This is a genomic window from Actinoplanes oblitus (genome assembly GCF_030252345.1).
Classification (GTDB): Bacteria; Actinomycetota; Actinomycetes; order Mycobacteriales; family Micromonosporaceae; genus Actinoplanes; species Actinoplanes oblitus.
In genome coordinates, this window is the sequence record NZ_CP126980.1 from 2,286,667 (window position 1) to 2,342,529 (window position 55,863).

The window sequence follows — 55,863 nt, forward strand, 5'->3', positions numbered from 1 at the left end:
CGACGACGCCACGGTGCGGCTGGCGGTGAACCATACGATCGCCGGCAACCCGGGACGGTTCCGGACCGGTGAGGTGGCGCTGCGGGTGGACGACCGGTGGCGCCGGGAGCAGACCGCCGGACCGCGACTGACCGCCACCGCGCTCGCGCTTCCCCTGCTGCACCGGTACGGGTACCGCGCTCGGACGAGCCGGCCCAACCGACCGGCTCGGGGCGGTTCGCCGACCGTACCGGAGTTCTCGAAACTCTCCTGACCGGACGTCGCGGAAACGGGAGCGGCGGTTCCTCGCCACCGCACTGCCGCCGGGCGGAGATGCCCGGCGGCCATTTCTTTGTCAGCGTTTCGCGGACGATTCTCCGGAATTCTCAGATCCGCCTCAGGAAATGCTGGGAACGATGTGGAAACTCGCAGTGGCGTGCCGGCGGGCGAACTCCGGTCACGGCGGTGGGCGGTGGTCCGCCTGGGCGCGATGGCGCCGGCCGATGGTTGTTCGCCGGATATCCCCCGGTCGCCGGGGTGGTGGCGCCGGCGGGGGAGTCGTTGGTCACGGGCTGGGCGCGAGGCCGCCGGGTCGCCGGGTCCGCTGATTAGTCTTGGGCTGATCAAGTGTGGGCCCGGCCGGTGCCGCACGGCCGCCTCCGGGCCGCCGTGGCGCGCCGGCCGGGCCGGTGAGTGACCGGGGAGTTCGGATGCGGTACGTCGCGATCGGGGACAGCTTCACCGAGGGGATGGGCGACACCCAGCCGGACGGGAGCGAGCGGGGCTGGGCCGACCTGGTCGCCGCCGGCCTGGCCGCCGGGCTGGGCGAGCCGATCCAGTACGCGAACCTGGCGATCCGCGGCCGGCTGCTGCACCCGATCGTCACCGAGCAGCTGGACGCCGCGCTCGCCCTCGACCCGAAACCCACGCTGCTGTCGCTGAACGGCGGCGGCAACGACATGATGCGGCCCGGCGGGGACCTGAAGACGCTCGTCGAGATGACCGAGCGGGCGATCCGGCGGTGCCTGGACGAGGGCGTACGGGTGCTGCTGCTCTCCGGCGCCGACCCGTCCGGGCGGCTGCCGCTGGGCGGCTCGATGCGGCGCAAGGGTGAGGCGCTGACCGCGGCCGTCGCGCCGTTCGCGAAGCGGTACGAGTTGACCTTCGTCGACGTCTTCCACGACCGGGAGATCCAGCGGGCCGGGTACTGGTCGGCGGACCGGCTGCACCTGAACGCGAACGGGCACCGGCGGGTGGCGAGCCTGGTGCTGAGCGCGCTCGGGCACCCGACGCCGGCGCACGTGATCGATCCCGGTCCGGCGGGGCGGGGCGGCTTGCTGGCGGAGGCGCGGTACTACCGGGAGCACGTGCTGCCGTGGGTCCAGCGGCGGCTGCGCGGGCAGTCCTCCGGCGACAACCGGACCGGGAAGTACACCGACTGGATCTCGGTCCCGGTGACCCAGCCGGCCGGTGGCTGAGGGTTCGGTCCCATGCCGGGGCACTGCCGCATGCGGTCCGCACCGCGGCGGACCCGCGTACCCGAAGAATTTGATCTTGATCGGTAAGCGACAGGCCCGCCGCTGGTGACCGGCGGCGGGCCGTCCGAGGATCAGACGAAGACGACCATCGAGGACCGGGCGAAGACGCTCAGGCGAAGACGATCGTGTGGTTCTCGTGGCGGATCACGCGGTCCTCGGAGTGCCAGCGGACCGCGCGGGAGAGCACGGCGCGCTCCACGTCGGCGCCTCGGCGCTGCAGGTCGCGGACCGTGTCGGCGTGCGAGACGCGGATGACGTCCTGCTCGATGATGGGGCCCTCGTCCAGGTCCTCGGTGACGTAGTGGGCGGTCGCGCCGACCAGCTTGACGCCGCGCTGCTTGGCCTTGGCGTAGGGGCCGGCGCCGATGAACGACGGCAGGAAGCTGTGGTGGATGTTGATGATCGGGACGCCGACGCGCTCGATGAAGTCGCCGGAGAGGATCTGCATGTAGCGGGCCAGCACGATGAAGTCGACGTTGCCCTGGAGCAGCCGCAGGTGCTGCGCTTCGGCGGCGGATTTGTCCGGGCCGGCGGACGGCACGTGGAAGAACGGGACGCCGAAGAAGCGCACCTCGTCGGCGGTGTCCGGGTGGTTGGAGATGACCATCGCGACGTTGACCGGCAGCTCGCCGCGGCGGTGGCGCCAGAGCAGGTCGAGCAGGCAGTGGTCGTCCTTGGAGGCGAAGATCGCCACGCGCTTGGGCTGCGACAGGTCGCGCAGCGTGTACTCCAGCTCGAAGCCCTCGGCCAGCTTGGCGCGCAGGTCCAGCTCGACCTGCGGGAGCCGGGCCTTGAGGTGGTCCAGCGCGAAGACGGTCCGCTGGAAGAACGCCCCGCCGTGCGGGTTGTCGGAGTACTGGTCGAGCGAGACGATGTTGGCGTCGTGCTTGCCGAGCACGGCGCTGATCGCCGCGACGATGCCGGTGCGGTCCTTGCCGTGCACGATCAGGACGGCCTGATTGTGGGTGGGCGTGGGCTCGGTGCGGACCGCGAGTGCTTCCTGGGTCAGCGTCACGTCAGGTCCCTCCTCTCTGTCGCCGGAGCGGTGGTCCGGTTCGTGGCTTCCCGATGGCGCGCGTCGTTGCGGCGGGCACGGTAGCACTTGAAGATCTTCCGCCGGGATTCTCCCGTAACCGGGGCGGCGGAGGTAGGCCGGGGCGGCGCGGGCCCGGTCACAGGGAGCCGGCGAGCCGTTCGTCACGCAGGCGGGCGCCGGGTGGCAACTCCCCGGAGCCGCGCCGGATCAGCGTGGTGGGGATCCAGTGCTCGGCCGGCGGCGCGGTGTCGCCGTCGAGGCGGCGGAACAGGGCCTGCGCGGCGGTGCGGCCCATCAGCGCCGGGTCCTGGGCGATCACGGTGACCGCCGGGTCGAGCAGGTCGGCGAGGGGGAAGTCGTCGAAGCCGACCAGCGCGACGGCGCGGTGCAGGCCGAGCCGGCGCAGCGCCCGGGCGGCACCCGTGGTGATCAGGTTCTGGCTGGTGAACAGCGCTGTCGGCGGGTCCGGCCGGTGCAGCAGCTCCATCACCGCGCTCTCCGCGGCGGCGGCGGTGTGCAGCTCGGTGACGATCAGCCGGGAGTCGGCCTGGAGACCGGCCTCGCGCACCGCGGTGAGGTATCCCTCCTGCCGGAACCGGGCGGTGGAGATCCGGGTGTAGTCGGTGAGGCAGCCGATCCGGCGGTGCCCGTGGGCGATCAGGTGCCGGGTGGCCTCGGCCGCGCCGATCACGTTGGTGGCCAGCACGGTGTCCGCCGGGATCCCGTGGCCGGGCCGGTCCACGAAGACGATCGGGGTGTCGGTGTGCACCTCGGTGATCAGGTAGCTCTGGTCGGAGCTGACCGGGGCGATGATCAGCCCGTCGGCCCGGCGCATGGCGAAGGCGCGGGCCAGCTCGCGCTCCCGGCGCGGGTCCTCGTCGAGGCTGCCGGTGAGGACCTGGACGGCGCGGGCGCGTGCCTCGTCCTCGACGGCCCGGTGCAGGGCCGCGGAGAACGGGTTGCCGACGTCCTCGAGGAGCAGGGCGATGGTCCCGGACCGTCGGTCGCCGCGCCGCAGCGTGCTGGCCCCGATGTCCGGCCGGTAGCCGAGCGTCTCGATGGCGCTGCGGACCTGGGCGATCAGCACCGGGGACACGTTCGGCTCGTTGTTCACCACCCGGGAGACCGTCTTGAGGCTGACCCGGGCGATGCGGGCGACGTCGTTCATGGTGGGCCGGCCGGTGCGGCGGCCGCCGGAGGCTGGCACCCCGCCAGCTTAAAGACCGCGTCGCGGCGAGACAACGATGTCATCTCGATCGGTGGGCCCGATGACCAGCGCATATCGCTCACCGGGGCAGTAATTCGTCAAGCCAATACAAGTAATAAACCTTAGTGATACATGGTGTTGACAAGGCAATTCGCGTCGCGTTCACTCCGTGACAACGTTGTCTCCGCAGACGCGTTCCGGATAGCCCACCCCCCGGCACATCCCCAGGCATCGTGCGCTCCCGCCGATGCCTCGCTGCCTTGTTCCCCAGGAGTCACCCAGAGATGCCGGAGGCCCCCCACTCCGACCGCCGACCGCTGCTCGCGCTCACCGCCGCCACCGTGATCGCGGTGCTCGGCTACGCCGCGGCCGCGACGGTCATGCTGCACACCCAGACCACACTGCCGGGCGGTGTGGCAGCACCCACGTCGCCGGCCTGGGTGCTGCCGGTGGCCACCGCGCCGGCCTCCCCGCCGGTCTCCATCGCGCCGGCGCCCAGCAGCCGGGCGGCAACTCCGAGCCCGATCCGGGGCGGCACCCGGCCGGTCAGCGCCAGCAGCCGGCCGGTCCGCGCCGGCAAGACGGCGCAGCAGAAGAAGCCCGCCCCGGTGCTGGTCGTCGGCAGCACGATCGGGCTGGGCCCGCTCGACCTGCCCGGCTACCGGCTGCGGCACCGGAACTTCGTCGCCCGGGTCGACGTGATCACCGCGCGGAGCGGTCCGCTGGACCGCCTGGACTCCCGGTTCACCGTCCGGGCGGGCCGGGCGGACACCCGTTGCGTCTCCTTCGAGTCGGTCAACTATCCCGGCTACTTCCTCCGGCACCGTGACTTCTACCTGCTGCTGGACCGGGCTGACGGCAGCGAGCTGTTCGACCGGGACGCCACGTTGTGCCCGGCGCCGGTGACCGGCGGGTTCGTCCTGCGCTCGGCGAACTACCCGGACCGGTACGTGGTGCTGGCCGGTGGCTGGGTCCGGCTGGACCGGGTCGCCGCCGCGCAGGCCACCGGCTTCCGGGCGCTACCGGCGCTATGAGCGAGCCCCTGACCCCGGTGGACATCCACAACGTGTCGTTCCGGCGGCCGCCGCTGGGCAAGCGCGGCTACGACGAGACGCAGGTCGACGAGTTCCTGGACGAGGCCGAGCAGGAGTTCGCCCGGCTGCGTGCGGAGAACCGGGCGATGCGCGAGGAACTGGCCCGGGCCGAGGCCACCCCGGAACGGGAGCTGGCCGCCCTCGCCGCCGAGCTGGACCGGCAGACCGCGGCACAGGCCCGGGCGGAGCAGCAGGCCCGCGACCTCCTCGCGGAGCTGGAGCGGGCCCGGGCCGCCGAGTCCGGCCCGGAGCGGGGCCGCGGCGCCGAGCCGCCCGCGTCCGGCGTGATCGCGATGGCCCGGCGGACCGCTGACGTGTATCTCGACGAGGCCCGGCGGGAGGCGGCGAAGCTGATGACCGCGGCCCGCACCGAGGCCGACCGGCTGACCAGCGACGCCCTGCTGCGCGCGTCCACCGTCGACAGCGATGCCCGGCACCGGCACGCCCAGGCGATCAGCGAACTGGCCGAGCGGCGGGCCGACGCCCTGGCCGACCTCGACCGGCTGCGCCGGCTCGCGCAGGCGCAGCGGGAGGCGATCCGCGGCATGGTCGCCCAGCGGCTGGCCGACCTCTGACGGCGGCCGGCGTCGCCTCACTCGGCGGGCGGGTCGGCCAGGGGCCAGCCGCCGGCCGCCAGGTGCGCGGAGACCCGGACCACGTCGGCCGGGGTGGCGTCCTGCAGCATCCGGTCGCTGATCATGCTCTCGATGTCGGCAGCGGTGATCGGGCCGTCACCCGGCCGGGCCTGGGCGACCAGCTCCCGGGCGATCGTGCGGACCTCGTCCTCGGTCAGCTTGCGGCGCAGCAGGCCGAGCAGCACCACGTAGTCGCGGCGGGGGACACCCTCCGGATACCCGGCCCGCAGCCACTCCACGGCCCGGGCCAGGAAGTTCGACCGTTGCTCGCTCATCCGGCCTCCCGGTCAGTGCTTGTCGACGATGGTGGGGAAGACGTGCTCGAAGCTGAGCGTCTTGCCCAGCCCGCCGGCCACGATGAAGGTGATCCCGAGGGCCACGCCGAGCAGGACCAGGGTGAAGGCCAGGTATCCGCCGACGATACCGATCCGGTGCGGCTTGGCGCCGCCCGTGCCGTACGCCAGCGAGCGGACGCCCACCGCGAACAGCGCCGGCAGCCCGGCGCCGAGGATCAGGCTGGCCAGCAGGATCTTCCAGACGCTCGCGAACGCCAGGGTCAGGTTGTGCATGTCGTCCCTCTCAGCTCGCCGCGCCGGCGGTGACCTTCGGCCGGTCGGCCGGGGCGTCCCACTCGTCGTTGACGTTGTTGTGGTCGATCGGCTCGCGGCGTGAGCGGACGTACAGGTACGCCGCCAGGGCCACCAGGAGCGCGAAGATGACGAGTGCGCCGCCGAGCCCGCCGACCAGGTCGGAGATCCACCACATCAGCGCGCCGACCAGGCCGGCGGCGGGCAGCGTGATCAGCCACGCGGCCGCCATCCGGCCGGCCACCGACCAGCGCACCCGCGCACCCGGCCGGCCGACGCCGCTACCCAGGATCGAGCCGGTCGCCACCTGCGTGGTGGAGAGCGCGAAGCCCAGGTGGCTGGAGGTGAGGATGACCGCCGCCGAGGCCGTCTCGGCGGCCATGCCCTGCGGCGGGCTGATCTCCACGAGGCCCTTGCCCAGGGTCCTGATGATCCGCCAGCCGCCCAGGTAGGTGCCGAGGGCGATGGCCAGCGCGCAGGACACCTTCACCCAGAACGGGATGTTCCCGGTGTCGGTCCATGCGCCGGCGGCGATCAGGGCGAGGGTGATCACCCCCATGGTCTTCTGCGCGTCGTTGGTGCCGTGCGCGAGCGAGACCAGCGAGGCCGAACCGATCTGGCCCCAGCGGAACCCGTTGTCGGTGAACCGCTGGGCCACCCCGGCGACGATCCGGAAGACGAGCCAGGTGCCGACCGCGGCCACCACGCCGGCGACCACCGGCGACATGACGGCGGGCAGGATCACCTTGCCGACCACGCCGTCCAGTTTCGAGCCGTCGCCGGTCCACTTGACGCCGGCCCAGCCGAGGCCGGCCACCGCGGCGCCGATCAGCCCGCCGAACAGCGCGTGTGAGGAGCTGGACGGCAGGCCGAGCAGCCAGGTGAGCAGGTTCCAGAGGATGCCGCCGACCAGTCCGGCCAGCACGATCAGCAGCAGTGCCAGGCCGCCGCCGGCGGTGAGCTCGGCCTTCGGCGTACCGTCGCTGTTCTGGATTTTGACCACCGCGTTGGTGACGGTGAGCGCGACCTCGACCGAGAGGAACGCGCCGACCAGGTTGAGTGCGGCGGACAGGAGCACAGCCGCCTTGGGACGCAGCGCGCCGGTGGCGATCGAGGTCGCCATCGCGTTGGCCGTGTCGTGGAAGCCGTTGGTGAAGTCGAAGCCGAGGGCGGTGATGACCACGAGGATGAGGACCACAGTTGTCTCGGTCACGAACCAGGGTCTACCCGCCGCCCGGCACACCTAAAGACGCCGTTGGCAGAGTTTGCCCGGAATTCAGCTGGGTTTCAGCTTTCCGCCGGACGGGTGGCCGGCCAGGTGAGGGTGTCGTCCGGGATGCACGGATCGTGCAGGGCGCGGTGGTCCCGGCCGGGGATCGAGCGGCCCGCGGCGACCACCAGGCGGGCCACCTCGATGGCGCCGTGCGCCTGGAAGTGCGTGTTGTCGGCGACCCCGTCCGGGTAGTTCGGCGCGGCGCCCGCGTCGAGCCACAGGAAGTAGTCCTTCGTCGCCTCCGGGCCGAGCTTGCCCCAGAGCGCGAAGGAGAGCGCGGTGAGGTCGATCAGCGGGGTCCCGGTCTCGCTCGCCAGGGCGCGCATGGCGTCCGGGTAGTCGCCGTGCGAGAGGTAGGGGACGCCGTCGGCGGTGAACCGGCGGCGCTCCACCGGGGTGACCAGGATCGGGTGGGCGTGTGCCGCGCGGGCGCCGTCCAGGTAGCGGCGCAGGTAGTCCTGGAACGTGGTCCACGGGTCGGTGCCGCGGGCCGGGTCCTCGACCTTCTCGTCGTTGTGGCCGAAGGAGATCAGCAGGGTGTCGCCGGGGCGGATGGCGTCCAGGATCCGGTCCAGCCGGCCCAGGTCGGCGAAGCTCTTGGAGCTGGCGCCGGAGAGCGCGGCGTCGACCACGGTGATCTCGTGGTGCAGGAAGGCGGGCAGCGCCTGACCCCAGCCGGCCCGGGGGAGGTCGGCCAGGGCGTAGGTCGCGGCGGTCGAGTCGCCGGCCACGAAGATCGTGGGCCGGCGACCGGACCGCGGTGCGGCGGCTGCCGCTGTGGTGACGCCGAGGACGCCGGCGGTGGCGCCGCCGAGGGATGCGCGCAGGAGACTTCTCCGGTCGATCGTCATGGCGACATCAGATCACCACCGATCGATTTCGGCAAGCGCTTTCCTTATGGTGAGGTGGGGTACGGCAGGGTGCGCGGCGGCAGCGTCGCCGATCCGCCGCGGCGGGTTGCCGCAGCACCCAGCGGTGCCCGGCGCAGCAGCCGGCCACCGGTCCGGAACCAGGCGACGGTCCCGTCCGAGCCCCGGACGAAGCTGTCCCGGCCGGCGCCGTACGTCCCGTCCGGCGCCTGCTCCAGCACGTAGTCCCGGCGGTAGAAGACCAGCCATCCGCCCGGTGTGCCGTCGGCCGCCCGGAGCAGCAGCTTGCCCGCGTCGGGCACCAGGTCGAAGGAGAGCGACACCGGCTCGCCGTCGAAGCCGATCTGCTGGAACGTGTAGGTCCCGGCGTACTCGGCCAGCCGGTCGGCCGGCAGCAGCCGGGGCTCGGCCGGCAGGTTGTGCAGGCCGAGGAACCGGGTCAGCGCCCAGTCGTCGGCGAACAGCTCGCTCACCAGCGCCGGGCCGGTCTCCGAGTTGGTCAGCAGGGTGATCGCGAAGTCCCGCTCCGGCACCATCAGGAAGCCGGAGTGCTGCCCGGTCCAGTCGCCGCCGTGCTGCACCACCAGCGGACCCTCCGCGGTCGGCCGCAGCAGCCAGGTGATGCCGACGCCGTTCAGCTCCACGAAGAGCGTGCCGCCCGGGCCCGGATGCGACCGCATCAGGTGCAGCGAGCGGCGGTTCAGCAGCGGCCGCCCGTCGCCCAGGTGGTACCGCGCCCAGCGCAGCTGGTCCCGGGCGCTGGAGATCAGGCCGCCGGCCGGGGCGATGCCGCGCGGCACCGTGAACAACTCCGGATAGGCGACCGGCCGGCCCTCGGCGTCCGGCAGGTGCGGCAGGGCGACCCGCGCGCCGGGCAGCTGGTTGAGGAAGAACGCGCTGGTCTCCAGGCCGAGCGGATCGGTCACCAGGGTGCGGATGGCGCTTTCGTACGACCGCCCGCCGGCCACCTCGACCAGCCGCCCGGCAACCGAGAGCGCCGCGTTGTTGTACGCGAACACGGTCCCCGGCGCGGTCAGCTGCGGCAGCTGGGCCATCGCCGCCACGTACCGCGCGAGCGCGCCGTCGTCGGCCCCGGTGTCCAGGAAGAAGTCGCCCAGCCAGCCGGCGCTGTGCTGCACCAGCTGCCGGACGGTGACCCGCGACGAGGCGGCCACGTCGGCGGTGTGGAAATCGGGCAGATAGCTGCGGACCGTCCGGTTCAGGTCCAGCTTGCCGCGCTCGACCAGCCGCATCAGGGCGGTGCCGGTGAACGTCTTGGTGGTGGAGCCGACCTGGAAGACGGTGTCCGGGTCGACCGGGTGCGGGTCGGCGACGCTTGTCACGCCGTACCCGCGCAGGTAGTCCCGGCCGCGGTAGCGCAGGCCGAGGGCGACGCCCGGGATGCCGTACCTGGCCATCCCGTCTCTGATCTTCTGGTCCAGGTCGGCGAAGGCGCTGGTGCCGGCCTTCGCGGGGGTCGGGGTCAGGGTCGCGGCGCCGGTTGCGGCCGCGGCGACGAGCAGGGTACGCCGAGGAACCGATACGGACATGCGGCCACTCTATCCACGTCTGTCACTACCTGGTTCCGCTCATTCGCGAACGGGTATCCCGGTGCCCACGACCTGGGAGGTGGGATGGCCGACACGACGGCGGAGCAGGCCCGGCTGAACCGTGAGGACGAGGAGGAGCGGGAGTTGGTCCGGCCACCGGACGTGAACCGTGACACGAACCGTTCGGCGACCCGGCTGGAGCTCTTCTTCGACCTGGCCTTCGTGCTGTTCGTCGGGCACTGCGCGGACGTGCTGGCCGAGCACCAGACGTGGGGTGGCGCGTTCCGGTTCGCCGCGATCCTGGTGGCCGGCTGGTGGGCGTGGGCCAGCACCACGCTGTACGCCAACCGGTTCGACACCGACGACGCGATCTTCCGGCTGCTCACGCTCACCGGGATGGGCGGGGTGATCGTCATGGCCGCGGCCGCCGACCAGGCGATCGGGGCGCACGCGCGCTGGTTCGCGGCCGGCTACGCGCTGTTGCGGGTGGTGCTGGTGCTCGGCTACCTGCGGGTGTGGCGGACCCTGCCGGACACCCGGGCGGGGATCCGGCCGTACCTGTGGGGGCACACCGCCGGTGCCGCGTGCTGGCTGCTCTCGCTGGCCGTGCCGGAACCGGCCCGCTACGCCCTCTGGGCGATCGGGGTGCTGGTCGACCTGGCCGGGCCCTACCTGGCGGCCCGGGTGCCGGACGCGCCGCCGCTGCACATGGAGCACCTGCCGGAACGGTTCGGGCTCTTCGTCATCCTGGTGCTCGGCGAGTCGGTGGCGGCCACCGTGGCCGGGCTGCGCGGCGGCGACTGGTCGGCCGAGGTGATCGCCACCGCCATGTTCGCCTTCCTGGCCGCGGCGGCGCTCTGGTGGTCCTACTTCGACCTCTCCGGCGGCGCCGCGAAACGCCGCCTGGTCCAGGAGGGCGGCGAGCGGACGCGCCGCGGGGTGCACGATTTCTACGTGTACGCCCACCTCCCGGTCGCCGTGAGCCTGGCGGCCGTGGCGGTCGGCCTGGAGCACGCCATCGCGCACCAGCACGTGTCCACCGGCACCCGGGCGGTGCTCGGCGCCGGGCTGGCCGGATACCTGCTCAGCGCCGCCGTCATCCAGGGCGTGCTGTCCCGGCGGTGGCGGGTGGCGCTGGTCTGGCCAGGGCTCGGCGTACCGGTGGTGCTGCTGGCCACGCTCCTGCCGGACGGTCCGCCGGTGCTGCTCGTGGCACTCTGCGCGACGGTCCTGATCGGCGGCGTGATCATCGGGGTGGCACAGCATCGGGCCGGCGCCGTGCGGGTGGCCAAGGTGTGAGCCGCCATAGGTGTTCGTCGCCTCCGGCCGGTACTATCCGTGACCTGCACGTTGTGACCCGGGCGTGCGCCTACTCACAAAACGGCAGCTCACCGGCTTTGGGGGCGCGTGATCATGCCAACCGGCGGTAACGTGCCGCCGTTGCGTAGGATTTCGGGCCGCACCACGTCCGCCGACGGGAACCGAGGAATGCGATGCCGCTCACCCCAGCAGATATCCACAACGTGGCCTTCAAGAAGCCGCCGATCGGCAAGCGTGGATACGACGAGGAAGAGGTCGACGCCTTCCTCGATGAGGTCGAGCAGGAGCTGATCCGCCTCCTCGAGGAGAACAACGCGCTGCGCAACCAGGCGCAGCGCGGTGGTGGCGGGATGCCGAGCAACCCGGCGGCCACCATGGTGATCACCAACGAGTTCGCCGACCTGCAGGCCCAGCTGGAGCGGCTCCAGGAGGCCCGGGCCCGGGCCGAGCAGAACGCCCGGGACATGCAGGCCCAGCTGGAGCGCGCCCGCAGCGCCACCCCGTCCGGCGCGATGCCGACCATCGGCGACGACGACCGCAACGCCCGGGTGCTGATGATGGCCCAGCGCACCGCCGACGAGCACATGCGCGACGCGCAGCGCGAGGTGGAGGCGCTGCTCGAGGCGGCCCGCGGCAAGGCGGACCAGCTCACCGCCGAGGCCCAGATGAAGGCCAGCACGATCGAGAGCGACGCCCGCCGCAACCACGCCGAGGCGATGGACAGCCTGGTGGAGAAACGCGCCGCGCTGATCGACGAGATCGACAAGCTCGGCCAGCTGGCCAAGGGGTACCAGCAGGCCCTCACCAACCACGTCACCCAGCAGCTGATGGACCTGACCAGCGGTCCCGACGCGGCGGGTCGCGAGCTGGAGTAAGCACCGCCCGGCGGCGTCGAGCCCCGCGGACCGATTCCGGTCCGCGGGGCTTTCGCATTGAACCCGCTCGCTCCACCCGCTGTATTCGGCTGCACAGGGCGTGATCGCCGCTTCACTCGGCGTCCGCGCGACGGTCGATGGGGAGGGGCGCCATGGCCTATCAGGAGCTCGCCTACGGTGAGGCGGCCGACGGCCGGGTCCGGGTGGCGATCGAAGACGACGGACGGCTGTCCGACCTGTATCTCGACCCGCAGGTGGCCTACCTGCCGCTCGACGAGCTGCGCGTGGCGCTGCTGGAGGCCATCGACATGGCCCAGGACCGGTTGCGGGACCGCTCGGCCGCGGAGACCACTTCCCGGTACGGCGCGGTGGCCGGCCCGGACCGCCTCAAAGCCGCCCTGGCCGAGGCGTCGGACACCGCCGAACGCCGGTTCGCCGAGGTCTCCACGGTGCTGTACGACCTGAACCGGCGGGCGGCCCGGCCGTGACCGAGCGGCTGCGGCTGGACCCGGAGAGCGTGGCGGCGGCCGGGCGGGACCTGGCCGGCGTCGCCCAGCGGATGGCCGACGACGTGGCCCGGCTGGAGCGCGAGGTCGGCGGCTCGTCGAACCCGTGGGGCGGGGACGAGGCCGGTGGGGTGTTCGCGGTGGCGTACCGGGCGGTGGTCGCGACAGCGCTGGACGCGCTCGGGTCGTACACCGAGCAGGTCGGCTTCGCCGCCACGTCGCTGGTCATGGAGGCCCGCGCGGTCGCGGCCGAGGACGCCGCGGCGGCCCTTTCCCTGTCCGGCGGAGCGCTCGGCGCCGCGGCTCGTGGCGCCGCCGCCCCCGGTGGCGCGGGGTAACCGCGGTGACGATCACCCTGCCCGCCGAGCTGATCGAGCCGCTGAGCTGGATCGGTCTGGAGTGGCCGGAGGCCGACGAGGACCAGCTCCAGGCCGACGGTCAGGCGTGGATCGAGCACGGCACCCGGATGCGGGCGCACGCCCGGCAGGCCACCGACACCGCCCGCCAGGTGTGGCTGGAGAACGAGGGCGCCTCGATCGAGGCGTTCGAGCGGTGGTGGACCGGCGCTGACGGGCCCGGCCGGCATCTGCGGGAGGCGGCCACCGCGGCGGAGCTGATCGGCGGCGCGCTGATCGCCATGGCCGGCGTGACGGTCAGCCTGAAGGCGGCGTTCATCGCCCAGCTGACCGCGCTGGCGATCGAGGTCGGGCAGGCGGTCGTGACGGCGGCGGCCACGGCCGGGGCGACGCTCGCCGAGATCCCGGTCTGGATCGCGCTGACCCGGGTGGCCTGCCGCAAGCTGATCCACGAGGCGATGGCGCTGATCGAGCGGGAGATCGCGGCGCTGCTCCGCAAGGCCGCGAAGATGCTGGCGAAGGCCGGCGCGAGGCACCTTGCCGACAAGACGTTGCGGGGCAGCGAGAAGACGGCGTTCAAGGGGCTGATGCACCAGGTGGAGAACGCCGACCTGCGGAGCCCGGTCAACGGCGCGAACTTCTACTCCGGCAGGCAGCCGAACGGTGAGCGGATGGGACAGTATGCGGAGAAGCAGGTGGACGGGATCACCTCGGTCCTGATCGAGCAGACCCCGGGTGGCCGGAGATTCGACGACATGCACCTGTTCGACAAGATCAACTCGCCGATCGACAACAACCAGGCGGACGCCATCTGGAAACGGCTCTCTCAGCGGTATGCCCAGTCCGCGTCGGGGGAGGCCACCGCCTGGCTGCACAGTCCCCTCGCGGACAGCGCCTGGAACGTGGTGGAGAGGGGTGCGCTTGAGAAAAACCCAGCCATCACCAAAATCAATGTCATCGACCCGTTCTCCTGAGGGGAGCCCGGCGTGACGGTCCGCAAGCTCCGGCCGCAGCTCGCGCTGCACGTGGAGTCCGGGGTGACCCTGGGCAGTGCCGGACGTGAGGAGATGGAACTCACCTCCGGGGAACACGTGCTGACCCTGCCGGTGGAGCGAGGTGAGCGCCAGATGCGGTTCTACCTTCCCACGGAACCGCGCTGGGACGACAACGGCGAGAGACTGCCGCCGGAGATCGCGGACAACCTTCAGTCGATCATCACGGAGATCGCGCTGTTCTGGGACCGGGAGCCGTCGTTCCGGAGCATCTTCCGGTGACCCGGCCCGGCGGTGGACCGCCGGGCCGGGAGCCGGGCTGGGTCAGGCGGCCGGGGCGTCCCAGAAGACGTAGAGCGCCTTGTACTCGACCGACGCGGTCTGCCCGGTGGTGCACGAGCCGGCCGGCGCGACCCCGCCGGACGTGTACAGCCGGTTGATGTAGTCGGCCTTGCCCAGGATCCCGTTGCCGGTGTGCGAGTTCACCTTCAGCAGCAGCTCGGCGATGGTGCCGTCGCGCTTCAGCTCCTTCTCCTTGGTCGCGGTGACCAGCGAGCCGTCCCGCACCGACTGCCAGCTCGGCCCGGCGAAGTGGTGGATCCGGCCGCCGGTGCCGATCAGCTGCGCCTCCGGCACCGAGGGGCCGGTGAAGGCGCCGGTGGCCGCCCCGGCCGGCACCACGCACGTGTAGGTCTGGGTGCCGGTGGCGACCAGGTAGGCGCCGATCGGCCGGGACCCGGCCGGCGGCCGGATCGCCTCCGGTACCGCCGAGACGGCCGGCGTCAGCGGCCGCAGGTTGCCGGCCGCCGGCGTCGTCTCGGCGGCCGAGGCCTCGAACGTGACGGCGCCGACGGTGCCGAGCGCGGCGACCAGGCTGCCGGCCAGCGTGAGCGCGCGGATCCGGGAACGCTTGGTACGGAACATGACATCCCCCTGCGTTTCGGGTGAGCCCCCTGCCCACCGATTCCTCACACGGATGCCATGCCCGCCACGGATCGATGGCAGCCCGGTTACTGACCGTTCGGACGGCCGAAGTCGTCGTTCGGCGGGTGTCGATGTCTCACCGGGCCGCCGGCCGGCGAAGATCCGGCTAATCGTTCCGGGGTCAGAACGTGTGCCGATAGAGGGAGCAGCCGCGGCAGACCTCCGGCGGGGTGGCGCTGTCCAGACGCCGCCGGAAGTCGCGGTAGGCCGGCCCGTGCCAGATGTCGGTGAAGCTGGACTCGGTGAGGTCGCCCAGCCGGACCCGGTCGTCACCCATCACCATGCAGCACGGCTGGACGACGCCGGTGCTGGTCACGTACGCCGCCTCCCACGGCCAGGCGCAGTTGCCACCGCCCTCGTCGGCCAGGCTGGGCAGCCGCAGCCGCAGGTCGGTGTCCCGGGCGGCGGCCAGGGAGTCGGTGAACACCGCCCGGACCCGGTCCAGGTCGGCGCCGGTCCACAGCGCCTGCCGCGCGGTGAAGTCCCGGATCTCGTGGTAACCGCCGAATCCGGTCCCGCCGTCATCGAGGCCGGCGCCGCTCGTCCCGGTGTCGTCGAAGCTGTGCGAGAGGTTCTGCACCCGCAGCTCGTTCACCCCGATCCCGGCCAGCAGCCGGACCAGCGCCGGCAGCTCGGCGACGTTGTCGCGCATCGCCACGAACACCACCCGGATCCACGGCGTGGCGCTGCCCGCCGCCCGTTTCGCCGCGACCAGCCCGGCCAGGTTGGCGAGCACCGTGTCGAAGCGGGCGCCCTCCCGGATCGCCTCGTAGACCTCCGGCCCGGCCCCGTCCAGCGACACGTGCAGCCAGTCGACGCGGCTCGCCACCAGTTCCTCGGCGCGGCGCCGGTTGAGCAGCGTGGCGTTGGTGTTGAAGCCGACCCGGATGCCGCCCCGGACCGCGGTCGCGATCATCTCGGGCAGGTGCGGCGACAACAGCGGCTCGCCCAGGCCCTGCAGGGTGAGCTGCCGCAGCGGCAGCTCCGCGACCAGCCGGTGGAACAGTTCCAGCGGCATCGCCCCGGCCAGCTTGTTCACCGGCGGCCGGTAGCGGACCAGGCACATCGTGCACCGCAGGTTGCAGGCCGAGGTCACTTCGACCTGCAGGTGCGCGGGCAACGGCGGATCCTCGACGGAAACGGACATGCGTCGCCGGATGCCCCCTACCGGGCTGTCGAAACGCCCGGCGACGGCCGATCGGGCCGTCACCGGGCGTCGCCGACACGTCAGTGCCGCCGGGGTGCCACGGTGATCCGGTACTCCCGCCGTGCCGAGCCGTCCTCGCTGGTCACTGTCACGATCCGGGTGGTCCCGGCCCGCGTGACGGTCACTGTCGCATAGGGGTCCGCCGGGCTCGCGGTGATCGCGACCCGGCCCGGGTGGTCCACGACCGTCCGGTACGCCAGGACCGCCGGATCGAACCCGCGCAGCGGCACCCCGTCCACGGTGATCCCGGTGACCGACGCGTCAGTGCCCACCCCCGGCGCCTTGGCGGACACCCGCAGCTCGGCGACGGTGAGGTAGCCGTCCGGCACGGTGGTGAGCACCAGGCAGACCGAGCCGGTCACCCCGTCCGGCACCGGCACGTCGACGGCGAGCGGGCCAGCCACGCCGACCGGGATCACCGGGCCGGATACGGCGCACGTGCCGCTCGCGTCCGGCACCCCGGCCCGCACGCTCTGCGGGAGGCCGCCGCCGGACGCGTTGTCCCGGTAGAAGTGGACGCTCAGCCGGGACGGTGCGGTCGCCGCGGGCAGGGTGGCGACGAGTGTCTCGCTCGGGTCGCGGTCCGCGGACTTCCAGTTCGACCAGGCCTTGTCGGTGGTGTCCCCGTTGGTCAACCCGGCGGTGGAGTAACCGGGCTCGGTGTAACTCGCGGTGACCGAGACGCCGCCGGTGAGCGGGGCATCCACCGGGGTGGTGACCTGGACCCGTACCGAAGCAGTCAGGTCCGCACCGGGGACCACCTGGGCCGAGCCGCCCACCGTGACCACTCCCGGCTGCGGGAATCGCGCGGCTTGCCAGGTGACCGGGACGTCGGCGCGGCCGCCGTGGCGGCCGACGGCGACCACCGTCGAGGGCAGGACCGGCTGGCCCCCGGCGAAGGTCTTGGCGCGTGCCGGGAGGGTCGCGGTGAACACGTCGACGGTCACCTCGGCGACGGCGCGATGGGTGCGGCCCAGCACGTCGGTGGCGGTCCCGGTGACCCGGACCAGGCCGGGTTTGCGCCAGGCCCGCCCCGGCGGCAGCTTCCAGACCACCGGGAGGGCATGCCGCCCGTCGCTGACCGTCGCCGGCAGCGCCGGTGCCCGGCCCGGCACGGTGTAGGTCCGCGCGGCGGCGAGGGTCCCGACGTGCTCGTCGATGACCGACCAGCGCTGGTTGCCGGCCGAGGTCGGCTGGTAGAGCCCGACCGGCGCGCCGTCAGCCGTGGCGCCGCCGTTCACGTCCAGCAGCCGGCGCGCGTCCGCGTTGATCAGCGTGTAGGTCCCGTCCCCGGTGGTGGAGACCCGCCACAGCGAGCCGGTCGCGTCCAGCGGCTGCCCGGTCCCGGCGTTCGTCACCCGATAGGCGTCGCCCACCGGCTGGAAGGTCCAGAGCTGATCGGCGGCGGTCGCCGACGAGGTGCGGATGACCGGCCCGGGCGCGAGCGACTTGCCGCTGGCCACGCCCTGCAGCCGGTAGGAACGGCCGGGCACCAGGTGCGGCGCCGCGGCTCCGGAGACCCCGCTGACCAGGAACGTGGTGACCGACTGGGCCGGCACGGTGAGCACCGCGCGCCGGCCGCCGACCCGGACCGGGGAGCCGGCCACCAGCTTGCCGTCCGCGCTGGTCACGATCGGGGTGACGGTCGCGCCCCGGCGGACCGTGGCGAACTTCGACAGGTCCAGGGTGACCGTCTCGGCCGTCGCGGCCGGGTTGACGTGCACGACGGTGGCGCCGGTCCGGTTGACGGCGGCCAGGCTGCGCGTGTCGGAGACCTTCACGAAGTGGTCACCGGGCCGTACGTAATGGGTGAAGTTCCGGATCGTGTCGTACTTCGTGTTGGTCCGGATCGGGCAGCTGGTCAGGGTGTCCCCGGCGGCGCAGTCGAAGGGCACGTGGATCTCACCCCACTGCAGGTTCCCCTCGGCCCGCATGTTGTCGGCGTCCTCGATCGGCTGCCACAGCACCCACGCGGACGGCTCCAGCTCCCGGATGTCGTCGACGATCCGCTGCGCCATGCCGAGCCCGGAGTCCATGCTCGTGTAGTCGTGCCCCCAGCTGCCCTCGACCTCGCTCATCCACAGCGGCTTGCGTTCGGCCTTCGCGATGTCCCGCACGCTGGTCCGCTGCCCGGTGCCGTAGGTGTGCACGTTGAGCCGGTCGACGGCGGCCCGCGCCTCGGCGGTCCAGCCGTAGTGGTCGGTGACCATGGTGCCCGGATTGGTCTCGTCCGGTGCGGCGATGTTCCCCCGGTACGCGCGGGCCAGCGCGGCGATGACCGCGGACTGCGCGGCCGGCCCGGCGTGCGCGCCCTCCTGGCGGCCGCCGGTCGGCTGCCCGTCGGCGCCCAGCGTGGTGCTCCAGTAGTCGGTGTTCGGCTCGTTCAGCGGCTCGATGGCGTCGAAGGTGATGCCGTGTGCCTGCTCCAGGTGCCCGGCGACCCGGGTCAGGTACTGCGCGAACTCGTCCACCCGGTCGGGGCGGATCTGGTCGGCCGTCGCGGTGAATCCGCCGCTGACGTAACCGCTGACCGTCTGGAAGTACGGCGGCGAGTTGCTGAACGCCTCCCAGTGCGTCACCTTGTCCTTGATCTGCTCCACCCACCAGCGCTGATTGGGGTCGGCGTCCCAGTCCCAGGCGCCCTCGTCGGCGGGATTCCACCAGTCCTTCTCGGCCGGTGTGTACTGCCGGTCGGCCTTCCAGAAGCCCGGCACCGCGCCACCCGGGCGCAGGTAGGGCCGCACGGTCGGCGCGTTGCCGCCGCCGATGTCGAACCGGGCGATGTTGAGGTTCAGCCCGTCGGCCCCGAAGACCAGATCGACCAGGCGGTTGCGGATCTCGTCGGGATAGCCGCCGGTGGCCTCGGCCATCCAGGCCAGGCTGGTGCCCCAGCCCTGCCATTCGGCGCCCTGGTAGGACGGATCGGGGGTGATGGTGGTGGTGGCGGTCGCCGCGACGGCGGGTGCGGGGACCGCCATCGTGGCGGCGGTCAGCAGGCCGGCAAGCAGGATCCTCACGCGTGACCCTCTCGTGTTTACGTAAACATCGATGGTCGACACAGTGTTTCGGGGGCGCCTGATCGCTGTCAAGAAGCGCCGTTGTATCGGGATCGCTCCCAGCTGAGGATGACGGTTACCTCGCCGTAGTCGGCCCGGCATGCGGGGCCTGCGTGGCCGGACGAGCGGTTGGCGGACTGCGAGCGTCCCGACCGCGAGCACCCCGACTGGTGGTCGCGGCGATGGCCGACCAGGACCGCCTTGCCGCCTGGCAGCGGGCCGATGCCACCAAGGGGGTGCTGCTGGCCCGCCTGGCTCGCCACATCCGGAACGTGGCGGCGCACTACGGCGACACCACCGGGCCGTCGGCGATCCTCGCGGCGCGCTGACCTGCGTACCGGCGGATGCTCCGAAACTCTCGGAACATCCGCCCGACCTGTGTCCTGCTGTACTCATTGACTCAATAGACACATGGCTATACGTTGCCGGTACCCGATCGGCATGTTTCCGAAAGTTTCGGAGCGCTTCGTCCACCGGAGGCGTACCCATGCGAAGTCCCCTCGCGGGCGCGTTCACCGTGCTCGCCCTCCTCCTCACGCCCGTACCCGCACAGGCCGCGTCCCCCGGCCGGGACACCGCCGACTACATCTCCACCCGGCCCGGCCCGGGCCGGTTTCCGCTGGTCGCCGCCCCGATCGTGACCAGCGCCAACGACTACCCCGGCGTGCTGCGGGTGGCCGGCGACCTGCGGTCCGACCTCGGCGCCGCCACCGGCGTCACCCCGCCGGCCGCGCGGGACACCGTCCCTGCCGGGCGGGACCCGATCATCGTCGGCACCATCGGCCGGTCCACCCTTGTCGATCGTCTGATAGCGGCCGGCAAACTCGACGCCCGTGGCATCGCCGGCAAGTGGGAGACCTCGCTCCAGCAGGTCGTCGAGCACCCGCTGCCGGGCGTCCGCCGGGCGTTCGTGATCGCCGGCAGCGACCAGCGCGGCACCATCTACGGCGTCTACGACGTGTCCCGGCGGATCGGCGTCTCGCCCTGGCACTTCTGGGACGACGTGCCGGTACCGCACGCGGACGCGCTCTACGCCCTGCCCGGCCGGCACAGCCAGGGCACCCCGAAGGTCAAGTACCGCGGCGTCTTCATCAACGACGAGAACCCGGACACCGGCACCTGGGCACCCGCGTTCTTCGGCCCGGGCAAGGCGCCCGGCTATCCGGGTGGGCTGAACGCGAACTACTACGCCAAGGTCTTCGAGACCATGCTCCGGCTCAAGGCCAACTACCTGTGGCCGGCCGTCTGGGGTCGCGCGTTCGCCGAGGACGACCCGGCCAACCACGCCACCGCCAGCTACTACGGCGTGGTGATGGGCACCTCGCACGAGGCGCCGATGATGCGCGGCATCGAGGAGTGGAACCGGCACCCGGCCGGCACCGGCGAGTGGAGTTTCCGGCGCAACCCGGAGGCGATAAAGGAGTACTGGCGGGCCGGCATCGAGCGGATGCGCGACCAGGACATCGAGGGTGTCGTGACGCTCGGCATGCGCGGCAACGGCGACGTCAGCCTGCCCGACGGCGACGGCATCGACCTGATGAGCTCGATCATCGACACCCAGCGGCAGATCCTCGGCGAGGAGGGCATGCTGGGCGCGCCCCAGGTGCAGACCCTCTACAAGGAGGTGCAGCGCTACTGGGACAAGGGTTACCGGCCGCCGGACGACGTGACAGTGGTGTTCTGCGACGACAACTGGGGCAACATGCGCAAGCTGCCCGACCCGTCGTTGCCGGCCCGCAGCGGCGGCTACGGCCTCTACTACCACTTCGACTACGTCGGCGACGGCCGCAACTACAAGTGGGTGGACACCGCCAACCTGACGAACACGTGGGAGCAACTGCACCGGGCGTACACCTCGGGTGTCGATCGGCTGTGGGTGGCCAACGTCGGCGACCTGAAGAACGAGGAGGAACCGGCCCAGTTCTTCCTCGACTACGCGTGGAATCCGGACGCCATCCCGCTGGACGGCATCAAGGCCTGGGAGCGCCGCTTCGCGGCGGAGAGCTTCGGCACGTCACTGTCCGCCGAGATCGCGGAGGTGCTTTCCCGGTACGGCGTACTGCAGTCCCGCCGCAAGCCCGAGCTGCTCAACCGGCGGATCACCGTCGACCCGGCCAAGGACCTCACCACCGACCCGAGCGCCGTGGTCTACGACGACCAGGGCAACCCGTTCAGCCTCACCGACTATCGGGAGATGGACCGGGTGGTCGCCGAGTGGCAGGCACTCGCCGCACGCGCTGAGCGGATCAAGAAGCGGGTGCCGGACGCCTGGCAGGACGCGTACTTCCAGCTCGTCTACTACCAGGTGGCGGCGACCGCGAACCTCTACGAGCTGCGCCGTGCCGAGTTCACCAACATCATGTACGCCGCGCAGGGCCGGGCCGCCACCAACGACCTGGCCGACGAGGCGGAGGCCCGGTTCGCCGAGGATCAGGCGCTCAACGCGCACTACAACACCGCGCTGGCCGGCGGCAAGTGGAAGGACTGGCAGCTGCAACCCAAGATCGGGTACGGCAACGTGGCGCGGTACGGCCCGAACGCCCCGTGGCAGCAGCCCGAGCTCAACAACGTGGCGCTGCCCGACGAGATCTACCCCTATCTGAAGCGGATCGAGGTGCCGGCCGGCGCGGCGCTCGGCGTGGCGCTGGACGGCGGCGACGCCACCACGCTGCCGGAGTTCAGCCCGTGGCAGGCGCAGCCGCGGCAGTACGTCGAGGTCTACAACAAGGGCACCACGCCGTTCCGCTACACCATCACGGCGGAGCAGCCGTGGGTGCACGTGACGCCGGCGAGCGGGACGGTGGGGAAGCAGGTCAGGGCGACCGTGTCGGTCGACTGGCGACGGGCGCCGGCCGGGCTGACCGTCGTACCGATAAGGGTCGAAGGCGCGGGTGGCGCGGTCGTGGTGCGCGCGCCGGTCCGCAACCCCGCGACCAGGCCGCGGGGTTTCGCCGAGGCGAACGGTTATGTGTCGATCCCGGCGACCGGTTTCGATCGCAAGACCGGGTCCTGGACGGTGTTGCCCGGGATCGGCAAGACCGGCGACGGGATCATGCCGGCCGGCGGCTCGGACGCCCGGCTCGACTACCGGGTGACGCTGACCGGTTCCGGACCGGTGAAGATCAACGCGTTGCTGGCGCCGCGGAACGGGCGGCTGCGCTACGCGATCGCGGTGGACGGCGCGACGCCGCAGGTGGTCGACGCGGTCGCCGCCACGGGGGCGGTCGACACCACGATGAACCGCCAGTGGGCACGCAACACCTCGGACAACGTCAACGTCACCGCCACCACGCACCAGATCGCCGCGGCCGGGACGCACACCGTCTCGTTCTGGGCGCTGGACTCCTCGGTGATCCTGCAGCGGTTGATCGTGGACACCGGCGGGGTCAAGTACAGCTATCTCGGCCCGCCGACCAGCCGGAGGTTCTGATCATGAAACGTCGTGCTCTGCTCGCCGGGTCGACCGGCGCGGTCGCGGCGGGCCTCGTCCCGTCCGCCGCCTCCGCCGTCCCCTCGGCCGCCACCCAGCAGGCGTCCTGGGTGCACACCTGGACCGCGATGCCGCAGCTCACCGAGCCGGGGAACATGCCGCCGGCGCCGTTCACCGGGACCGACGCGGTGCTGGTGGACACCACGCTGCGGCAGACGGTGCACACGTCGATCGGCGGGAAGGTGGTGCGGGTCCGCTTCTCCAACGCGTTCGGCACCACGGATCTGCCGCTCGATCGGGCGGCCCTGGCGCTTCCGGTGGACGGCAGAGCGGGAAGCTCCGGCATCGTCGCGGGGAGCTCGCGGGCGCTGACCTTCGGCGGTCAGGCGTCGGTGGTGGTGCCCGCCGGCGCGCAGGTCGTCTCCGACCCGGTGCCGATGCCCGTCGCGGCCAGGGCGAACCTGACCGTTTCCGTCTATCTCGGTGCCGGGCAGGCGGGGCTCGCTCTGACCGGGCACCCGGGCTCGCGCACGACGTCCTGGCTGGTCAAGGGCGACCAGGCGGAGAAACCGGAGATGTCGGGCGCGACGCCCGTCGACCACTGGTACCTGATCAGCGGGATCGAGGTGATCGGCAGCCGCGCCGCCGGAGTGGTGATCATCGGGGACTCGCTGACCGACGGGCGGGGCTCGACCACCAACGGCAACGACAGGTGGCCGGATCAGCTGGCGGCCCGGTTCCGGGACCCGCGACTCGCGATCCTCAACCAGGCGGCCGGCGGTAACCGGGTGCTGCACGACGGGCTCGGGCCGAACGTCCTGGCCCGGTTCGACAGGGACGTGCTCGGGGTCAGCGGGGCGGCCTGGGTGCTGGTCTTCGAGGGGGTCAACGACATCGGGACCGCCGAGGCGACCGAGGCCGGGCAGCGGCAGGTGATCGCGGCGCTGACCGGGGCGTACCGGCAGATCGTGCAGCGGGCGCACGCTCAGGACCTGCGGGTCTACGGTGCGACGATCACGCCGTTCGGTGGGAACGCCGGGTATGACGATCCGGGTGGGCTGCGGGAGCGGGCCCGGGTGACGGTGAACGGGGTGATCCGGGGCGGGGTGTTCGACGCGTACGTCGACTTCGCGGCGGCCGTGGCCGACCCCGCGGCGCCGAGCCGCCTCGATCCGGCTTTCGACGTCGGCGATCACCTGCACATGAACCCGGCCGGTTACGCGGCACTCGCGGCCGCTGTTCCCCGCAGGCTGTTCTAGAGCGCTGGCGCCGCCGGTCAGAGCAGGGATCCGCCGGCGACGGTGAGCACGTCGAGGAGATGGGCGAGACGGTGGCCGACCGGGGTCACCGTCACGATGCAGATGCCCGCGACGATCGCCGCGAGCAGCGAGTACTCGACGGCGGTGGCGCCCTCGTCAGTCAGCTTCCCCATGCACCATTGTTCGGCCCGTTCCGCTCCCCGGTGAGGTTCACCGCGGGTGTGGAACGGGTCCCGGACGGTTGCCGGTGGCCACCACCGGCCGGGCCATCGCCGCCGCGACCAGCGCGATGACGCACAGCGCGGACAGGCTGAGGAAGCCGGCCCGGAACGACCCGGTCGCGTCCTTCACCGCGCCGAGCAGGTAGACGAACGCGAAGCTGCCCAGGTTGGCGCAGAAGTTGCCGAACCCGCTGAGCAGTCCGGCGCGCTCCGTCCCGAGCACCGCGATCGGCAACGCGAACAGCGGCCCGAAGTACACCTGCACCACCACCGAGATCATCGCGACCACCGCCAGCACCGCCGGCATCCCGGGCACGTAGGTGAGCAGGGCCAGGCCGGTGGCCAGCACCGTCAGCGAACCGCCGATCACCAGCAGCGGGCGCCCGAGCCGGTCGGAGATCAGCCCGCCGAGGTAGTTCGCCGGCGCGGTCACCGCCGCGCCGAGCGCCACCACCAGGCCGGCCGCGGTCAGCGACTGCCCGCGGTCCACCACCAGCCAGGTGGCCAGCCAGAAGGTGAAGCCCTGGGCGACAGCGAGCCGGGCGAACTGGATCACCCCGGTCAGCCAGACGATCCGGTGCCGGAGCAGGACGGGCAGGTCGGTGATCCGGGCCGGGCGGCCGGTCGGCGGGACCGGCACGGCGGGCCCGGCGGCCCGGCGGTAGAGCACCAGGGCGAGCAGCCCGGCCACCGCGAAGATCCCGAACAGCAGTCGCCAGCCGAGCGGCCCGACCAGCCAGGGGCCGAGGGAGCTGAGCAGGATGTTGGAGGAGAAGCCGCCGGCGACGTACAGCCCCATCGCGGTGGCCCGTCGGTCGCCGGGGAACTGCTCGCTGATCAGCAGCAGTCCGGGCGCGAAGACCAGCGCCCGGAAGAACCCCGACAACGCCTGGTCGACCAGGAGCATCTCGTACGAGCTGAGGACCGCGAACACGGCGGCCAGCAGATTCGTCCCGAGCAGCCCGGCCAGGAACAGCGTCCGGGGCGAGAACCGGTCGGCGAGGAGACCGGACGGGACCTGCATCAGGGCGTACGTCAGATTGCTCGCCGCCGCGAGGGTGCCCGCCTGGGCGAAGGTGAGGCCCAGGTCGGTGCGGATCAGCGGGAGGAACAGCGCGATCCCGCCGAAGATCAGCGCCTGGGCGCTCTGGCAGACGACGAGGAGGGTGACGATCGCGCGACGCACCGCGGGATGATCTCACGATCATGTTGTGTTTACGTTAACATTTAGGTCTCTCGATCCCCAGCCGGCGTCCTCCGGCCGAGACGAAAGGCCTCGCCATGCGGGCAAGAATCCCCCTCGTCCTGCTCCTGTTCACCAGCGCACTGGCCCTTCCGAGCCCCTCGGCCGCCGCCGCCACCAGCGGCTTCCGCGGGGTCAACTGGGCCGACCAGCGCGACAACTTCGTCGACGACACCCTGGTGCTCGGCGGCCTGAGCACCAGCGACAGCTACGCCACCACGCAGGCCAAGGCGAACGCGATCCTCACCGGCTTCCAGAACAACCTGGGCGCCAACACGGTCCGGATGCCGGTGAACCACCCGACGGTCGCCGGCTCCTACTGGGCGTCCTACACCGGCGCCATCGACGCGGCCGCGGCCAAGGGCATGAAGGTGATCCTCAGTTACTGGGAGGCCGCCAGCTCGCGCAACGGCACGGTGGACAACACCACCCAGTTCTGGTCGATGTGGCAGACCATCGTGGCCAGGTACTCGTCGAACGCCAACGTCTACTTCGAGCCGTTCAACGAGCCGTACGGCTACAGCGACACCGACTGGAAGAACCTCGCGGCCCAGTGGCTCGGCACCTTCCCCGGCGTCCCGCGCGGCCGGGTGATCATCAGCGGGGCCGGGTACAACCAGCGGCTCACCACGATCGGCGGCGACACCCGGTTCGACGGCACGCTGATCTCCCGGCACATCTACCAGTTCTTCGACGCCGGCCGGCACACCGAGGACGCCTGGCGGGAGTCACTGCGCACCAGCGTCGGCGCGTACGCGAACCGGGTCGTGATCACCGAATTCGGCGCGACGATGACCGACGGGCGCGACTACGACGCGCCGTCGACCACCAACGACATGATCGCGTTCATCCGCGGGGTGGCCGCCGAGGCGCGGGCCGAGGGGCTGGGCACGGTGTACTGGCCGGGTGTGCGGATCGCCGACCCGTATCGCCTGCAGGAGATCAACGGCAGCGGCACCGCGCTGACCCTGACCACCACCAACAACTCCGGCCGGGACCAACTGCGCTACTCGTGGGGGCTGGACGCCGGCGGCAACGTCCCGCTCACCCACTACCGGGTCACCAACCGCAACAGCGGCAAGGTGATGGACCTGGTCGGCTCGTCGACAGCGGACGGCGCCGAGGTGAAGCAGTACTCCTGGAACGGCGGCGCGAACCAGAAGTGGTCCTTCGAGGACCTCGGCAACGGGTACGTCCGGGTGGTCAACCAGTACAGCGGCAAGTGCCTGGACGTCGCCTCGGCGTCGACGGCCGACGGGGCCAACGTCATCCAGTACACCTGCGGTGGCGGCACCAACCAGCAGTGGTCGTGGGTCGCCTCCGGGAGCTACTACACGCTCGTCGCGCGGCACAGCGGCAAGTGCCTCGACGTGGCCGGCGCCGGCACCGCGGACGGCACCGACATCGGGCAGTACACCTGCAACGGCGGCACCAACCAGCAGTGGACCAGGAGCGCGGCATGAAAACGTTGCTCGCCCTGCTGCTGATGCTCGCCCCGGTCACCATCACCAACGGCACCCAGTTCGGCGGCGTGCACGCGCACGGCGGCGGGATGATCAAAGTGGGCGCGTACTACTACTGGTTCGGCGAGAACCGCAACGCCGACGACACGTTCGCCGCGGTCAGCGTCTACCGCTCCACCGACCTGCGAGACTGGGAGTTCCGCAACAACGTGCTGACCCGGTCCTCCGCGTCCGAGCTGGCCTCCGCCAAGATCGAGCGACCCAAGGTGATCTACAACGCGTCCACCGGGAAGTACGTGATGTGGATGCACAAGGAGAACGGGACCGACTACGGCGAGGCCCGCGCGGCGGTCGCGGTTTCCGACACGATCGACGGCGATTACGCGTACGCCGGCAGCTTCCGCCCGTTCGGCAGCTACATGTCGCGGGACCTCACGCTCTATCAGGAGGGTTCCGCGGCGTACATGATCTCGGCGGCGGACGAGAACCGGGACCTGATGATCTACCGGCTCACCCCCGACTACCTGAACGTGGCGTCTGTCGTCGGCAACTTCTGGAACGACGCGTCCCGGGAGGCGCCGGCCCTGTTCAAGCGGGGCGGCACGTACTTCATGCTGACCTCGGGGACGTCCGGCTGGAACCCCAACCAGGCCCGCTACGCCACCGCGCCGAGCATCGCCGGGCCGTGGACCGGCTGGACCGACGTGGGTGACCCGACGACCTATCACTCGCAGCCGGCGTACGTCCTGCAGCTGGGCAGCAGCTATCTCTACCTGGGCGACCGCTGGGCCGGGGCGTGGGGCGCGCCGGTCAACAGCTCCGAGTACGTCTGGCTGCCGATCACGTTCCCGAGCAGCACGTCGATGTCGCTGTCCTGGTCGCCGTCGATCACCGTGGACGCGGCGGCCGGCACGGTCACCGGCAGCGCGGTCACCTACTACCGGGTCACCAACCGGAGCACGTCGAAGGTGATGGACGTGTGGAACGCCTCGACGGCCGACAACGCCGAGGTGCGCACGTACGCCGCCAACAACGGCGCCAACCAGGAGTGGGACTTCCGGTCGACCGGCGGCGGCTACGTCAACGTGATCAACCGCAACAGCGGCAAGTGCCTGGACGTGGCCGCCGGCTCCACCGCCGACGGCGCCAACATCATCCAGTACACCTGCGGGGCCGGCGCCAACCAGCAGTGGCAGTGGGTCGCGGCTGGGGGCTACTACCAGCTCAAGGCCCGTCACTCCGGCAAGTGCCTGACCCTGGCCGCCGACGCTGTCGACCTCCAGCAGGCCACCTGCTCGTCGTCCGCCACCACCCAGCAGTGGTCCCGCTGAACTGTCCGTCCCCGGTCCGGCGGCCCCGCCGCCGGACCGGGTAGCCGGGTAGCCGGGTAGCCGGGTAGCCGGGTAGCCGGTGCGGCCGGCTCGGAGGCGCGGGTGTGACCAAGTCGTCGGGCGGCTCGTGCGCCGGAGTCCGTAGGCTCGGCAAGCGTGGATCTTGGGACGGCGGGCCTGCTGGTGGCCGGTGGCGTCGGGGCCGGGCTGACCGGATCGATGGCCGGGCTCGCCTCGCTGGTCAGCTATCCGGTGCTGCTCGCCGCCGGGCTCCCGCCGGTGGCGGCCAACATGACCAACACGGTGGCGCTGATGGCCAGCACGGTCGGCTCCGGTGTCGGCGCCCGCCGCGAGCTGCACGGGCAGGGCCGCCGGATCGCCGGGCTCAGCGGCATCGCCGTCGGGGGCGGGGTGGCCGGGGCGCTGCTGCTGCTCTGGACACCGTCCGAGGCGTTCGAACGGATCGTGCCCGGCCTGATCGTGCTCGGCGCGCTGGTCCTGCTGTTCCGCACCTCGGTCCGGGACTGGTACCTGCGTCCGGGCCGACGGCCGCCGCTCGGCCTCGCGGTGTTCCTGATCTCGGTCTACGGCGGCTACTTCGGAGCGGCCGCCGGCGTGCTGCTGCTGGCCGTGCTCGCGGTGGCCGTGACCGAGCCGTTCCCGGTGACCAACGCGGTGAAGAGCATGGTCCTCGGCGTGGCCAACCTGGTCGCCGCGATCCTGTACGCCCTGACCGGCCCGGTCCACTGGGCGGCCGCCGCCCTGCTCGCCGCCGGGTGCCTGATCGGCAGCTGGACCGGCCCGGCCCTGGTCCGCCGCACCCCGGAACGCCCGCTCCGGGTGGCGATCGCCCTGGCCGCGCTCGGCCTCGCCGCCTACCTCTGGAGCACCGCCGCCTGAACCGTCGCCAGGGCCGCCCCCCGGGGCGGTAGCGCCGGCATCAGTGCGCCTTCCCGGGCTGGCCGTCATGGTGGTGTCAGCGCCCCGCACACCACCGTCACGCCCAGCCCGAGCTTGCGGCTGGTGCTGGTGGTGGTGTCAGCGCCCCGGACACCACCGTGACGGCCAGCCCGAGCTTGCGGCTGGTGCTGGTGGTGGTGTCAGCGCCCCGGATGCCACCGTGACGGCCAGCCGGGGGTTGCGGCTGGTGCTGGTGGTGGTGTCAGCGCCCCGGATGCCACTGTCACGGCCAGCCGGGGGTTGCGGCTGGTGTTGGTGGTGGTGTCACGGGCCCGGAGACCACCGTCGTGAACAGCTGGGACTTCGAGCAGCGGACCTCGGTCAACGAGGTGAGGGCGCGAGACGATCCCCCCGGGGGACGCGACCACGCGGTGGAACGGACAGCGGATTTCTCGGTGACCACCCACGGACCGTGCAGGGAGCGGCGATCGCTTTGGACGCGCAGCGGCCAGATCGCCGCTCCCGGCCCGCGCGGGAGCATGCGATCCGTACCCCGGCAGACGCGCGAATATGAAGATCAGACGGGGGCGATGCCGAACACCTCGGTCAGGCCGGTGACCTCGATCGCCTGGCGGACCGGGGGAGAGGGGCGGGTCAGCACCATGGTGAGGCCCGCGGCGGCCGCGCTGTTGCGGACCCCGACCAGGGCGCCCAGCGAGTAGGAGTCGATGAAGGTCACCTCGGCCAGGTCCAGGCTCAGCTGCCGGCAGGGCGAGCCGGCGACCGCTTTCTCCAGGCTGTCCCGCAACTCGTCGGCGACGTCGACGTCCAGCTCCGGTGCCAGCAGTGTGGCGTGCAGCGTGGTGCCGTCAGCGCTGGTCCGGTACGACACGATCGCATCAGTCGTCATGCCGCCCCAAGCTACCCCGGTAATCGCCTCCGGACACATGATCGGCGCTGATCGTCGAGGCAGGGGTCGGTCAGGGCTGGTCCGGCTGACGGGGTTGCGGGACGCCGTTGCCGTTGGCGGGCGGGTCGACCGGGTCCGGGCGGCGCCAGATCTCGTGGCCGGAAGGCGTCCCGCCGGTGGCGGCGCCGTTGCCGTTGCCGGCCGGGACGTCGGCGGCGACCTCCAGGACGACCGGCTCCGGGACGTGGCGGGCGGGCAGCGCGACGGTGAGGCGGCCGTGGCCGCGGTGGGCGGCGAGGGCGGCGCGGTGGTAGCTCTCCACCTCGGCGAGGAACTGGTCGTCGGCGTAGACCGAGCCGTCGACCAGCGGGCCGGGGCGGCCCTCCAGGACCGCGACGACGTCCTCGCCGGTCAGCGTCTTGTGGGTTTCCAGGGCGTGCGCCAGGGCCAGCACCTGCCGCCGGTTCTCCTTGAGGATGGCGACCGCCCGCTCCAGCATCTCGCCGAGGCTGTCCTCGATCCGGTCGGCCAGGGCGCGCCGGGCGCTCAGGTCGTTCCTCTCGCCCTTGGGCGGGCCGCCGGGGGTGCCGGTGCCGAGGCGGGTGGAGGCGGCGTACGACGAGACCGTCGAGCCCATGCCCCAGACGCCCTCCATGTTGGTGGCCACCGCTGTCGCCTGCTCCAGGTCGCCGGAGACGCCGGAGGAGCTGTCGCCGTCGAAGAACATCCGCTCCCCGGCCAGCGACGCCAGCGACACCAGGATGTCCGACTCGTAGTGGCTGCGCCAGGTGGTGAACTGGTCCTCCGGCGGGATGCTGGCCACCATGCCGAGGTACCCGCTGCCCTTCTCGATGGTGGCGATGTCGATCTCCATGTGGTGCCGGGTCCGGTACGCCACCACCGCGTGACACGCCTCGTGCACCGCCACCGCGTGCCGCTCCCGCTCGATGTACTCGACGTTCTCCGCCGGGCCGAGCTCCTTGAGCTGCTTGGCCTTGATGATGTCGCGCCAGGTGATGGTGTCCCGGTCGTCGCGGATCGCGGTGATCAGCGCCTCGTTCACCATGTCCTTGATGGTCGCGCCGGTCGCGTACGGCGTGATCGTCGCCAGCTTGTCGATCTGCTCGTCGTCCAGCTCGTGCTTCACCTTGGCGAGGTAGCCCTGGTAGGTGCGCACCCGGCCGGCCTTGCTCGGGTAACCGACCTTGTAGATCCGGTCGATCCGGCCCGGCCGCAGCAGCGCCTCGTCGAGCGCCTCCGGCAGGTTGGTCGCCATCATCACCAGGATCCGGTACTTCGGCGGCGGCTTGGGGCGCATGCCGAGCGCGCGGCGGACGTGCCGGTTCACGAAGCCGCGCGGCTTCTTCAGCCCGGACAGCTCGGTGAGCAGGGCCTCCAGGGTGCCCATGCCGCCACCGCCGCCCATCCCGCCGCCGTACATCATCGCCTCCCGGGCCAGCTCCCAGCGGGACTGCTCGGACAGGTACGACATGCCGTTGCACCCGGTGTGGCGGAAGCTGCCGCGCGGGAAGCCGGGGCCGCCCTGCGCCAGCGCACCCCGGTTGCCCAGCGAGTCCGCCTCGTCGAAGAAGACGATCACGCCGCCGTAGCGGAGGGCGAGTTTGCGCAGCTTGCGGAAGAGTCCCTTGACCTTCAGCACGCCGACGCCGAAGAACATGTTGATGAACGCGCCCGGGTCGACGAACACGTACGGCCGGCCGGTCTCGCCGGCCACCGCCTCGGCCATCAGTGTCTTGCCGGTGCCGGGCGGCCCCCAGAGCAGGATGCCGCCGGGCACGTAACCGCCCTGCCCCTCGATCGCCTCCGGGCGTTCCAGGTAGACGATGTTCTCCTTGACCCGGTCGAGCACGTGGTCCTGGCCCCACACGTCGGTGAACCGGGTCTTCACGTCGTCCGGGTAGTAGACCTCGACGCCGCCCCGGGACAGGAACCAGAAGATCGCCGCGAACTGCCCGACCGCGATGAACATGATGAAGATGACCTGGATGAACATCGGCGCCGCCGACCACAGCAGGGCCGGGATCTGGAACAGCGCCATGGCCGGCGAGGTGTCCAGCGCCGAGGCCAGCACCAGCGCCACGATCGCCAGGAACAGCAGCCACTTGAAGACCCGGATCAGCCGGTACCGGGTCCAGTCGGAGAACATCCGGTGGGTGAGCCGCTCCACGCCGCCGAAGATGCCGTGCGTCCACATCCGGTGGTACCAGGAGACGTGCTCGCTGATCAGGTAGTGCAGCTGGCGCAGCACCTCGATGCCGGCCAGCACCAGGATGGTGAGGCCGGAGCCGCTGTGCAGCCGGGCGTACATCGCGTCCTGGAACGGCAGGATCGGGTTGTCCGCCATGTCGGTCCACACCAGCGCGAACCAGGCCACGGTGAAAAGCAGCAGGAACTTGATCCGGTCCCAGAACGGGAGCTTCTTGCGGGTGGTGCGCTCCCGCTCCCGCGGGCCCTCGTCCGGTGGGCGCAGGCCCTCGGTCTCGATCCGTGCCGGAGCCGTCATCACTTGCTCCTCACCGTGAAGGATGTGGCGATGGTGTCCAGTTGCTCGGTGCGCTCCCGGTAACAGCTCGTGGAGCACCTGATGAAGAGCAGGTAGAGCCGGTCGGCGGTGTTGTTGACCAGAGCGGTCAGGTCGAAGGTGTGCATCACCCCGGTGATCTCGTAGTTGTAGACCACCCGGACCCCGTGGGTGCCGTCGGACGGGGTGAGCACCTCGTCGCTGAGCAGTTCGAACCCGGTCAGCTGGGTGTTGGCCGCCTGCGCCTCGCGGGCGTCCTCGGTGACCGGCAGGAACATGTCGCGGAGCATGTCCAGCGACACCGCGTTCTGCTGCGGCTCGGTGAGCTGGGCGACCCGCGCGTAGACGATCGGCTCGTCGGTGACGTCGCTGGTGGTCAGGTGCACCGGGTCGGGGATCGCGGCGGCGTCGTAGGCGACCGACCACCACATCCGCTGCCGGATCGCCGAGGACGCCGAGTTCGGGTTCGACCCGGTCAGGTAGTCGTCGAGGTCACCGGTCGGGAGCTGGTGCCAGTCGTGCGGGACCTTGAAGTACGTCTTCTGCTCGGCATTCTTGACGTAGGTGTACTCCGGAGCCGCACATCCCACGGTGACCGCCGCGACGGTGATCACCGCCGCTCCCCAGTGGATCGCTCGCTTCAGCACTGGCAACACCGCCCTGAACGCACCGTCCGTGCTAGCAGTATCACCCCGAGTTGTTACGCGATGGTGCCCTCGTCTTCGTATTCGGGACCTTGTGTTTTCCCGGCTCACCCCATAAATCGTCCAATGTCCTTCAAATGACGTGGCACCGGCCGATGGGTGCCGGCCGGCGCTACGGTGGACCGGGTGGACAGGATGCCCAAACTGACCCCGGTGGAGTGGGCTCGGCGGGTCCGCGCCGAGCGTGACAACCGTCGCCAGGAGAGCGCCGACGCCCGGGCGCTGGCGCGACTCGACCGCCTCGGACCGGACTGGTTCCTGGTGGACCTGCCGCCCGGCCCGGGTTTCCTGGCGATCGGCCCCGGCGGTACCTACGCGGTGACGGTGGCCGACCACGGCCGCTCCCGGGTCCTGATCGTCGGCGACACCGTGCAGATCGGTGGCCGGCGTCCGCCGCACGTGATCGACGCCCGGCTGACCGCCCGCCGCACCGCCGAGGCGCTCTCCGCCGCCCTGGGGCGGGCCGTGCCGGTCACGCCGGTGCTCACGTTCATCGGGTCCGGGGTGATCAGCTTCCACGGCCTGCCCCGGGAGTGCCTGATCGCCACCGACCGGGAGCTGGACCGCCTGCTGCTGGCCGGCGGCGCCCGGCTCAGCCCGGCCACGGTCCGGAAGATCGCCGACCTGGCGGAGGAGCAGTCCCGGGCCTGGTCGGCCGGCCGCTGACGATCAGCGGCTGCTCACTCCGGCGCTGTCGGCCGGCCACGGATGATCAGCGGCTGCTCACTGCGGTGGCGGAGCCGTGGAGGCGCGGACGCGCAGCGACGGGCTGATCACCACCCGGTGCGCCGGGCGGTCCGGGTCGGCGAGCCGGTCGGCGACCAGGCGGACCGCGGCCCGGCCGATCGAGCGGCGCGGCGGGCGGACCGCGGTGAGGGCCGGGCTGAACAGGCCGGCCACCTCGTCGTCGTAGGCCACCACGGAGAGCTGCCCGGGCACCGCGATCCGGCGCTCCTCGCAGCGCTGCACCAGGGCGATCGCCTCCGGGTCGGCGTGCACCAGCAGCGCCGTCGTCCCGGTGGCCAGGCAGCGGTCCAGCACCTCGTCGAGGGCGGCCGCCGAGCCGGAGCTGCGCGCGTCCGGGATCTGCGCGTCGACGGTGCCGGCCACGTCCACCGCGCACTCGGCAGCGGCCTCCCGCCAGCCGCGATGCACGTGCGGGCGGGTCGGGCTGTTCGTCGCGAGGGCCACGCCGACCTTACGGTGGCCGAGTTCGACCAGGTGCCGGACGGCCATCGCGGCGCCCAGCGCGTGGTCGGTGACCACCGACTCCAGGGCCGTGTGGAACGGCCCGGTCGCCGCGGTGCGCTCCAGCAGCACCACCGGCAGCCCGGTGCCGGCCAGCCAGTCGACGGTGCGCCCGGCGGTCGGCACGTCCATCCGCGGCGCCACGATCAGCGCGTCGACGCCCTGGTCGACCAGCCGGAGCAGCTGCGGCTGATCATCCTCGGTCTTGTAGGACCCGCCGCGCAGCACGATCCGCATCTCGAGTTCGCGGGCCGCCTCCTCGGCGCCGCGGGCCACCGCCGGGTAGTAGTAGTCCAGCGACGGCACCAGCATCCCGAGCGCGGTGAGCTCCGGCTCGGCCGGCGCCGGTGGATCCTCCGCCGACGGCAGCGTCACCCCGCCGTGCACCCGCCGGACCAGGCCCTCCGCGGCCAGCTGGGCGATGTCGCGGCGGATCGTCACGGCGGCCGCGCCGAGCGTCGCGGTCAGGTCGGAGATCCGCAGCACGCCGTCCCGCCGCAACGCCTCCAGCAGCCGCGCCCGCCGGGTCTCCGGCAGCGGACCTCGCTTGTCCGATGTGTTCACCGCGGCTCCTTGACGGTCAGGTCGAGCGTACCGATCGGGCCGAGCCCGCTGACATCGATCTCCAGCCGGGTCAGCCGATCGCCCCACACGTCGCTGAGCAGCGGATCGTCCAGCTCCCGCACGCTGATCCCGCACGGTACCGGTGGGTTCCAGCTCAGCCGCAGCACACCCGCGCCGTCCAGCGCCCGCACCTCGGCGTGCCCGTCGCCCAGGCTGACCGCACCGGCCAGCACCAGGTGGATCCGGGTCGGCAGGTCCGCGCCCGGTGCCAGCTCCCACTGATCAGTGACGGTCACCGTGCCTTCGGCACGATCGAGGCGGGCGGTCCGGCGCCAGGTCCGCACGCCGGCTTCCGGATAGGCGTCGGCGAGATCCAGGACCAGCTTCGCGTACGCCGGTCCGGCGCCCGTGCCGACGTCCCGGGCCCGGCACTCCCGCCCCGGCGCCTGCTCACTGCCCCGGATCTCCGGGACGTTGTGCCAGGAGCTGCGCATCATCCACAGCTCGTAGCGCCGTGGCCCGAACGTCTGCCCGGTATACGTCGGCCGCCCCGGATCGACGAGCACCGGCACCCCGTTGAGGGCCACCACGAAGCTGCCCACGTCGTTGTGGTTGTGGTTCTCGTCGTTGTGCCCGCCCTTGACCGCGAGCGTCAGGCCGGCCGAGCTGCCGGCCGCCATCCGCGCGACGAGCACCTGCGTCGATGGCAGCCACACCTCCCGGGGCAGCCACGACTCACCGGCCGCCGGGGCGGTAGCCGCGGAGGAAGCGACCGCGGGCGGAGAGCCCGTGGAGGAAGGGGCCGCGGGGGAAGGGGCTGTGGAGGAACCGGTCGTGGGGGAAGGAGCCGCTGGGAGCGGGGCCGCCGGGGAAGGGGCCGCCTCGGCGGGCGACGCCGCGAGCCACTCGGGATCGGTCAGGGCTCGCAGCAGCCGGCCCAGCCCGTCGCTCTCGTGCGCCACCGGCGTGCCCGGCCGCCGCCGCGCCGCGGCGTGCGCGAGCGCCGCCGGGTCACCGGCCCGCCGGGCGTCCCGGTGCAGCGCCTGCCACGGCTGGTCGCCGGTGGGGCGGGCCGGGCAGTCGGCGAAGTTCACGTACCAGGGGCCGCCCAGGTGCATCCGGTGCGGGAACGCCACCGTCTCGCGCAGCACCGGGACCGGCGTGGCGCTGAGCACCCCGGCCGAGGCGTACGCCAGCACGTCCAGGGCTTCGAGCAGCCGGCCCGCCCCGTTCCACCAGTACGCGTAGCCCTCGTCGATCGCGCCGTCCGGGGGCAGCGCCGCCACGAACCTGTCGATCCCCTCGATCACGAGCCGGACCAGCTCGTCCCGCCGCTCGCCGGCCTCGACCAGTTGCAGCGCCGCCACCAGCACGTTCCCGTGGATCCACGGGTTCCAGTTGTGCACGTCACCGTCGATCCCGAGCCACTGCCAGTCCCGCCGCCGCTCGAACGGCAGCAGCACCCGGCGCTCCACCTCCCACCGGATTCGCGCGCGCACGCCCGCCGCCCGCTCGTCCAGTGGCGCACCGAGCAGGTGGTCGATCCACGCCAGGTCGGCGGCCACCTCGCCGGCGCCGAGATCGAGACAGGGATCGGTGACCGTCGGCACCACGGCGCCGTGCCGCTCGAACGTGTCGTCGTGCGCCGGCCAGCACCAGCTGCTCTGCTCGCACCACAGGGTCACCCCGTCGGCCACCTCGTCCAGCCAGCGCTCGTCGAGGGTGACGGCGGCCAGCACCGCGGCCCGGCCGACCCGCTCGTGCCGGGCCCAGACGACCTGCTCGTAACCGTCCCGGTCGCCGTCCCGGAAGAACCTGGCGTAACCGCTGGCCAGCGGCACCGGCCAGGGGGACCGGAGGTCGCCGGCGGCGCGGGAGCGCAGGGCGGCCAGCGTCGCGGCGTCCGGGGCGGCCCAGGTCGCGCGGTCGGTGGCCGGTGGCACCGGCAGGCAGCGGCCGGGCGGGCGCAGCAGACCCGGCCGGACGGCTGGCCACGCCTGCGCCAGGGGCCCGGTGAACGGGCTCATCGCACCACCCCCGTCGATGATCGATCGTGATCGTATCAGATCACTTCGGCGACCATGGATGCCTGCGTGACGACCTCCTCTGGCGTTTGTTGCAGCAAAACACCAGGTAGGTAAGGCGGATCGCTTCTGAGCGCATCAGTTCGTGGAAGACATTGACATGCGCGATTATGAGCGTTTAACGTCCTCGCAACCGAGCCGTCCGCTCCATTCCGGAGAGTGCCGCGTGCCTGAGGATCCGCGAACACCCGCCCCGCCCGGCCCCGATTGGACCCGGGATCAGTGGCTGCGTCTGGCCGACCGGATGCTCGCCGCGGCCCGCCGGCACGGGTCGCCCGGCCACGCCCGGATCACCTTCCCCGGTGCGCCGGGCGGTTACGGCCGGGACGTGGACGGCCTGGAGGGTTTCGCCAGGACGTTCCTGATGGCCGGATTCCGGATCGCCGGCGCTCGCGGCGAGGGTGTCGACGAGCTGCTCGACTGGTATGCGAAGGGGCTGGCCACCGGTAGCGACCCGGATTCGCCGGAACGCTGGGTGCGGCTCACCGAGCACCCCCAGGCCAAGGTCGAGGCGGCGAGCATCGCGCTGATCCTGGACCTGACCCGCCCCTGGCTGTGGGACCGCCTGGACCCGGCGGTGCGGGAGCGGATCGTCGACTACCTGGCACCGGCCGTCGGCGACGACACGTACCCGCGGATCAACTGGGTCTGGTTCCGGATCGTGGTGCAGACGTTCCTGCGCTCGGCCGGTGGCCCGTGGTCGGCCGGTGACATCGCCGCCGACCTGGCCGCGCACGACTCGTTCCGGCGAGCCGACGGCTGGCTGTCCGACGGGGAACGACGCGGCTTCGACCACTACACCGGGTGGGCGCTGCACCTGTACCCGATCCTGTGGACCCGGATGAGCGGCGCGGCGGACCTGGACGGCGGGCGCCGCGAGCGGTGGGAGAGCGACCTCGACAGGTACCTGCGGGACGCGGTCGCGCTGGTCGGCGCGGACGGGTCGCCGGTGCTGCAGGGGCGCAGCCTGATCTACCGGTTCGCGGCGGCCGCCCCGTTCTGGGCCGGCGCGGTCGCCGAGGTGCCGTCGGTGCCGCTCGGGCAGCTGCGGCACGCGGCCGACCGGGTGGTGCGGCACTTCGTCGACCGGGGCGCGCCGGACGCGGAGGGGCTGCTCACCATGGGCTGGCACGGGACGTGGCGGAGGCTCGCGCAGTCGTACTCCGGGCCCGGGTCGCCGTACTGGGCGAGCAAGGGGTTGCTCGGGATCGCGCTGCCCGCGGACCATCCGGTGTGGACCGCGCCGAGCGTGCCGCTGCCGGTCGAGCAGGGTGACTTCGTCCGGGCGGTGGCGGCCCCGGCCTGGATCATCTCCGGTACCAGGGCCGACGGGATCGTCCGGGTGGTCAACCACGGGACGGATCACGGGTTCGAGGGACGGGGCGGGGCGGACTCGCCGCTGTACGCCCGGCTCGGCTATTCGACGGCGACCGCGCCGGTGCTCGACGAGGCGGGCTGGTCCCGGCCCGAGGACCAGTCGGTGGTCCTCGTCGACCGGGACGGGAACACCACTCATCGCAGCGGGATGCGGGCTCTGGGCGTACCCCCGATCGGGTCTGTCGGCCCGATCCACTGGGTGCGGATCGCGGACAGCGGCCCGGACCACGGATCCGGCCGGGCCGGAACCCTCCGCCCGGCCGCGCGCCTCACTGTCCTCTCGCTGGTCCGCGGCGTCTACGAGGTGCGGCTGGCGAAGGTCGACGAGGTCCGCGACGACCCGGCGACGCTGCGGCTGCGGATCGGCGGCTGGCCGGTCACCGGCGACCGGCTGGTCTCCCACCTGTCCGCGCTCGTGCCGGCCGGCGGCGTGCCGGGCACCACCACGCACGACGACGCGGGACCGCTCGGCAGCCCGGTCCGGGTGCCCTGGATCGACCATCCGGTCCGGCCGGGCGCCTGGACCGCCACGCTCGTCGCGCTCACCACCGCGCTGCCCGACGCGCCGCACTGCTCCGTCGAGATCGCCGACGGCGTGCGGGTGACCTGGCCGGACGGCGTCACCACGCGGCATCACCTCGATCTGACCAAGGAGCAGTGATGAAACGCTCAACAGCCGCCGTCCTCGGCGCCGCCACGGCACTCGCACTCGCGCTGACCGGCTGCTCGTCCGGCGACGACTCGGGCGGGGACGGCACGGACACGCTCACGCTGGCCGGCTGGAGCCTGGCCACCACGCCAGAGTTCAAGGCGCTCGCCGACGGGTTCCACGCCGCGCACCCGGACATCACCGTCGAGCTCAAGGAGTACGACCCGAAGAACTACGACACCCAGATGATCGCCGACCTGGCGGCCGGCAAGGCACCGGACATCTACGTGCAGAAGACGCTGAAGAACTTCTACACCTACCAGAACGGCAAACAGCTGCTCGACGTCTCGGACGTCGCGGCCGGGCTCGGCCCGGATACCAACGGGCTGGCGTCGTACCAGGTCGAAGGCAAGACGTACGCGATCCCGTACCGGCAGGACTCGTGGGTCATCTACTACAACAAGGCGCTGTTCGACCAGGCCAGGGTGAAGTACCCGGACGGGTCGTGGACCTGGGACGACTACGCCGCGGCCGGTCGGCGGCTGACCGCCGGGCTGGAGACCGCCGGGTCCCAGGCGCTCGGCGTCTACCAGCACGTGTGGCAGTCGACGCTGCAGGGATTCGCCCTCGCGCAGACCCCCGGCGCCGACCTGAGCAGCGGCGACTTCGGTTACCTGAAGCCCTACTACACTCGGGCCGTCGACCTGCAGAAGGCCGGCGCGCAGGTCTCGCTGGGCGACGCGACCACCAACAACCTGACCTATCAGGCGCAGTTCGGCAAGCAGCGGGCGGCCATGATGACCATGGGCACCTGGTACATCGCGACTCTGCTCAGCCAGCAGAAGAGCGGTGACGCGGACCGGTTCGAGTGGGGCATCGCCCCGGCGCCGCAGCGCGACAAGTCGACCACCGGCACCTCGGCCACGCCGGTCACCTTCGCCGACCCGACCGGCATGGGCATCAACCCCAAGATCAATAAAGACAAGATCGAAACCGCGAAGAAGTTCCTCGCGTACGCCGGGAGCGCCGACGCCGCGAAAGCGCTCGCGGGCATCGGCATCACGCCGGCGAACACCGACGCGGCGGCGGACACCATCTTCGCGGTGCCCGGCGTGCCCACCGACGCGGTGTCCAAGTTCGCGTTCACCAAGCACGAGACCAGGCCGGAGAACCCGGTCGGCAAGTACACCGCCCCGCTGCAGAACATCCTCAACGACCTGCACACCGCGGTGATGTCCGGCTCCACGGACATCGACACCGCGATCGCCGAGGCGCAGGACCGGGCCAGGAACGAGGTGCTGAACAAGTGACAGTCGCGGGCACGTCCGGCGTGCGCCGCCGGTCGGGCCGCAACACGCTGCTCGGCTGGAGTTTTCTGCTGCCGAACTTTCTCGGCTTCGCGGTGCTCACCATGGTGCCGGTGGTCCTGCTCTTCTACTACGCGTTCACCACCTGGGACATCTTCGGCGGCGCGGAGTGGACCGGCCTGGACAACGCCCGGCAGCTGGTGCACGACGCCGGCTTCTGGACCGCGATGCGGAACACCCTCTACTACACGGCCTTCCACATCCCGCTCACCCTGGTCGTGTCGCTGGGCCTGGCGCTGCTGCTGAACCGGCGGCTGCGGGGCGTGGCGTTCTTCCGGACCGTGGCGTTCTTCCCGTACATCGCCTCCATCGTGGCCGTCGCCCAGGTCTGGAACATGCTGTTCAGCCCGGGGTACGGGCCGATCGACGCGGTGCTGCGGGCGGTCGGCGTGGACAACCCGCCGGGCTGGACCACCTCGGCGGACTGGTCGATGCCGGCGGTGATCCTGGTCGGCACCTGGCGGGAGATGGGTTACTTCATGCTGATCTTCCTGGCCGGGCTGCAGACCGTGCCGGGTGAGCTCTACGAGGCGGCCCGGGTGGACGGCGCCGGTGCCTGGCAGCGGCTGCGTGCGGTCACCCTGCCCGGCCTGCGCCCGACCATGTTCTTCGTGGTGGTGCTGCTGACCGTGAACAGCTTCAAGGTCCTCGACCTGATCCTGGTGATGACCAACGGCGGCCCCGGCCAGTCCACCCTGGTGCTGGCCCAGTACGTCTACCGCAAGGGCTTCGAGGAGAACCAGTTCGGCTACGCGTCGGCGGTGTCGATGGTGCTCTTCCTGCTCTGTTTCCTGGTCACCGTCGTGCAGTTCGTGGTGAACCGGCGGAGGGAGGCCTGACATGAGTCTGTTGCTCGATGCCACACCGGCGGTGACCCCGCGGCCGGCGCAGCGGCGGCGCCGTCGTTCCTCGATCGGCCGCTGGGCCGGTTATCTGCTGCTGGCGGTCGCCTCGGTGGCGGTGCTGCTGCCGTTCTACTGGATGGTGGTCTCCTCGCTGAAGACCAACAACGAGGTGTTCACCCTGCCGGTCCGGTGGCTGCCCGCGCGTCCGCAGTGGCAGCACTACCTGGACATCTGGACCCGGTCGGAGATGACCACCTGGCTCGGTAACACCGTGCTGCTCTCGGTGGTGGTCACCCTGCTGCAGGTGTTCACCGGCAGCTTCGCCGCGTACGGCTTCGCCAAGATCCGGTTCCCGGGGCGGGACCTGCTGTTCCTGGCGTACCTCGGCACGCTCGCCGTCCCGTGGCAGTCGTACATGATCCCGCAGTTCGTGCTGCTGTCGAAGCTGCACCTGACCGACACCCGGTGGTCGATCATCGCGATCCAGGCGTTCGGTGCGCTCGGCGTCTTCCTGATGAAGCAGTTCTACGAGTCGGTACCGGACGAGCTGATCGACGCGGCCCGGATCGACGGGATGAGCGAGTTCGGCATCTACCGCCGGATCATGCTGCCGCTGTCCACCCCGGCGCTGGCCAGCCTCGCACTGATCACCCTGGTCAACACGTGGAACGACTTCCTCGGGCCGCTGCTGTACCTGCGCTCCAGCAACCTGTGGACGATCCAGCTCGGGCTACGCACCTTCATCAGCCAGTACAACGCCGAGTACGCCTTGATCATGACCGGCTCGGTGCTCTCCGTGCTGCCGATCGTGGTGGTCTTCCTGCTCGGCCAGCGGTACTTCGTCGAGGGCATCGCGACCACGGGGCTGAAGGGATGAGCCGGGCCGACCGCCTCGGGACCCTGTTCGACCTGGCCTACCTCGCCCTGATGACGAACCTGCTGCTGGCCGTGGCGGTGCTACCGGCCCTGCTCAGCCCGTGGCTGCTGGGCCTCGCGGCACCGGCGGTGTGCGCGGCGTTCGCCGTCTTCGGCGGGCATCCGGGGCCGGTGGTACGCACGTTCGTCAGGGCCTGGCTGGCCTCGTGCCGCCGGGCGCTGCCGCTCGGCGCCCTGGCCACCGGCGCCGTGGTGGTGCTCGCCGTGGACATCCGGGCGGCCTGGCGGCACCCGGCCGGCGCGGTGCTGATCCCGGTCCTCGCCGTGCTGATCGCGCTGGTGCTGGCCGGCACGCTGCTCGCGCTGGCCGCGCTCGCCGAACGACCCGCGGCCCGGTTGCGCGACGTGCTGCGGATCAGCGGTTACCTCGCCGTCCGGCGCTGGTACCTGACGCTGCCGTCGCTCGCGGTGCTCGCCCTGTTCGAGATGTTCCTCGTGGCGAAGCCGGTGCTGGCACTCGGCCTCGCCGCGAGCCCGCTGCTGTACCTGGTCTGGGCGAACAGCCGGTGGACGCTGGCGCCCGTTCTCGCACCCCAGGAAAGGACCTCATGACGGCGATCGACGTGACCGCCGCCGCGGTGACCGCGGCACTGTCCATCATCGACGGCAACCTGCGGGAGTTCGGTGACGCGTATCCGGCCGACACCACCCGGCACGACAGGTATCCGATGCGGGCCGGGAACGTGGGCTGGACGACCAGTTTCTGGCCGGGGATGCTCTGGCTGGCGTACGACCTGACCGGCGCCGAGAAGTATCGGGAGGCGGCGAGCGGGCATGTCGGCAGCTTCGCGGCACGGGTCGCCGGGCGGGTCGACGTGGACACCCACGATCTTGGTTTTCTCTATACGTTGTCGTGCGTGACGGCGTTCCGGCGTACCGGGAATCAGGCAGCGAAGCGGGCGGCGCTGGCGGCGGCCGACCACCTGATGTCTCGCGTCCTGGAGCCGGCCGGGATCATCCAGGCGTGGGGTGACCTGCGGGATCCCGCGCAGCGGGGCCGGACCATCATCGACAGCCTGATGAACACGCCGCTGCTGTTCTGGGCGTCCGAGCAGACCGGCGAGCACCGGTACGCGCAGGCGGCCTGGCGGCACGCGGCCCAGCTGCGGGACCACATCCTGCGCCCGGACGGGAGCACGTACCACACGTTCTACTGGGATCCGGCCGGCGGTTCGCCATTGCGCGGGGAGACCGAGCAGGGGCACGCCGACGACTCGTGCTGGGCACGGGGGCAGGCGTGGGGCATCTACGGATTCCTGCTGAACCATCAGCACACCGGGGACGCGTCGTTCCTGGAGGCCGCCCGGCGGTGCGCCGACTACTTCCTCGCGCACCTGCCCGACGACGGCGTGCCGTACTGGGACCTGTCGCTGGCCGGCGTCGAACGGGACTCGTCGGCGGCCGCGATAGCGGTGTGCGGGCTGGCGCAACTCGGCGCGCACGACGCCGCCGGGCGCATCCTCGGCTCGCTGATCAGCGATTACCCGAGCCCCGGCAACGCGCTGCTGCGGCACGGCGTCTACGACAAACCCAAGGGTGTCGGTGTCGACGAGGGCACGCTCTGGGGTGACTACTTCTACCTGGAAGCCCTCGTCCGCGCCACCCGTCCCGGCTGGACCCATCCCTGGTGAAGGAGCTGTCAATGGACTACCGCTACCACTGCTACATCCCGGCCGCGAACGGGCTCAACGAACTACCCTTCAACCCGTGCTCGCTGCTCGGCTTCCGGCTGCTCCGGCTGGAGGCGGGGGAGTCCTGGTCGGGGGAGTCCGGCGACCGCGAGATGCTGGCCGTGATCCTCAGCGGCAAGGCCACCTTCACCGTCGGCGCCGCCACGTTCGCCGAGGTGGGCGGCCGGCCGAACGTGTTCTCCGGCAAGCCGCACTCGGTCTACGTCCCGGCCGGCATCTCGGTGACCGTGACGGCCTGCGGGCCGGTGGAGATCGCCCTGCCCAGCGCGCCGTCGGACCTGGCCGTGGACCCCTACGTGATCGGGCCCGAGCGGGTGGCGGCCGGTCGATGGGGAGCCGCGAACTTCGGGCGGACCTACCACCAGATCCTCACCGAGATCGCCCAGCCGGACCTGCCGGCGCGGCGGCTGATCGTCGGGGAGACGTTCACGCCGAGCGGGAACTGGAGCACCTATCCGCCGCACCGGCACAAGGTCGACAACCTGCCGGCCGAGGCGGCGCACGAGGAGATGTACTACTTCAAGGTGCAGCCGAGCGACGGGTTCGGGATCTGCCGGATGTACACCGACGAGGGGTACGAGGAGAACTTCACGGTCCGCGACCATGGGGTGCACATGATGCCGGAGGGGTACCACACGGTGGTCAGCGCGCCCGGGTACGTCACCTACTACCTGTGGTTCCTGGCGGGGACACAGCGGACCCAGGGTGCTCTGGAGGACGCCGACCTGTCGTGGGTGGGCAGGTCCGTGCCGATGCTGCGGGATCTGGGGCACTGATGGTCCTGGACGCGTTCCGGCTGGACGGGAAGGTCGCGCTGGTCACCGGAGGGAATCGGGGGATCGGGCAGGCGGTCGCGGGTGCCCTGGCGGCGGCCGGCGCGACGGTGGCGGTGCTGGCCCGCAGCCGGCCGGTCGATGAGCCGCCTGGCACGTCCGCACCCTCGGGTCGAGCCGCCCCTCTGTGGATTGAAGCGGATCTGGCCTCGTTCCCCGCGGCGGCCGTGATCGACCAGGTGGTCGACTCGCTCGGGCGGATCGACATCCTGGTCAACAACGCGGGGATCATCCGCCGGGCGGACGCCGTGGACACCACCGCCGAGGACTGGGCCGACGTGCTCCGCGTCGATCTCGACGCGGTGTTCCGGCTGTCCCAGGCCGCCGGCCGGGTGATGCTGGCGCGGGGCCGCGGCTCGATCATCAACATCGCGTCGCTGCTGTCGTTCCAGGGTGGCATCCGGGTCCCGGCCTACGCCGCGGCCAAGCACGGCGTCGTCGGGCTCACCAAGGCCCTGGCCAACGAGTGGGCGGCGGGCGGGGTGAACGTCAACGCGATCGCGCCCGGCTACATCGCCACCGACAACACCGCGGCGCTGCGCGCCGACGAACAGCGCAACGCCGCGATCCTGGACCGCATCCCGGCCGGCCGCTGGGGCACCCCTGACGACCTGACGGGCGCTGCGATCTTCCTGGCCTCGGACGCCGCGCGTTATGTGCACGGTGCCGTCATTCCGGTCGACGGGGGGTGGTTGGCCCGCTGAGTCAGTCGCGCGTTATGTGCACGGCGTCGTCATCCCGGTGTGCGGGTGGGCAGAGTTGCCCGCTTCCTCAGCGGCCACCGGGCGTCTCGCCGCCGGGCGGCGGGGAGCCGGCTAGTGCGGTGATCAGGATGGGGGTCTCGCCGGGCGCCTCCGGGATGCGCTCGGTGCGCTCCACCTCGACGAAACCGGCCTTGGCGGCGACGGCGGCGGAGGCCTTGTTGGCCTCGTCGTAGCGGATCGCGACCCGCTCCACACCGGGCAGGGACAGGGCGATCCGGGTCAGCACCGACACCGCCGCGGTCATGTAGCCGCGGCCGGCCCACGGCGTCCGCATCCAGTAGCCGATCTCCAGCGTGCCCGGAGCCATCCGGGTCATCAGGCCGATCGAGCCGACCAGGTCGCCGACGGTCGTGAAGATCGCGTAGTTGAACTCGGTGCCGGCCGCCCAGTTGTCCAGCGACATCTGGATGAAGGAGCGGCTCTCGCCGAGCCCGTACCCGTCCTTGGCCCAGGGCAGGAAGGGCTTGAGCTCCGGCAGCGACTCGGCGATCGCGGCCGCCGCCTCGTCCGCCCAGGCCAGCTCCCAGCGCTTGAGGACGAGGTCGCCGGCGTTGATCATCTCCGGTGTTTCCATGGCGGTCACTCTGCTCGCCGCGCGTCCCGGGCGCAAACCGATTGGCGGACGGCCAGGCGGCCCGGGGCCGGCCGGGGTGGGCCTGCCGGCGCGTGGCGGGACGGTCAGGCGGCCCGGGGGTGGCGGGTGGGCTTGCCGGCGTACATGGCGGCGTCGGCCTGGGCGATCAGGGCGGTGCGGTCGAGCGGTGCGGACGGGGTGGAGCGGGCGGCCCCGATGGTGACACCGATCGAGACCGGGCCGGCCGGCAGCGGGATCGGGACGCTCAGCGCGCCGGTGACCCGCTCGCGCAGGCCGGCCACCTGGGCCTCGGTGCCGCCCTGGCAGAGCACCACGAACTCGTCGCCGCCGAGCCGGCCCACCGGGCGGTCCGGGCCGGCCACCTCGGTCAGCCGGGCCGCGACGGTACGGAGCACCTCGTCGCCGGCCGCGTGCCCGTACCGGTCGTTCACCGGTTTGAAGCCGTCCAGGTCGCAGAGCAGCACGGTGACCGGGTGCGGCCCGGCCAGCGCGCTGTCGATCTCGGCCATCATCTGCCGCCGGTTGACGAGGCCGGTCAGCTCGTCGTGCGAGGCCTGGTAGGCGAGCACCCGCTCGGCCCTCTCGCGCTGCCCGGAGAGCTGCCGGAAGCGGATCAGCACCAGCGGGATCACCAGCAGCGTGGCGATCGGCAGCTGCGGGCTGGCCGCCTGCGCGTCGCCGCGCAGCGCCTGCACCGCGGTGATCGCCGGGTTCACGCTGAGCGCCACCCCGAGCCAGCCGAGCCGGAACCGGCCCGCCGGTCGCTCGGCGACCGACGCCGGCTCCACCGCGGCCGGCGCGCCCGGATGCACGGCGCCGGCCGCGATGGTCAGGAAGGCGAGCAGCATCAGCGTCCCGGACCAGGCACCCCGGTGCGGCACCCCGAGCGCTCCGACGGTCAGCGCGGTACCGGTCAGCACCACGGTGAGCAGCAAGTAGCCGAGCGTGGTGCGGGCCGGGCCGTCGGCCGCCCCGGCCATCCGCAGCAGGCAGCCGGTCACCGCGCAGAGCACCAGCACGTCGGTCAGCACCTGCACCTGGCCGACCGGCGTGGCGCCGGCCGGCAGGTGCGGCTGGAAGACCCAGATCCAGAGCGCCCCACCGGCGCAGACGCCGACCATGGCGGCGTCGACGATGCCGCCGGCGTCAGCGCTCATCCGGTGCCGGACCGCCAGCGCGGCGCCGATCAGGAACAGTCCGTGCGCCGCGGCGAGCAGCAGGTCGGCCGGTCGTCCCTCGGCCCGGCCCAGGTGGCCGCCGACGATCCAGTACGGCCAGAGCAGCTGGCCGGCGAGGAGCAGCAGCAGCCCGCCGATGGCCACCAGCCAGGGCCGCCGGTGCGTCAGGTGCCCGGCCAGCAGAGCCATGCCGAACAGCGCGATGGAGACCATCACGACCAGCGTGTAGATCGCCGCGCGGGCACCCGGTGCGGCCAGGGCGAACCCGCCGCCCGCGCCGAGGGCGCAGATCAGGAAGCCGGCGTGGACGATCCACGCCGGCGCGGTGGCGTGTGGCCAGCGCATCCGGTCACCCCTCTCGGCTCGGCCGCCTCTCATCGGCGGGCCTGCCGACGATCTGAGCGAAGGGTACGGGCGGGGACTTCCCGGACGGAGAGGGTCCCCGCCAGCCGGGTCGTCCCGATCGCGACGGGCGGTGCGGGTGCCCTCGGACGAAAAGACGATATGCCCGAATTCGGGGGAAACCTACGGTAGATCCCGTCAGCCGATCCCCCGCTGAAGGGAGGTGCCTCGATGCGTGGTCGTACCTGGAGCTGAAGTCTCCCCGAGCGTGAGTCAGCCGATGTCGTGACGAGGGGAGTGCGCACGTGCGTAGCCGTAGCTGGGTCTGAGAATTCGCGATCGTGAGTCAGTCGATGCCGTGGTGAGAGGAGTCGTCGCATGCGTGGACGTAGCTGGGCCTGAGGCCTCTGCCGAAGTGGTGTGACCGTCAACGACGGCGGGCCGTCCCATCTGGACCTGGGACGACCCGCCGTCGACCTATGTGCAGGGAAGAATCGTTGTCCGAGAAGCCGGCCGGATATCGCGAGATCTTCGCGGTCCGCGAGTACCGCCACCTGTTCGCCGCCAACCTGCTGTCGCTGATCGGCGACCAGCTGACCGCTGTGGCGCTGTCCTTCCTGGTCTTCCAGCGGTCCGGCTCGGCGCTGCTGGCCGCGCTCGCCTTCGCCGGCGCCAACCTGACCTGGGTGGTCGGCGGACCGCTGCTCGCGGTGCTCGCCGATCGGCTGCCGCGCCGCCGGGTGCTGGTCGGGTGCGACCTGATCCGGGCCGCCCTGGTGCTGCTCATGCTGGTCCCCGGCCTGCCGGTGCCGCTGCTCGTGGGGATCGCCTTCACGGCGAACCTCTGCCGCCCGCCGTTCCAGTCGGCGCGCTCCTCGCTGCTGCCGGACATCCTGGCGGGCGATCGCTACCCGGTCGCCAACGGCCTGGACAACATCGTCGCCGAGGTCACCCAGGTGGCCGGGTTCGCGCTGGGCGGGCTGCTGGTCACCACCGGCTCGGCGCAGCTGGTGCTGGCCGCCGACGCGGCCACCTTCCTGGTCTCGGCCGCGCTGATCGGCACCGGTCTGCGCCGCTGCGCGGCGGCCAACCAGACCGCGCCGGAGCCGTCCGGATCGTGGTGGGCGGAGACCACAGCCGGCGTACGCGTGGTCTTCGCCGACCGCGCCCTCCGGTCCTACCTGCTGCTGTTCTGGCTGTCCTGCCTGGTCTACGGCACCGAGGGGGTGGTCGCCCCGCTCGCCGAGGAGTATGGCGGCGGGGCCCGTACCGGTGGCCTGCTGCTCGCGATGATGCCGGCCGGCGTGGCGATCGGCGGCGTGCTGCTCACCCGGTTCTGCCCGCCGGACACGCGCCGTCGCCTGATGCTGCCGCTGGCCGTGCTCACCGGGGCCGTGCTGCTGCCGATCGCGGCCCACCCGCCGCTGCCGGCGGTCCTGGTCCTGCTCTTCATCAGCGGGGTGGCCGGCGCGTTCAGCATCCCGCTCAACGCGCTCTTCGGCCGGGCTGTCCCGGCCGCCTACCGGGCGCGTGCCTTCGGCGTGGCGATGTCCGGGCTGTGCGCGGTGCAGGGCCTGGCCATGCTCGGGGCCGGCGCGGCGGCCGAGCGGGTCCGCCCGACCCTGGTGGTCGGCGGCGCCGCCCTGCTGGCGACGCTCGCCGTGCTCACCGTGGTCACCACCGCCGTCGGCGTCTTCGCCCCGGCCCGGCTACCGCGGCCGGAGCCGGCCGCGGCCTGAGAAGCCGTCGGTCGTCTCGACCGTGACCGGATGCGGCCCCGTCTCTCCGGCCGGAGCCGGCCGCGGCCTGAGAAGCCGCCGGTCGCCTCGACCGTGACCGGTTGCGGCCCCGTCTCTCCGGCCGGAGTCGAGCGTGGCCGGAAAGCCGGCGGGCGGCTCAGCCGAAGGTGGTCGGCTTGGTGGGGCAGCCGTTCGCGGCCTTCCACTTCTTGACCGCGGCCACCGGCGACTTGTTCTTCCCGGCCTTCCAGGAGTCCAGGAACGGCCACGGGTAGACGGTGCCGCGCTGGTTCCACCAGTCGCCGGAGCGCGCGCACGGCGGCGAGATGCCGAAGTGCAGGTGGCAGGCGCTGGCGTCGCCGGTGTCACCGGTGCGGCCGATGGTCTGGCCACCGGTGACCCGGGCGCCGACGGTCACCCCGGCGGCGATTTTCGACAGGTGCGAGCCGTAGTACCGCACCCCGTCGTCGCCGAGGATCGAGATGGACAGGCCGCCGCGGGTGGCGCCGGCGTTCACCGAGGCCTTCCACTTGTCGACGGTGCTGACGGCCAGCACCTCGCCGTCGGTGACCGCGCGGAACTTGTTGCCGCAGTCGGTGATCAGGTCGGTGGCCGGGTAGTCGTGGTGGGTGCGGGCGTAGGAGTTGTTGCCGACCACCGGGAAGAAGTACTTGACCGCCGTCGCCTTCTTCGACGCCGACGGGCTCGCGGTCGGCGATGGGCTGGCGCTGGCGCTGGCCGCCGGCGCGCTGCTCACCTCGCCGGTCGGTGCGGTCGCCGGGGAGGCCGGTGCGGTCGCGGCGGCCGACGCCGAGGCGGCCGACCCCTCGCTCACGAAGTACGGCTCCTCGCTCTTGCCGCCACAGGCCGTCAGTGCCAGCGCCGACATCATGGCCGCGGCTCCGGCCACGAACTTGCGCATCCTGCCGTCCCCTCATCCGCCGTCCGGCACCGCGGGCGCGACGCCGACCGCCCACTCTAGGGAACTCCGCGGCGCACGGCGACCCGGACTTGTCAGGATTTGCGCCACTGGTGCCATCACGGCCGGGGGCGGCGTGGGCCCTGAGCAGCGGATCGTCGGCGGAGGGGGCCGGGGACGGCGGCGGTCCGCCGTACCGTAAAGCGGCGGTCGTGCGCGGAAGCGGACCGGAAGATGGCGGCGGTCCGCCGTACCGTAAAGCGGCGGTCGTGCGCGGAAGCGGACCGGAACATGGCGGCGGTCCGCCGTACCGGAAAGCGGCGGGCACGGGCCGGGAGCGTCAGGCCGGGCGGGAGAGCGTCGTGATGATGCGGTCTATTTCGGCCAGAGCGTAGGCGGCGAGCCGTTCCTGGGCGGCTTTCGCGGCCGGGTCCGTCTCCTCCAGGTCGCCGAGGACGACGATGTTCTCGTCGTTGAGGGTGGCGGCCGGGGCGGTGTAGTTGAAGCTGCCGATGATGGTGAGTCGGCGGTCGATCACCATCAGCTTGTGGTGGATCTTCCGGACGCCGTTGCCGGGGGTGTTCTCGAAGAGGCTGGCGCCGGCGGCCTTGAGCGGCTCGGTGGCGGCCCAGCGCTGCGAGCCCTGCCCGCGGTCGAGGACGCCGCGCACCGGGATGCCGGCCCGGAGCATCCACTCCATGGTGTCGTCGATGCCCGACGACTGGGCGAAGGTGAACATCGCGAAGTCCACCCGCTCCCGCGCCTTCAGCATCTGCTTCATGATCTCCATCTCCGGGCCCTGCTCCGGGGCGAAGACCGGTTTGACCCGGATACCGCCGAGCCGGAACTCGCGCGGCCGGGGCTCGTGCCGCTCGTGCACGTCGCCGAAGGTGCCGCCGCGCAGCCGGGCGAACTCGGCGAGGTAGAGATCCGTCACTGTCTTGCCGTGCAGCACGACCACGTGGTTCAGGTTGTTGCCCGGCTTGTCCAACACGTCCGGCGGGTTGGTGCCGGTGTCGGTGTGGGTGAAGTTGGCGGAGCCGGTGAGCACCGCCGCGGTCGGTCTGCCGGGGTCCCGGACCATGAACTTCTGGTGGAAGATGTTCGGGTTCAGGTCCGTCACCAGGTCGATCCCGGCGCGCAGCAGCGCCGCGTGGATCACCCGGTTCCCCTCGTTCTCCCCGCCCGTCGCCCACGGGTCGGCGACCGGTTTCTCCTCCCGGAGGTAGTCGCCCTCCAGGATGACCTGCATCCTGACCCGCCGGGACCGGGCCGCCACTATCGCGTCGGCGATCAGCCGGGAGTCCAGCTCCTGCACGGCGACCAGCAGCCGGGTGGTCGCGCCGTCGATGAAGTCACGAATGACCGCGTCCAGGTCGTCCGGCCCGCCCAGCACCGGGGGACCCGCGTAGAACTCGATTCCGCCGAGGTCGGCACCCATGCGGTCAGTCTGCGCCCGAGTCCGCCGGCGGCCCATCGGCCGACCGCCGCACGGTCGGCTCCGATCATCCGGGCGGCCCGCCGGCTCCCGGTGCGCCGAGTGGGTTGACGGGGCGGCCCACCTCCGATACTCATGAGTAACAAAGCTCGGAAGGCTGGTGAGACGTCATGGCCGACGTGACCCGCACGGCGTATCGCACGTGTCCGCTCTGCGAGGCCGCCTGCGGCTTGGAGCTCACCGTCACCGGGGAGACCGTGACGGCGGTCCGCGGCGACCGCGAGCACGTCTTCAGCCACGGGTTCATCTGCCCCAAGGGCGCCACCTTCGGGCGGCTGGCCGAGGACCCGGACCGGCTGCGCCGGCCGATGATCCGGCGGGCGGACGGGCGGCACGAGGAGGTCTCCTGGGACGAGGCGTTCGCGGCGGTCGAGGCCGGCCTCCGGCCGATCGTCGAACGGTACGGTCCGCAAGCGGTCGCCGCCTACCTGGGCAACCCGAACGTGCACACGATGGCCGGCGGGCTCTACGTCACCCCGCTGCTCAAGGCGCTCGGCACCCGCAACATCTTCTCCGCCAGCACCGTCGACCAGATGCCCAAGCACGTCTCCTGCGGCTATCTCTACGGCAGCCCGCTCGCCATCCCGGTGCCCGACCTGGACCGCACCGACTTCCTGCTGATGCTCGGCGCCAACCCGTGGGAGTCCAACGGCAGCCTGGCCACCGCCGCCGACTTCCCCGGGCGGCTCAAGGCGATCCAGGCTCGCGGTGGCCGGTTCGTGGTGGTCGACCCGCGTCGCACCCGGACCGCCGAGCACGCCGACGAGCACCTGTTCATCCGGCCGGGCACCGACGCGTTCCTGCTCTTCGGGATGGTGCACACGCTGTTCGGTGAGGGGCTGGTCGAGCTCGGGCGGCTCACGCCGTACGTCAGCGGGGTCGATCTCGTCCGCGAGCTGGCCGCGAGTTTCCCGCCCGAAGAAGTCGCCGCGGTCTGTGATGTTCCGGCCGAGCGGATCCGCGGGCTGGCCCGCGAGCTGGCGGCGGCGCCGACGGCTGCGGTCTACGGGCGGATCGGCACCTGCACGGTGGAGTTCGGCACCCTGACCAGCTGGCTCGTCGACGTGCTCAACGTGCTGACCGGCAACCTGGACCGGCCCGGCGGCGTGATGTTCCCGCTCGCCGCGCACCTGCGGCCCGGCACCAAGCCGGGCGGCAGGGGTTTCACCGTCGGGCGCTGGCACAGCCGGGTGCGCGGGCTGCCCGAGGTGAAAGGCGAGCTGCCGGTCGCGGTGCTGGCCGAGGAGATCGACACACCGGGGGAGGGGCAGGTCCGGGCGCTGCTCACGGTCGCCGGCAACCCGGTGCTGTCCACGCCGAACAGCGGCCGCCTCGACCGTGCCCTGGCCGGCCTGGACTTCATGGTCAGCGTCGACCCCTACCTGAACGAGACCACGCGGCACGCCGACGTGATCCTGCCGCCGCTGGATCCGACCCGGAAGGGGCACTACGACTTCTCGTTCCTGGCCCTGGCGGTGCGGAACTTCGCGGCCTATTCGCCGCCGGTGCTCGCCGCCGAGCCGGACACGCTCGACGAGTGCGACATCCTGGCCCGGCTGATCCAGATCGTCACCGGCCGGTCCGGCGACCTGCACGAGGAGTTGCTGGGCGGGGCGCTGCGGAAGGTGGGCGAGGCGCTCGGCAAGGACGCCGCCGAGCTGCGGGCGCTGGTGACCGGGGACGGTCCGGCCGAGCGGCTGCTGGACGTGGCCCTGCGCACCGGGGCCTACGGTGACTGGTTCGGCGCCGTCCCGGAGGGGCTCTCGCTGGGACGACTGCTCGCCGCGCCGCACGGTGTCGACCTCGGCCCGCTCAAGCCGCGGATCCCGGAGGTGCTGCGGACACCGAGCGGGCTGATCGAGCTGTGCGCGCCGCCGCTGGCCGCCGAGACCGCGCGGCTGCGGGCGGCTCTCGACCGGCCGCGGCCCGGCCTGGTCCTGATCGGTCGCCGCCACCTGCGGTCCAACAACAGCTGGATGCACAACGTGCCGGCCCTGGTGAAGGGTAAGGACCGGTGCACGCTGCAGATCCACCCGGAGGACGCGGCCCGGCTGACGCTGGCCGACGGCATCGCGGCGGCGGTGACGTCGCGGGCCGGTTCGGTGGTGGCCCGGATCGAGGTCACCGACCGGGTGATGCCGGGAGTGGTGAGCCTGCCGCACGGGTGGGGGCATGACCTGCCGGGGGTACGGCTGGCGGTCGCGGCGGCCCATCCCGGCGTCAACACCAATGTGCTGACCGACGAGCTGGTGATCGACCCGCTCTCCGGGAACTCCGTGCTGAACGGGATCCCGGTCGAGGTCAAACCGGGCTGAGCGGTCATCCGGGGCCGGGCGGCAGCTGCCCGGCGCGCCGGGCGATGTCGGTGGCCGTCGCGGTGACCTGGGACGCGACCTCGTGCAGGCGCTCCCGGGCCGCCTGATCGGGGATGGCATCCGCGCGGCGGTGCATGGACGCCTCGGTCTCCTCCAGCTCCGCGGCTGTCGTACGCATGGTGTCGGCGGTGCGCTGCCGGGCACGTCGGTCCTGTCCGCTGCTCATGATCTCTCGGTACCCGCGCTGCCGCAGATCTCACCTTCATCGAAGTCTCGCCGGCCATGGACCTCGCGACCCAAAAAATCTCGGCGCCAAAGGCTAGATTTCTTGGCGAGGGATGGTTAGAGTTCTTGTTGTTGACAGCAGAGATCAGTTGACGACGCTGACGCGTGCAGGCCGAGCTACAGCAGGGCCCGGAGAGTTCGTGGCTCGCTCGACCGGCACACCTTGGGGCCTCAGTCGCCCCTGAGTGAGACAGCTCGTCGCACGTGGTGAGGCCATGAATTCGCGTGGGGCTTCGCCGCCGGCGAGCAGGCACGACAGCACCAAGGAAAGATCGCGAAACAGAGGAAAGGGAGGGCAGGACACCGTTGGATCGCCCGCCACCAGTTGGCGGACACCGCAGTTACCTTCGATGGAAAGGTGGTCTCCGGTCACGCTTATGCGATCCCCGCAGCCGCGGTCCTCGACGACAGCGGATGTGGATCTTGTAAGCCGGCGAACCTGCCGGTAGATGGTGTTTCAACCCGTAAACCCTGGGCCCCGGCGCGCAAGCGCCGGGGCCCTCGTCCATGGAGAGGTGTAAGTGGCCCAACCCGACGACATGTTCGGAGACGACGACTACCCCGCCTACACGATGGGCCGCGCCGCGGAGATCGTCGGCGCGTCGCAGGACTTTTTGCGGCGGCTCGACGAGGAGAGACTCTTCACCCCGTTCCGCTCGGCCGGCGGCCATCGGCGTTACTCCCGGTACCAGCTGCGGCTGGCCGCCCGGGCGCGGGAGATGGTGGACCAGGGCACCGCTCTGGAAGCGGCCTGCCGGATCATCATTCTCGAGGATCAGCTCGAAGAGGCACTTGAGGAGAACCGCAGACTCCAGGGGGAAGAGCCGTCGGGGAGGCGGGATTCCTAGCCCTGGTCGGTCTGGCGGAGGCTGCTTTCTAGTCCTGGTCGGTCTGGCGGAGGCTGCTTTCTAGCCCTGTTCGGTCTGGCGGAGGCTGCGCAGGGCGGTGAGGAAGACGGGCAGGTTGTCGCCGAGGCCGGCGAAGAAGGCGGCGTCACAGGCCTCCACCGCGATCACCGCCCGGTTGGCGAGGTCGCGCCCAGCCTCCGTGACGGCGACCGCCCGGGCGCGCCGGTCCGTGGGATGCGGTGGCCGATGCACCAGCCCGCGGCTCTCCAGGGTGCGCAGCACCTGGGAGGTCATCATCGGGTCGGTGGCGGCCATGCCGGCCAGCGCCTTCTGCGTCACCGGGCCGGACGCCTGCAGGTAGGTCAGCGTCGCCAGCAGCACGAACTGCACGTGGGTGATGTCGAACGGCTTCAGCGCGGCCCGCTGGGCGGCCTGCCACCGGTTGGTGACCTGCCACAACAGCAGGCCGGGGCTGTCGTCGGCGCTCTCGTGCGCGGTGGCCAGGCTCATGCCACCCGGGCCGCGCGCATGGCATCGTGGATGCGCGCGAAGTCGGCGCCGGTGAGCTCGACGAGGCCACGGCGCAGCTGCACGCCCCAGCCGGGCTGGGCGGTGAGGTCCAGTCCCAGGGACCGGATCGGTGTCTCGATCACGTCCGGAAGGTAGTCGATCCGGCGCCGCCACGGGTGGAAGTCGCCCTCGTGCGCCTGCCAGATCTC

Annotated in this window: 52 protein-coding genes (2 of these 52 cut by a window edge); 28 read left to right on the forward strand and 24 right to left on the reverse strand. The window is 71.9% G+C overall.

What is annotated here, in order from left to right; translation table 11 throughout:
- A protein-coding gene (locus Actob_RS10470; RefSeq protein ID WP_284919875.1) for a sulfotransferase crosses the window boundary here: on the forward strand, nt 1–253 show its 3' portion. The gene continues 746 nt to the left of window position 1, outside the view; only the last 253 of its 999 coding nucleotides appear in the window; its start codon lies off the left edge, out of view; it ends in the stop codon at nt 251–253.
- A 436-nt stretch (nt 254–689) separates the two neighbouring features.
- Nucleotides 690–1,457 carry an SGNH/GDSL hydrolase family protein gene (locus tag Actob_RS10475; protein ID WP_284919876.1) on the forward strand — a complete coding sequence of 256 codons (768 nt, stop codon included), beginning with the start codon at nt 690–692 and terminating at the stop codon, nt 1,455–1,457.
- Between the two features lie 169 nt (nt 1,458–1,626).
- Here Actob_RS10475 and purU read toward each other — a convergent pair whose 3' ends face one another.
- Nucleotides 1,627–2,532 (reverse strand): formyltetrahydrofolate deformylase, encoded by a 906-nt coding sequence (gene purU / locus Actob_RS10480; protein ID WP_284919877.1) that lies wholly within the window; start codon nt 2,530–2,532, stop codon nt 1,627–1,629.
- A gap of 157 nt (nt 2,533–2,689) precedes the next feature.
- Nucleotides 2,690–3,760, reverse strand: a complete 1,071-nt coding sequence (locus tag Actob_RS10485; protein WP_284919878.1) for a LacI family DNA-binding transcriptional regulator — start codon at nt 3,758–3,760, stop codon at nt 2,690–2,692.
- Between the two features lie 284 nt (nt 3,761–4,044).
- Between Actob_RS10485 and Actob_RS10490 the strand changes: the two genes are divergently transcribed.
- Together Actob_RS10490 and Actob_RS10495 are read left to right on the forward strand one after the other, a co-directional pair.
- Nucleotides 4,045–4,794 (forward strand): AbfB domain-containing protein, encoded by a 750-nt coding sequence (locus tag Actob_RS10490; RefSeq protein WP_284919879.1) that lies wholly within the window; start codon nt 4,045–4,047, stop codon nt 4,792–4,794.
- On the forward strand, nt 4,791–5,429 hold the full coding sequence (locus Actob_RS10495; RefSeq protein ID WP_284919880.1) for a DivIVA domain-containing protein: 639 nt from the start codon (nt 4,791–4,793) through the stop codon (nt 5,427–5,429). The genes Actob_RS10490 and Actob_RS10495 overlap by 4 nt, the downstream gene beginning before the upstream one ends.
- A 17-nt stretch (nt 5,430–5,446) precedes the next feature.
- Here Actob_RS10495 and Actob_RS10500 read toward each other — a convergent pair whose 3' ends face one another.
- The 5 genes from Actob_RS10500 to Actob_RS10520 form a co-directional block, all read right to left on the reverse strand.
- Nucleotides 5,447–5,764: a DUF3349 domain-containing protein gene (locus tag Actob_RS10500; protein ID WP_284919881.1), complete on the reverse strand. Its 318-nt coding sequence runs from the start codon at nt 5,762–5,764 to the stop codon at nt 5,447–5,449.
- Between the two features lie 12 nt (nt 5,765–5,776).
- Nucleotides 5,777–6,058, reverse strand: coding sequence for a hypothetical protein (locus tag Actob_RS10505; RefSeq protein ID WP_284919882.1), 282 nt, complete (start codon nt 6,056–6,058; stop codon nt 5,777–5,779).
- 10 nt (nt 6,059–6,068) lie between these two features.
- Complete coding sequence (locus Actob_RS10510) at nt 6,069–7,289, reverse strand: inorganic phosphate transporter (protein WP_284919883.1); 1,221 nt, start codon at nt 7,287–7,289, stop codon at nt 6,069–6,071.
- Nucleotides 7,290–7,363: 74 nt separating this feature from the next.
- Complete coding sequence (locus tag Actob_RS10515) at nt 7,364–8,200, reverse strand: rhamnogalacturonan acetylesterase (protein WP_284919884.1); 837 nt, start codon at nt 8,198–8,200, stop codon at nt 7,364–7,366.
- 44 nt (nt 8,201–8,244) lie between these two features.
- Entirely contained in the window at nt 8,245–9,768 is a 1,524-nt protein-coding gene (locus tag Actob_RS10520) for a serine hydrolase domain-containing protein (protein ID WP_284919885.1), read from the reverse strand.
- Nucleotides 9,769–9,852: 84 nt separating this feature from the next.
- Between Actob_RS10520 and Actob_RS10525 the strand changes: the two genes are divergently transcribed.
- The 6 genes from Actob_RS10525 to Actob_RS10550 all read left to right on the forward strand — a co-directional run bounded on the left by Actob_RS10525 (nt 9,853) and on the right by Actob_RS10550 (nt 14,099).
- Nucleotides 9,853–11,067, forward strand: coding sequence for a low temperature requirement protein A (locus Actob_RS10525; RefSeq protein ID WP_284919886.1), 1,215 nt, complete (start codon nt 9,853–9,855; stop codon nt 11,065–11,067).
- A 194-nt stretch (nt 11,068–11,261) separates the two neighbouring features.
- Nucleotides 11,262–11,963: a DivIVA domain-containing protein gene (locus Actob_RS10530; RefSeq protein ID WP_284919887.1), complete on the forward strand. Its 702-nt coding sequence runs from the start codon at nt 11,262–11,264 to the stop codon at nt 11,961–11,963.
- 152 nt (nt 11,964–12,115) lie between these two features.
- On the forward strand, nt 12,116–12,451 hold the full coding sequence (locus Actob_RS10535; RefSeq protein ID WP_284919888.1) for a hypothetical protein: 336 nt from the start codon (nt 12,116–12,118) through the stop codon (nt 12,449–12,451).
- Nucleotides 12,448–12,807 (forward strand): hypothetical protein, encoded by a 360-nt coding sequence (locus Actob_RS10540; RefSeq protein WP_284919889.1) that lies wholly within the window; start codon nt 12,448–12,450, stop codon nt 12,805–12,807. The genes Actob_RS10535 and Actob_RS10540 overlap by 4 nt, the downstream gene beginning before the upstream one ends.
- Before the next feature lie 5 nt (nt 12,808–12,812).
- Nucleotides 12,813–13,799 (forward strand): WXG100-like domain-containing protein, encoded by a 987-nt coding sequence (locus tag Actob_RS10545; protein WP_284919890.1) that lies wholly within the window; start codon nt 12,813–12,815, stop codon nt 13,797–13,799.
- 12 nt (nt 13,800–13,811) lie between these two features.
- On the forward strand, nt 13,812–14,099 hold the full coding sequence (locus tag Actob_RS10550; protein ID WP_284919891.1) for a hypothetical protein: 288 nt from the start codon (nt 13,812–13,814) through the stop codon (nt 14,097–14,099).
- A 42-nt stretch (nt 14,100–14,141) separates the two neighbouring features.
- Here the strand turns inward: Actob_RS10550 and Actob_RS10555 are convergent, their stop codons facing one another.
- The 3 genes from Actob_RS10555 to Actob_RS10565 all read right to left on the reverse strand — a co-directional run bounded on the left by Actob_RS10555 (nt 14,142) and on the right by Actob_RS10565 (nt 19,025).
- The gene (locus tag Actob_RS10555) at nt 14,142–14,741 is read right to left on the reverse strand and encodes a DUF3455 domain-containing protein (RefSeq protein WP_284919892.1); all 600 of its coding nucleotides are present in this window, start codon (nt 14,739–14,741) and stop codon (nt 14,142–14,144) included.
- Nucleotides 14,742–14,922: 181 nt separating this feature from the next.
- Nucleotides 14,923–15,948 carry a radical SAM protein gene (locus Actob_RS10560; protein WP_284919893.1) on the reverse strand — a complete coding sequence of 342 codons (1,026 nt, stop codon included), beginning with the start codon at nt 15,946–15,948 and terminating at the stop codon, nt 14,923–14,925.
- Nucleotides 15,949–16,028: 80 nt separating this feature from the next.
- Complete coding sequence (locus Actob_RS10565) at nt 16,029–19,025, reverse strand: RICIN domain-containing protein (RefSeq protein WP_284919894.1); 2,997 nt, start codon at nt 19,023–19,025, stop codon at nt 16,029–16,031.
- A gap of 221 nt (nt 19,026–19,246) precedes the next feature.
- On the opposite strand from Actob_RS10565, the gene Actob_RS10570 reads away from it, so the two are divergent.
- The 3 genes from Actob_RS10570 to Actob_RS10580 all read left to right on the forward strand — a co-directional run bounded on the left by Actob_RS10570 (nt 19,247) and on the right by Actob_RS10580 (nt 23,753).
- Nucleotides 19,247–19,393, forward strand: coding sequence for a hypothetical protein (locus Actob_RS10570; protein ID WP_284919895.1), 147 nt, complete (start codon nt 19,247–19,249; stop codon nt 19,391–19,393).
- 158 nt (nt 19,394–19,551) lie between these two features.
- Nucleotides 19,552–22,494: a glycosyl hydrolase 115 family protein gene (locus Actob_RS10575; protein ID WP_284919896.1), complete on the forward strand. Its 2,943-nt coding sequence runs from the start codon at nt 19,552–19,554 to the stop codon at nt 22,492–22,494.
- 2 nt (nt 22,495–22,496) lie between these two features.
- On the forward strand, nt 22,497–23,753 hold the full coding sequence (locus tag Actob_RS10580) for a GDSL-type esterase/lipase family protein (protein WP_284919897.1): 1,257 nt from the start codon (nt 22,497–22,499) through the stop codon (nt 23,751–23,753).
- Between the two features lie 17 nt (nt 23,754–23,770).
- Here the strand turns inward: Actob_RS10580 and Actob_RS10585 are convergent, their stop codons facing one another.
- Nucleotides 23,771–23,926: a Flp family type IVb pilin gene (locus Actob_RS10585; RefSeq protein ID WP_284919898.1), complete on the reverse strand. Its 156-nt coding sequence runs from the start codon at nt 23,924–23,926 to the stop codon at nt 23,771–23,773.
- 37 nt (nt 23,927–23,963) lie between these two features.
- Nucleotides 23,964–25,160, reverse strand: coding sequence for an MFS transporter (locus Actob_RS10590; RefSeq protein WP_284919899.1), 1,197 nt, complete (start codon nt 25,158–25,160; stop codon nt 23,964–23,966).
- A 95-nt stretch (nt 25,161–25,255) separates the two neighbouring features.
- On the opposite strand from Actob_RS10590, the gene Actob_RS10595 reads away from it, so the two are divergent.
- From Actob_RS10595 to Actob_RS10605, 3 genes are all read left to right on the forward strand, one after another.
- A complete protein-coding gene (locus Actob_RS10595; RefSeq protein ID WP_284919900.1) occupies nt 25,256–26,680 on the forward strand; it encodes an RICIN domain-containing protein in 1,425 nt (474 codons plus the stop codon).
- Nucleotides 26,677–28,011 carry an RICIN domain-containing protein gene (locus tag Actob_RS10600; RefSeq protein WP_284919901.1) on the forward strand — a complete coding sequence of 445 codons (1,335 nt, stop codon included), beginning with the start codon at nt 26,677–26,679 and terminating at the stop codon, nt 28,009–28,011. The genes Actob_RS10595 and Actob_RS10600 overlap by 4 nt, the downstream gene beginning before the upstream one ends.
- Before the next feature lie 156 nt (nt 28,012–28,167).
- The gene (locus Actob_RS10605) at nt 28,168–28,911 is read left to right on the forward strand and encodes a sulfite exporter TauE/SafE family protein (protein WP_284919902.1); all 744 of its coding nucleotides are present in this window, start codon (nt 28,168–28,170) and stop codon (nt 28,909–28,911) included.
- Between the two features lie 577 nt (nt 28,912–29,488).
- On the opposite strand, the gene Actob_RS10610 is transcribed toward Actob_RS10605, so the two are convergent.
- From Actob_RS10610 to Actob_RS10620, 3 genes are all read right to left on the reverse strand, one after another.
- Complete coding sequence (locus Actob_RS10610; protein WP_284919903.1) at nt 29,489–29,821, reverse strand: STAS domain-containing protein; 333 nt, start codon at nt 29,819–29,821, stop codon at nt 29,489–29,491.
- 70 nt (nt 29,822–29,891) lie between these two features.
- Complete coding sequence (locus Actob_RS10615) at nt 29,892–32,345, reverse strand: AAA family ATPase (RefSeq protein WP_284919904.1); 2,454 nt, start codon at nt 32,343–32,345, stop codon at nt 29,892–29,894.
- Nucleotides 32,345–33,010, reverse strand: coding sequence for a DcrB/PsbP domain-containing protein (locus Actob_RS10620; protein WP_284919905.1), 666 nt, complete (start codon nt 33,008–33,010; stop codon nt 32,345–32,347). Before Actob_RS10620 ends, Actob_RS10615 begins: the two co-directional genes overlap by 1 nt.
- 192 nt (nt 33,011–33,202) lie before the next feature.
- Between Actob_RS10620 and Actob_RS10625 the strand changes: the two genes are divergently transcribed.
- Nucleotides 33,203–33,733: a hypothetical protein gene (locus Actob_RS10625; RefSeq protein WP_284922289.1), complete on the forward strand. Its 531-nt coding sequence runs from the start codon at nt 33,203–33,205 to the stop codon at nt 33,731–33,733.
- Nucleotides 33,734–33,790: 57 nt separating this feature from the next.
- On the opposite strand, the gene Actob_RS10630 is transcribed toward Actob_RS10625, so the two are convergent.
- Complete coding sequence (locus Actob_RS10630; RefSeq protein ID WP_284919906.1) at nt 33,791–34,879, reverse strand: substrate-binding domain-containing protein; 1,089 nt, start codon at nt 34,877–34,879, stop codon at nt 33,791–33,793.
- On the reverse strand, nt 34,876–36,906 hold the full coding sequence (locus Actob_RS10635) for a heparinase II/III domain-containing protein (RefSeq protein ID WP_284919907.1): 2,031 nt from the start codon (nt 36,904–36,906) through the stop codon (nt 34,876–34,878). The genes Actob_RS10630 and Actob_RS10635 overlap by 4 nt, the downstream gene beginning before the upstream one ends.
- Before the next feature lie 223 nt (nt 36,907–37,129).
- Between Actob_RS10635 and Actob_RS10640 the strand changes: the two genes are divergently transcribed.
- Genes Actob_RS10640 through kduD form a run of 8 tightly spaced genes read left to right on the forward strand, consistent with a single transcriptional unit; the run spans nt 37,130 to nt 45,365 of the window.
- Complete coding sequence (locus Actob_RS10640) at nt 37,130–39,001, forward strand: DUF2264 domain-containing protein (protein ID WP_284919908.1); 1,872 nt, start codon at nt 37,130–37,132, stop codon at nt 38,999–39,001.
- Nucleotides 39,001–40,299: an extracellular solute-binding protein gene (locus Actob_RS10645; protein ID WP_284919909.1), complete on the forward strand. Its 1,299-nt coding sequence runs from the start codon at nt 39,001–39,003 to the stop codon at nt 40,297–40,299. The genes Actob_RS10640 and Actob_RS10645 overlap by 1 nt, the downstream gene beginning before the upstream one ends.
- Complete coding sequence (locus Actob_RS10650) at nt 40,296–41,195, forward strand: carbohydrate ABC transporter permease (RefSeq protein ID WP_284919910.1); 900 nt, start codon at nt 40,296–40,298, stop codon at nt 41,193–41,195. Before Actob_RS10645 ends, Actob_RS10650 begins: the two co-directional genes overlap by 4 nt.
- A gap of 1 nt (nt 41,196) precedes the next feature.
- Nucleotides 41,197–42,078 carry a carbohydrate ABC transporter permease gene (locus tag Actob_RS10655; RefSeq protein ID WP_284919911.1) on the forward strand — a complete coding sequence of 294 codons (882 nt, stop codon included), beginning with the start codon at nt 41,197–41,199 and terminating at the stop codon, nt 42,076–42,078.
- Nucleotides 42,075–42,689, forward strand: a complete 615-nt coding sequence (locus tag Actob_RS10660) for a hypothetical protein (protein ID WP_284919912.1) — start codon at nt 42,075–42,077, stop codon at nt 42,687–42,689. The genes Actob_RS10655 and Actob_RS10660 overlap by 4 nt, the downstream gene beginning before the upstream one ends.
- On the forward strand, nt 42,686–43,768 hold the full coding sequence (locus Actob_RS10665; protein ID WP_284919913.1) for a glycoside hydrolase family 88 protein: 1,083 nt from the start codon (nt 42,686–42,688) through the stop codon (nt 43,766–43,768). Before Actob_RS10660 ends, Actob_RS10665 begins: the two co-directional genes overlap by 4 nt.
- Before the next feature lie 11 nt (nt 43,769–43,779).
- Nucleotides 43,780–44,604, forward strand: coding sequence for a 5-deoxy-glucuronate isomerase (gene iolB, locus Actob_RS10670; protein WP_284919914.1), 825 nt, complete (start codon nt 43,780–43,782; stop codon nt 44,602–44,604).
- Entirely contained in the window at nt 44,604–45,365 is a 762-nt protein-coding gene (kduD, locus tag Actob_RS10675; protein ID WP_284919915.1) for a 2-dehydro-3-deoxy-D-gluconate 5-dehydrogenase KduD, read from the forward strand. Before iolB ends, kduD begins: the two co-directional genes overlap by 1 nt.
- A 67-nt stretch (nt 45,366–45,432) precedes the next feature.
- Here kduD and Actob_RS10680 read toward each other — a convergent pair whose 3' ends face one another.
- Together Actob_RS10680 and Actob_RS10685 are read right to left on the reverse strand one after the other, a co-directional pair.
- Nucleotides 45,433–45,999 (reverse strand): GNAT family N-acetyltransferase, encoded by a 567-nt coding sequence (locus tag Actob_RS10680; protein ID WP_284919916.1) that lies wholly within the window; start codon nt 45,997–45,999, stop codon nt 45,433–45,435.
- Nucleotides 46,000–46,103: 104 nt separating this feature from the next.
- Nucleotides 46,104–47,543 (reverse strand): GGDEF domain-containing protein, encoded by a 1,440-nt coding sequence (locus Actob_RS10685; protein WP_284919917.1) that lies wholly within the window; start codon nt 47,541–47,543, stop codon nt 46,104–46,106.
- 494 nt (nt 47,544–48,037) lie between these two features.
- Between Actob_RS10685 and Actob_RS10690 the strand changes: the two genes are divergently transcribed.
- Complete coding sequence (locus Actob_RS10690; RefSeq protein WP_284919918.1) at nt 48,038–49,279, forward strand: MFS transporter; 1,242 nt, start codon at nt 48,038–48,040, stop codon at nt 49,277–49,279.
- A gap of 157 nt (nt 49,280–49,436) precedes the next feature.
- Here the strand turns inward: Actob_RS10690 and Actob_RS10695 are convergent, their stop codons facing one another.
- Both Actob_RS10695 and Actob_RS10700 read right to left on the reverse strand, forming a co-directional pair.
- Nucleotides 49,437–50,201 carry a M23 family metallopeptidase gene (locus tag Actob_RS10695; RefSeq protein WP_284919919.1) on the reverse strand — a complete coding sequence of 255 codons (765 nt, stop codon included), beginning with the start codon at nt 50,199–50,201 and terminating at the stop codon, nt 49,437–49,439.
- A 337-nt stretch (nt 50,202–50,538) separates the two neighbouring features.
- The gene (locus tag Actob_RS10700; RefSeq protein ID WP_284919920.1) at nt 50,539–51,639 is read right to left on the reverse strand and encodes a phospholipase D-like domain-containing protein; all 1,101 of its coding nucleotides are present in this window, start codon (nt 51,637–51,639) and stop codon (nt 50,539–50,541) included.
- A 167-nt stretch (nt 51,640–51,806) separates the two neighbouring features.
- Between Actob_RS10700 and Actob_RS10705 the strand changes: the two genes are divergently transcribed.
- Nucleotides 51,807–54,011 carry a molybdopterin oxidoreductase family protein gene (locus Actob_RS10705; protein WP_284919921.1) on the forward strand — a complete coding sequence of 735 codons (2,205 nt, stop codon included), beginning with the start codon at nt 51,807–51,809 and terminating at the stop codon, nt 54,009–54,011.
- Nucleotides 54,012–54,015: 4 nt separating this feature from the next.
- Here Actob_RS10705 and Actob_RS10710 read toward each other — a convergent pair whose 3' ends face one another.
- Complete coding sequence (locus tag Actob_RS10710; RefSeq protein ID WP_284919922.1) at nt 54,016–54,237, reverse strand: hypothetical protein; 222 nt, start codon at nt 54,235–54,237, stop codon at nt 54,016–54,018.
- A 598-nt stretch (nt 54,238–54,835) separates the two neighbouring features.
- Here Actob_RS10710 and Actob_RS10715 point away from each other — a divergent pair.
- Entirely contained in the window at nt 54,836–55,144 is a 309-nt protein-coding gene (locus tag Actob_RS10715) for a MerR family transcriptional regulator (protein WP_407653698.1), read from the forward strand.
- A gap of 60 nt (nt 55,145–55,204) precedes the next feature.
- Here Actob_RS10715 and Actob_RS10720 read toward each other — a convergent pair whose 3' ends face one another.
- A complete protein-coding gene (locus tag Actob_RS10720) occupies nt 55,205–55,654 on the reverse strand; it encodes a MarR family winged helix-turn-helix transcriptional regulator (RefSeq protein WP_284919924.1) in 450 nt (149 codons plus the stop codon).
- Nucleotides 55,651–55,863: the 3' portion of an EVE domain-containing protein gene (locus Actob_RS10725; protein WP_284919925.1), read on the reverse strand. The gene runs 204 nt beyond the window's last position; only the last 213 of its 417 coding nucleotides appear in the window; the start codon falls outside the window, past its right edge — the gene reads right to left on this strand; it ends in the stop codon at nt 55,651–55,653. The genes Actob_RS10720 and Actob_RS10725 overlap by 4 nt, the downstream gene beginning before the upstream one ends.

Excerpts from the sequence above, each read along its gene's own strand:
- Actob_RS10475 (WP_284919876.1), top strand. The coding sequence starts at position 690 with ATGCGGTACGTCGCGATCGGGGACAGCTTCACCGAGGGGATGGGCGAC.
- Actob_RS10490 (WP_284919879.1), top strand. The coding sequence starts at position 4,045 with ATGCCGGAGGCCCCCCACTCCGACCGCCGACCGCTGCTCGCGCTCACC.
- Actob_RS10495 (WP_284919880.1), top strand. The coding sequence starts at position 4,791 with ATGAGCGAGCCCCTGACCCCGGTGGACATCCACAACGTGTCGTTCCGG.
- Actob_RS10500 (WP_284919881.1), bottom strand. The coding sequence starts at position 5,764 with ATGAGCGAGCAACGGTCGAACTTCCTGGCCCGGGCCGTGGAGTGGCTG.
- Actob_RS10505 (WP_284919882.1), bottom strand. The coding sequence starts at position 6,058 with ATGCACAACCTGACCCTGGCGTTCGCGAGCGTCTGGAAGATCCTGCTG.
- Actob_RS10515 (WP_284919884.1), bottom strand. The coding sequence starts at position 8,200 with ATGACGATCGACCGGAGAAGTCTCCTGCGCGCATCCCTCGGCGGCGCC.
- Actob_RS10520 (WP_284919885.1), bottom strand. The coding sequence starts at position 9,768 with ATGTCCGTATCGGTTCCTCGGCGTACCCTGCTCGTCGCCGCGGCCGCA.
- Actob_RS10525 (WP_284919886.1), top strand. The coding sequence starts at position 9,853 with ATGGCCGACACGACGGCGGAGCAGGCCCGGCTGAACCGTGAGGACGAG.
- Actob_RS10530 (WP_284919887.1), top strand. The coding sequence starts at position 11,262 with ATGCCGCTCACCCCAGCAGATATCCACAACGTGGCCTTCAAGAAGCCG.
- Actob_RS10535 (WP_284919888.1), top strand. The coding sequence starts at position 12,116 with ATGGCCTATCAGGAGCTCGCCTACGGTGAGGCGGCCGACGGCCGGGTC.
- Actob_RS10555 (WP_284919892.1), bottom strand. The coding sequence starts at position 14,741 with ATGTTCCGTACCAAGCGTTCCCGGATCCGCGCGCTCACGCTGGCCGGC.
- Actob_RS10560 (WP_284919893.1), bottom strand. The coding sequence starts at position 15,948 with ATGTCCGTTTCCGTCGAGGATCCGCCGTTGCCCGCGCACCTGCAGGTC.
- Actob_RS10570 (WP_284919895.1), top strand. The coding sequence starts at position 19,247 with ATGGCCGACCAGGACCGCCTTGCCGCCTGGCAGCGGGCCGATGCCACC.
- Actob_RS10575 (WP_284919896.1), top strand. The coding sequence starts at position 19,552 with ATGCGAAGTCCCCTCGCGGGCGCGTTCACCGTGCTCGCCCTCCTCCTC.
- Actob_RS10580 (WP_284919897.1), top strand. The coding sequence starts at position 22,497 with ATGAAACGTCGTGCTCTGCTCGCCGGGTCGACCGGCGCGGTCGCGGCG.
- Actob_RS10585 (WP_284919898.1), bottom strand. The coding sequence starts at position 23,926 with ATGGGGAAGCTGACTGACGAGGGCGCCACCGCCGTCGAGTACTCGCTG.
- Actob_RS10595 (WP_284919900.1), top strand. The coding sequence starts at position 25,256 with ATGCGGGCAAGAATCCCCCTCGTCCTGCTCCTGTTCACCAGCGCACTG.
- Actob_RS10600 (WP_284919901.1), top strand. The coding sequence starts at position 26,677 with ATGAAAACGTTGCTCGCCCTGCTGCTGATGCTCGCCCCGGTCACCATC.
- Actob_RS10610 (WP_284919903.1), bottom strand. The coding sequence starts at position 29,821 with ATGACGACTGATGCGATCGTGTCGTACCGGACCAGCGCTGACGGCACC.
- Actob_RS10615 (WP_284919904.1), bottom strand. The coding sequence starts at position 32,345 with ATGACGGCTCCGGCACGGATCGAGACCGAGGGCCTGCGCCCACCGGAC.
- Actob_RS10625 (WP_284922289.1), top strand. The coding sequence starts at position 33,203 with ATGCCCAAACTGACCCCGGTGGAGTGGGCTCGGCGGGTCCGCGCCGAG.
- Actob_RS10635 (WP_284919907.1), bottom strand. The coding sequence starts at position 36,906 with ATGAGCCCGTTCACCGGGCCCCTGGCGCAGGCGTGGCCAGCCGTCCGG.
- Actob_RS10645 (WP_284919909.1), top strand. The coding sequence starts at position 39,001 with ATGAAACGCTCAACAGCCGCCGTCCTCGGCGCCGCCACGGCACTCGCA.
- Actob_RS10655 (WP_284919911.1), top strand. The coding sequence starts at position 41,197 with ATGAGTCTGTTGCTCGATGCCACACCGGCGGTGACCCCGCGGCCGGCG.
- Actob_RS10660 (WP_284919912.1), top strand. The coding sequence starts at position 42,075 with ATGAGCCGGGCCGACCGCCTCGGGACCCTGTTCGACCTGGCCTACCTC.
- Actob_RS10665 (WP_284919913.1), top strand. The coding sequence starts at position 42,686 with ATGACGGCGATCGACGTGACCGCCGCCGCGGTGACCGCGGCACTGTCC.
- iolB (WP_284919914.1), top strand. The coding sequence starts at position 43,780 with ATGGACTACCGCTACCACTGCTACATCCCGGCCGCGAACGGGCTCAAC.
- kduD (WP_284919915.1), top strand. The coding sequence starts at position 44,604 with ATGGTCCTGGACGCGTTCCGGCTGGACGGGAAGGTCGCGCTGGTCACC.
- Actob_RS10680 (WP_284919916.1), bottom strand. The coding sequence starts at position 45,999 with ATGGAAACACCGGAGATGATCAACGCCGGCGACCTCGTCCTCAAGCGC.
- Actob_RS10685 (WP_284919917.1), bottom strand. The coding sequence starts at position 47,543 with ATGCGCTGGCCACACGCCACCGCGCCGGCGTGGATCGTCCACGCCGGC.
- Actob_RS10695 (WP_284919919.1), bottom strand. The coding sequence starts at position 50,201 with ATGCGCAAGTTCGTGGCCGGAGCCGCGGCCATGATGTCGGCGCTGGCA.
- Actob_RS10700 (WP_284919920.1), bottom strand. The coding sequence starts at position 51,639 with ATGGGTGCCGACCTCGGCGGAATCGAGTTCTACGCGGGTCCCCCGGTG.
- Actob_RS10705 (WP_284919921.1), top strand. The coding sequence starts at position 51,807 with ATGGCCGACGTGACCCGCACGGCGTATCGCACGTGTCCGCTCTGCGAG.
- Actob_RS10710 (WP_284919922.1), bottom strand. The coding sequence starts at position 54,237 with ATGAGCAGCGGACAGGACCGACGTGCCCGGCAGCGCACCGCCGACACC.
- Actob_RS10715 (WP_407653698.1), top strand. The coding sequence starts at position 54,836 with ATGTTCGGAGACGACGACTACCCCGCCTACACGATGGGCCGCGCCGCG.
- Actob_RS10720 (WP_284919924.1), bottom strand. The coding sequence starts at position 55,654 with ATGAGCCTGGCCACCGCGCACGAGAGCGCCGACGACAGCCCCGGCCTG.